46 protein-coding genes (2 of these 46 only partly in view) are annotated in these 57,671 nt (G+C 67.6%); 17 read left to right on the top strand and 29 right to left on the bottom strand.

The genetic code is table 11. The features are described 5' to 3' along the window. The 5 genes in view from AC1DXX_RS03760 to AC1DXX_RS03740 are tightly spaced (at most 36 nt apart) and all read left to right on the top strand, a layout consistent with a single transcriptional unit that may run on beyond the window. On the top strand, positions 1–541 hold the 3' portion of the coding sequence (locus AC1DXX_RS03760; RefSeq protein ID WP_478132819.1) for a hypothetical protein. 395 nt of this gene lie to the left of the window's left edge; 541 of the gene's 936 nt are visible here — the last part of the coding sequence; its start codon lies off the left edge, out of view; its stop codon occupies positions 539–541. A 20-nt stretch (positions 542–561) separates the two neighbouring features. Next, positions 562–1,812, top strand: coding sequence for a lipopolysaccharide biosynthesis protein (locus tag AC1DXX_RS03755; RefSeq protein WP_478132818.1), 1,251 nt, complete (start codon positions 562–564; stop codon positions 1,810–1,812). Positions 1,813–1,821: 9 nt separating this feature from the next. Continuing rightward, complete coding sequence (locus AC1DXX_RS03750) at positions 1,822–3,042, top strand: WcaI family glycosyltransferase (protein WP_478132817.1); 1,221 nt, start codon at positions 1,822–1,824, stop codon at positions 3,040–3,042. 36 nt (positions 3,043–3,078) lie between these two features. Continuing rightward, entirely contained in the window at positions 3,079–3,852 is a 774-nt protein-coding gene (locus tag AC1DXX_RS03745) for a LuxR C-terminal-related transcriptional regulator (RefSeq protein ID WP_478132816.1), read from the top strand. A gap of 30 nt (positions 3,853–3,882) precedes the next feature. After that, on the top strand, positions 3,883–5,376 hold the full coding sequence (locus tag AC1DXX_RS03740; protein ID WP_478132815.1) for a mannose-1-phosphate guanylyltransferase/mannose-6-phosphate isomerase: 1,494 nt from the start codon (positions 3,883–3,885) through the stop codon (positions 5,374–5,376). Between the two features lie 15 nt (positions 5,377–5,391). On the opposite strand, the gene AC1DXX_RS03735 is transcribed toward AC1DXX_RS03740, so the two are convergent. After that, positions 5,392–6,753 (bottom strand): homoserine dehydrogenase, encoded by a 1,362-nt coding sequence (locus AC1DXX_RS03735; protein ID WP_478132814.1) that lies wholly within the window; start codon positions 6,751–6,753, stop codon positions 5,392–5,394. Between the two features lie 290 nt (positions 6,754–7,043). Between AC1DXX_RS03735 and AC1DXX_RS03730 the strand changes: the two genes are divergently transcribed. After that, positions 7,044–9,743: a bifunctional acetate--CoA ligase family protein/GNAT family N-acetyltransferase gene (locus AC1DXX_RS03730; RefSeq protein ID WP_478132813.1), complete on the top strand. Its 2,700-nt coding sequence runs from the start codon at positions 7,044–7,046 to the stop codon at positions 9,741–9,743. A 307-nt stretch (positions 9,744–10,050) separates the two neighbouring features. On the opposite strand, the gene AC1DXX_RS03725 is transcribed toward AC1DXX_RS03730, so the two are convergent. After that, complete coding sequence (locus AC1DXX_RS03725) at positions 10,051–13,221, bottom strand: amidohydrolase family protein (protein WP_478132812.1); 3,171 nt, start codon at positions 13,219–13,221, stop codon at positions 10,051–10,053. Positions 13,222–13,419: 198 nt separating this feature from the next. Here AC1DXX_RS03725 and AC1DXX_RS03720 point away from each other — a divergent pair, with 198 nt between their 5' ends. Both AC1DXX_RS03720 and AC1DXX_RS03715 read left to right on the top strand, forming a co-directional pair. Beyond that, positions 13,420–14,448, top strand: a complete 1,029-nt coding sequence (locus AC1DXX_RS03720) for an Lnb N-terminal periplasmic domain-containing protein (RefSeq protein ID WP_478132811.1) — start codon at positions 13,420–13,422, stop codon at positions 14,446–14,448. Further along, positions 14,448–16,379 (top strand): esterase/lipase family protein, encoded by a 1,932-nt coding sequence (locus AC1DXX_RS03715; RefSeq protein WP_478132861.1) that lies wholly within the window; start codon positions 14,448–14,450, stop codon positions 16,377–16,379. Before AC1DXX_RS03720 ends, AC1DXX_RS03715 begins: the two co-directional genes overlap by 1 nt. 102 nt (positions 16,380–16,481) lie before the next feature. Here AC1DXX_RS03715 and AC1DXX_RS03710 read toward each other — a convergent pair whose 3' ends face one another. From AC1DXX_RS03710 to AC1DXX_RS03675, 8 genes are all read right to left on the bottom strand, one after another. After that, positions 16,482–17,528, bottom strand: coding sequence for an LLM class flavin-dependent oxidoreductase (locus AC1DXX_RS03710; protein ID WP_478132810.1), 1,047 nt, complete (start codon positions 17,526–17,528; stop codon positions 16,482–16,484). A gap of 380 nt (positions 17,529–17,908) precedes the next feature. Next, the gene (locus AC1DXX_RS03705) at positions 17,909–18,835 is read right to left on the bottom strand and encodes an ABC transporter substrate-binding protein (RefSeq protein WP_478132809.1); all 927 of its coding nucleotides are present in this window, start codon (positions 18,833–18,835) and stop codon (positions 17,909–17,911) included. 12 nt (positions 18,836–18,847) lie between these two features. Further along, positions 18,848–19,771 (bottom strand): ABC transporter substrate-binding protein, encoded by a 924-nt coding sequence (locus tag AC1DXX_RS03700; protein ID WP_478132808.1) that lies wholly within the window; start codon positions 19,769–19,771, stop codon positions 18,848–18,850. A gap of 26 nt (positions 19,772–19,797) precedes the next feature. Further along, positions 19,798–21,606 (bottom strand): amino acid ABC transporter permease/ATP-binding protein, encoded by a 1,809-nt coding sequence (locus tag AC1DXX_RS03695; RefSeq protein WP_478132807.1) that lies wholly within the window; start codon positions 21,604–21,606, stop codon positions 19,798–19,800. Then, entirely contained in the window at positions 21,603–22,139 is a 537-nt protein-coding gene (locus AC1DXX_RS03690; RefSeq protein ID WP_478132806.1) for a GNAT family N-acetyltransferase, read from the bottom strand. Before AC1DXX_RS03690 ends, AC1DXX_RS03695 begins: the two co-directional genes overlap by 4 nt. Next, positions 22,139–23,485: an LLM class flavin-dependent oxidoreductase gene (locus AC1DXX_RS03685; RefSeq protein ID WP_478132805.1), complete on the bottom strand. Its 1,347-nt coding sequence runs from the start codon at positions 23,483–23,485 to the stop codon at positions 22,139–22,141. The genes AC1DXX_RS03690 and AC1DXX_RS03685 overlap by 1 nt, the downstream gene beginning before the upstream one ends. Positions 23,486–23,521: 36 nt before the next feature. Further along, positions 23,522–24,526: an LLM class flavin-dependent oxidoreductase gene (locus tag AC1DXX_RS03680; protein WP_478132804.1), complete on the bottom strand. Its 1,005-nt coding sequence runs from the start codon at positions 24,524–24,526 to the stop codon at positions 23,522–23,524. Between the two features lie 149 nt (positions 24,527–24,675). Further along, entirely contained in the window at positions 24,676–24,873 is a 198-nt protein-coding gene (locus AC1DXX_RS03675; RefSeq protein ID WP_478132803.1) for a hypothetical protein, read from the bottom strand. 149 nt (positions 24,874–25,022) lie between these two features. Between AC1DXX_RS03675 and AC1DXX_RS03670 the strand changes: the two genes are divergently transcribed. After that, positions 25,023–25,229 carry a dodecin gene (locus tag AC1DXX_RS03670; RefSeq protein ID WP_478132802.1) on the top strand — a complete coding sequence of 69 codons (207 nt, stop codon included), beginning with the start codon at positions 25,023–25,025 and terminating at the stop codon, positions 25,227–25,229. Positions 25,230–25,258: 29 nt separating this feature from the next. Here AC1DXX_RS03670 and AC1DXX_RS03665 read toward each other — a convergent pair whose 3' ends face one another. From AC1DXX_RS03665 to AC1DXX_RS03620, 10 genes are all read right to left on the bottom strand, one after another. Further along, positions 25,259–25,528 carry a hypothetical protein gene (locus AC1DXX_RS03665; RefSeq protein WP_478132801.1) on the bottom strand — a complete coding sequence of 90 codons (270 nt, stop codon included), beginning with the start codon at positions 25,526–25,528 and terminating at the stop codon, positions 25,259–25,261. A gap of 77 nt (positions 25,529–25,605) precedes the next feature. Continuing rightward, positions 25,606–26,034, bottom strand: coding sequence for a hypothetical protein (locus tag AC1DXX_RS03660; RefSeq protein WP_478132800.1), 429 nt, complete (start codon positions 26,032–26,034; stop codon positions 25,606–25,608). 11 nt (positions 26,035–26,045) lie between these two features. Next, positions 26,046–26,621: a tail fiber protein gene (locus AC1DXX_RS03655; protein WP_478132799.1), complete on the bottom strand. Its 576-nt coding sequence runs from the start codon at positions 26,619–26,621 to the stop codon at positions 26,046–26,048. Between the two features lie 69 nt (positions 26,622–26,690). Next, entirely contained in the window at positions 26,691–27,347 is a 657-nt protein-coding gene (locus AC1DXX_RS03650; RefSeq protein WP_478132798.1) for a hypothetical protein, read from the bottom strand. 137 nt (positions 27,348–27,484) lie between these two features. Next, positions 27,485–28,420, bottom strand: coding sequence for an FHA domain-containing protein (locus AC1DXX_RS03645; protein ID WP_478132797.1), 936 nt, complete (start codon positions 28,418–28,420; stop codon positions 27,485–27,487). Positions 28,421–28,443: 23 nt separating this feature from the next. Next, positions 28,444–30,612 carry a TOMM precursor leader peptide-binding protein gene (locus AC1DXX_RS03640; RefSeq protein ID WP_478132796.1) on the bottom strand — a complete coding sequence of 723 codons (2,169 nt, stop codon included), beginning with the start codon at positions 30,610–30,612 and terminating at the stop codon, positions 28,444–28,446. Then, positions 30,602–31,462, bottom strand: a complete 861-nt coding sequence (locus AC1DXX_RS03635; RefSeq protein ID WP_478132795.1) for a class I SAM-dependent methyltransferase — start codon at positions 31,460–31,462, stop codon at positions 30,602–30,604. The genes AC1DXX_RS03640 and AC1DXX_RS03635 overlap by 11 nt, the downstream gene beginning before the upstream one ends. After that, a complete protein-coding gene (locus AC1DXX_RS03630) occupies positions 31,440–32,231 on the bottom strand; it encodes a BMA_0021/BMA_0022 family TOMM bacteriocin (RefSeq protein WP_478132794.1) in 792 nt (263 codons plus the stop codon). Before AC1DXX_RS03630 ends, AC1DXX_RS03635 begins: the two co-directional genes overlap by 23 nt. Next, the gene (locus AC1DXX_RS03625; RefSeq protein WP_478132793.1) at positions 32,228–36,292 is read right to left on the bottom strand and encodes a TOMM system kinase/cyclase fusion protein; all 4,065 of its coding nucleotides are present in this window, start codon (positions 36,290–36,292) and stop codon (positions 32,228–32,230) included. The genes AC1DXX_RS03630 and AC1DXX_RS03625 overlap by 4 nt, the downstream gene beginning before the upstream one ends. A gap of 282 nt (positions 36,293–36,574) precedes the next feature. After that, positions 36,575–38,065, bottom strand: a complete 1,491-nt coding sequence (locus AC1DXX_RS03620) for an MFS transporter (RefSeq protein ID WP_478132792.1) — start codon at positions 38,063–38,065, stop codon at positions 36,575–36,577. A 109-nt stretch (positions 38,066–38,174) separates the two neighbouring features. On the opposite strand from AC1DXX_RS03620, the gene AC1DXX_RS03615 reads away from it, so the two are divergent. Continuing rightward, complete coding sequence (locus tag AC1DXX_RS03615) at positions 38,175–39,110, top strand: LysR substrate-binding domain-containing protein (protein WP_478132791.1); 936 nt, start codon at positions 38,175–38,177, stop codon at positions 39,108–39,110. A gap of 154 nt (positions 39,111–39,264) precedes the next feature. Further along, positions 39,265–40,980: a carboxylesterase/lipase family protein gene (locus AC1DXX_RS03610; protein ID WP_478132790.1), complete on the top strand. Its 1,716-nt coding sequence runs from the start codon at positions 39,265–39,267 to the stop codon at positions 40,978–40,980. A gap of 9 nt (positions 40,981–40,989) precedes the next feature. Here AC1DXX_RS03610 and AC1DXX_RS03605 read toward each other — a convergent pair whose 3' ends face one another. Together AC1DXX_RS03605 and AC1DXX_RS03600 are read right to left on the bottom strand one after the other, a co-directional pair. Beyond that, complete coding sequence (locus AC1DXX_RS03605) at positions 40,990–42,222, bottom strand: class I SAM-dependent methyltransferase (RefSeq protein WP_478132789.1); 1,233 nt, start codon at positions 42,220–42,222, stop codon at positions 40,990–40,992. Positions 42,223–42,345: 123 nt separating this feature from the next. After that, positions 42,346–43,824: an amidase gene (locus tag AC1DXX_RS03600; protein WP_478132788.1), complete on the bottom strand. Its 1,479-nt coding sequence runs from the start codon at positions 43,822–43,824 to the stop codon at positions 42,346–42,348. Between the two features lie 89 nt (positions 43,825–43,913). Between AC1DXX_RS03600 and AC1DXX_RS03595 the strand changes: the two genes are divergently transcribed. Beyond that, a complete protein-coding gene (locus AC1DXX_RS03595) occupies positions 43,914–44,741 on the top strand; it encodes a helix-turn-helix transcriptional regulator (protein WP_478132787.1) in 828 nt (275 codons plus the stop codon). Positions 44,742–44,755: 14 nt separating this feature from the next. Here the strand turns inward: AC1DXX_RS03595 and AC1DXX_RS03590 are convergent, their stop codons facing one another. Beyond that, entirely contained in the window at positions 44,756–45,748 is a 993-nt protein-coding gene (locus tag AC1DXX_RS03590; protein WP_478132786.1) for an AraC family transcriptional regulator, read from the bottom strand. Between the two features lie 201 nt (positions 45,749–45,949). Between AC1DXX_RS03590 and AC1DXX_RS03585 the strand changes: the two genes are divergently transcribed. After that, entirely contained in the window at positions 45,950–47,002 is a 1,053-nt protein-coding gene (locus tag AC1DXX_RS03585) for an aldo/keto reductase (RefSeq protein ID WP_478132785.1), read from the top strand. Here the strand turns inward: AC1DXX_RS03585 and bioD are convergent. Genes bioD through bioA form a run of 3 tightly spaced genes read right to left on the bottom strand, consistent with a single transcriptional unit; the run spans position 46,985 to position 50,314 of the window. Continuing rightward, the gene (gene bioD, locus AC1DXX_RS03580) at positions 46,985–47,707 is read right to left on the bottom strand and encodes a dethiobiotin synthase (protein WP_478132784.1); all 723 of its coding nucleotides are present in this window, start codon (positions 47,705–47,707) and stop codon (positions 46,985–46,987) included. The two genes, AC1DXX_RS03585 and bioD, sit on opposite strands and share 18 nt — an antisense overlap. Continuing rightward, positions 47,704–48,936: an 8-amino-7-oxononanoate synthase gene (gene bioF / locus AC1DXX_RS03575; RefSeq protein WP_478132783.1), complete on the bottom strand. Its 1,233-nt coding sequence runs from the start codon at positions 48,934–48,936 to the stop codon at positions 47,704–47,706. The genes bioD and bioF overlap by 4 nt, the downstream gene beginning before the upstream one ends. After that, positions 48,920–50,314, bottom strand: coding sequence for an adenosylmethionine--8-amino-7-oxononanoate transaminase (gene bioA, locus AC1DXX_RS03570; protein WP_478132782.1), 1,395 nt, complete (start codon positions 50,312–50,314; stop codon positions 48,920–48,922). The genes bioF and bioA overlap by 17 nt, the downstream gene beginning before the upstream one ends. Positions 50,315–50,722: 408 nt before the next feature. Between bioA and AC1DXX_RS03565 the strand changes: the two genes are divergently transcribed. Then, on the top strand, positions 50,723–51,961 hold the full coding sequence (locus AC1DXX_RS03565) for a serine hydrolase domain-containing protein (protein ID WP_478132781.1): 1,239 nt from the start codon (positions 50,723–50,725) through the stop codon (positions 51,959–51,961). 75 nt (positions 51,962–52,036) lie between these two features. On the opposite strand, the gene AC1DXX_RS03560 is transcribed toward AC1DXX_RS03565, so the two are convergent. The 3 genes from AC1DXX_RS03560 to AC1DXX_RS03550 all read right to left on the bottom strand — a co-directional run bounded on the left by AC1DXX_RS03560 (position 52,037) and on the right by AC1DXX_RS03550 (position 54,748). Then, a complete protein-coding gene (locus AC1DXX_RS03560) occupies positions 52,037–53,062 on the bottom strand; it encodes an esterase-like activity of phytase family protein (protein ID WP_478132780.1) in 1,026 nt (341 codons plus the stop codon). 362 nt (positions 53,063–53,424) lie between these two features. Continuing rightward, positions 53,425–53,736, bottom strand: coding sequence for a plasmid stabilization protein (locus AC1DXX_RS03555; protein ID WP_478132860.1), 312 nt, complete (start codon positions 53,734–53,736; stop codon positions 53,425–53,427). A 118-nt stretch (positions 53,737–53,854) separates the two neighbouring features. Further along, positions 53,855–54,748: a LysR substrate-binding domain-containing protein gene (locus tag AC1DXX_RS03550; protein ID WP_478132779.1), complete on the bottom strand. Its 894-nt coding sequence runs from the start codon at positions 54,746–54,748 to the stop codon at positions 53,855–53,857. 140 nt (positions 54,749–54,888) lie between these two features. Here AC1DXX_RS03550 and AC1DXX_RS03545 point away from each other — a divergent pair, with 140 nt between their 5' ends. The 3 genes in view from AC1DXX_RS03545 to AC1DXX_RS03535 are tightly spaced (at most 39 nt apart) and all read left to right on the top strand, a layout consistent with a single transcriptional unit that may run on beyond the window. Continuing rightward, positions 54,889–56,022: a C45 family autoproteolytic acyltransferase/hydolase gene (locus AC1DXX_RS03545; RefSeq protein ID WP_478132778.1), complete on the top strand. Its 1,134-nt coding sequence runs from the start codon at positions 54,889–54,891 to the stop codon at positions 56,020–56,022. Positions 56,023–56,061: 39 nt separating this feature from the next. After that, positions 56,062–56,940 carry an alpha/beta hydrolase family protein gene (locus AC1DXX_RS03540; protein ID WP_478132777.1) on the top strand — a complete coding sequence of 293 codons (879 nt, stop codon included), beginning with the start codon at positions 56,062–56,064 and terminating at the stop codon, positions 56,938–56,940. 27 nt (positions 56,941–56,967) lie between these two features. Further along, positions 56,968–57,671 carry the 5' portion of an ABC transporter permease gene (locus AC1DXX_RS03535; protein ID WP_478132776.1) on the top strand. It continues 241 nt past the right edge of the window, so only the first 704 of its 945 coding nucleotides appear in the window; it begins with the start codon at positions 56,968–56,970; the stop codon falls past the right edge of the window.

Here is a 57,671-nt window from a genome sequence, read left to right as displayed (position 1 = left end):
CTACTGGACATCGGCGGGGCTTCTTCATTTCGTTGCCCATGTGCTCGACGCCTACACGACACCCGGGGGCCTGAAGAAACTGCGCGAGATCGCCGCCCGGTTCGCCGCCAAGGGCGTGCGCGGCGGGGTCTCGGACATGACCTTGCTCTACCTGTGGGCCCATGCGACCGGCAATGCCGCCCCCATCAACCGGGTGCTCGACGGTGGGGTGATCGATCACAACATCAATGGCGGCAGCAACCTTCTCGCGAACGAATTTCGCGTGCGCGGCGGCGCCAAGCGCATCGAGGATGTCGAYGGCCACCCCTGCCTGACGACGACCGCCACCGGCGAAGCGGTCCGCGTGCTGGCCCTGCACTTCCAGGGCAGCGCAAAGATGGCGATGCAGCCCGCGCTGCACGGCCACGTGCGGACGATGGCGTCGCTGATCTACCTGATGCTGCTGGCCCGCATCGCCAAGAACCGGGTGTTCAGCGTCACCGCGCGCGCACGAAGGGCGTTCGACGCGCGCCGTGTTGCAAACGCCCGGGCCATGAAGTAGCGCCGGCACAGGCACACGCCATGAAAACCGACTCGTCATTCGCCCTTCCCGGTGTGCGCATGGCGCAGCTTCTCGGCCTGGGTGCGCTGGCTTCGCGGCTCTTCGTCTATCTGTCGGGCTTTCTGGCCGTCTTCCTAATGGCGGCGAAGGTCTCGCCCGAACGCTTCGGCGAGTATTCCGTCTACCAGTCCGTGCTGGAGGTGGCGCTGGTCGTGGGAACGCTGGGCAGTGGCCTGCTCTTCCTGCGCAATGCGCCCAGCGTGCCGCCGCGCGTGTTCCGCGGCGATCTCGTGCGCACGCTGGCGATCGGTCTTCCGCTGGCGACGCTGCTGATGGCCGCCGTCCTGGGCGCCCAGCACCTGCCGCCGACCGGCGCACCGTTCCTGGTGATCGTGGCCACACTGGCGATCTTCGCGTTCAGCAGCCTGCGCCTCGCCTACGGCCGTGGCCTGGGCTACACGGGCCTCCTCAACCTGGACGCCGGCATCCGCTCGACCATCCTCGTGCTGGGCGTGGTGGCCTTCGCCTCGCTGGGGTTCGACCTCAGCGTGACGAACCTGCTCCTCATCAATCTGTTCGCCTTTGCGCTCGTGTGCGCCGCGATCTTCATGACGGCCAGGGGCGCCGCGCCGCCGCGCGGACGGCATGCGCTAGCTCTCGCATCGCAAGGCAGTGCGACCGTGTATGCGCTGCTGATCTTTCTTCTTCGGAAGTCGGACCTGCTCATCGTGGCTTTCTTCATGCCGCTGGCCTATGTCGGCGCATTCAAGCTGGCCTTCCTGCTGGCGGAAGCGCCTTCGCAATTCGTCCAGTCCTTTCTCGTCACGAAGACGCCCGCCATGCTGGATGCTAGTGCCGGGAATTTCACGGCGGCGAAGCTGCAATTGGCGAAGCATGCCTTTCTTCTCGGCTGCGCCCTCTTCGTCGCGCTGGCGGGTCTCTTGTGGGTCGCCGCGCCATTGCTGAAGCTGTGGAGCGAGGCGCGCGAGATCTTTCTCTGCATGGCGCCCTATTTCCTGCTGAGAACCTACACGGTCCACCACGAAACGGTGCTCTCGCTCAATACGCCGGTGGGCTCCCTCGGCCGATGGGCGCTGGCGGAGGTGGTGCTGCGGCTGCTCTCATACGGCGTCGTCGTGTCGATCTTTCCCGACAAGCCGCACTACGTTTTCTTCGTTGCCTGCGTCTTCGATTTTCTCCTGTACGAGATACGGATGCGCTCGTTGCTCGGGTTCCTTCCGTTCGTCCGCCTGATTCGTCCGCCACGCTGAGAGGCCGTCTTGAAAATCCTTCTCTATTCGATGAACTTCACGCCCGAACTCACCGGCATCGGCAAGTACTCGGGCGAGATGGCGCAATGGCTCAGCGCCAAGGGGCACGAAGTCCGCGTGATCGCGGCACCGCCCTCCTTTCCGCATTGGGAGGTGTTCGAAGGGCATTCGGCCTGGAGCTACCGCAAGACGAACTGGAACGGCATCACGGTCTGGCGTGCGCCGACCTGGGTGCCCGCGCGGCCCCGGACCCTGGCCCGCATGGCGCATCTCTTTTCGTTCATGCTGTCCAGCATTCCGCTGCTCTTCGCGCAGATCCGCTGGAAGCCGGACCTGGTGTTCGTGGTGGAGCCGCCGATCTTCTGCGCGCCCGCCGTTCTCTTCTTCTCGAAGATGCTCGGCATCAAGTCCTGGTTGCACATCCAGGATTACGAAGTGGATGCTGCGTTCGGCCTGGGATGGGTGCGCGGTGCGCGCGTGCGCCGCTTCGCGCTGTCGGTGGAGCACTGGCTGCTGAGCAGGTTCAACCGGGTGTCGACCATCTCGGCCGCGATGATCGACAAGGCGAAGGACAAGGGCATCGCCGAAGACCGGCTGGTGCTGTTCCCCAACTGGGTCGATGTGGCCGCCATCCGTCCGGGCCCGGCCGGCGACTACAGGATCGCGCTCGGGATTCCGCCCGATGCGGTGGTGGTGCTCTATGCGGGAAGCCTGGGAAGCAAACAGGGCATCGAGTTGCTGGCCGACGCAGCGCGCCTGCTGGTCGCCGCGCGGCACATCCATTTCGTCTTCTGCGGCGATGGGCCGAGCCGCGCGCCGCTCCGGGCCGCCTGCAGCCGCCTGGGCAACGTCCATTTCCTGGACCTGCAGCCCGCCGCCAGGCTCAACGAACTGCTGGGCATGGCCGACATCCACGTGCTTCCCCAGCGCGCTGACGCCGCGGACCTGGTCATGCCGTCGAAGCTCGCCGGAATGCTCGCGAGCGGAAAGGCCGTGATCGTCACAGCGCATGCCGGCACCGAGTTGAGCAATGTGGTCTCGGGGCGCGGCCTCGTGATCGCACCCGGCGATGCGCAAGCCCTGGCCGAGGCCATCGCTCGGCTTGCGGCATCGCGCCAGACTCGAGAGGAGATGGGCGCAGCCGGCCGGCTGTTCGCCGAAGAGGAACTGGACCAGAACGCCATCCTGCTGCGTTTCGAGCGGGAACTGCTGCGCTGCCTCACCGGCTGACGCAGCACCCCATCTATATCCAACCGGAGACATCCCATGACCGATACCGCGTTGCACCTGTCCGGGAAGCCCGATCCCGGCCGCCCGGGATTCTCGTACGGCGTCTGCCCGCCCGCCACGCCGCTGTGGCCCGACTTCCTGACGGGGCAGGAAGGCGCGCCGGTTCGCGTGCTGCTCATCGACGACGACGAATTCATGCGCCGCGTGATCGCGCAGGAGCTCCTGTCCGACCTGCGCATCCAGCTCGAAGCGCAGGCCGGCAGCCTGCGGGACGGGCGCAGGCTGCTGGCCACCCACGAGTTCGATGTCCTGATGGTGGACCTGCGACTGGGCGACGGCACGGGTTTCGACCTGATCCGCGAAGCCCGCGAGCACCACCCCAACTGCGAGATCATCGTGATCTCCGCGCTGGAGGACGATGCCCATGTGATGCAGGCCTTCGAGCTCGGCGCCACGGGCTACCTGCTCAAGGACGCATGGCTCCAGAGCTTCGCCCAGGCGGTGCTGCAGGTCGTCAACGGCGGCGCGGCCATCACGCCGAGGCTGGCGCGCCGGCTGCTGGCCCGGATGAGCCACCAGATCGAGGAGTCCCCGGCGGCGGATCCGGTCCGGCACGCGACGGCCCTGACGCCCCGGGAACGCGAGATCCTGCGCTGCGTGGCGCAGGGCTACGTCTCCGAGGAGATCGGCGCAAGGCTCGGAATCTCGGGGCAGACCGTCAATGCCCACATCAAGAACATCTACAAGAAACTGCACGTGCATTCGCGCGCCCAGGCCGTGAGCCTTGCCGCCCACACCGGCCAGATCTGAGCGGCTGCACATTCACATCGGAGGCACCCCATGAACACGCCCGCCATTCACCCCGTCGTTCTCTGCGGCGGCAGCGGCACGCGCCTGTGGCCCTTGTCCCGCAAGGCGCTTCCGAAGCAGTTCGCGCCGCTGATCGGCGGCAAGAGCCTGTTGCAGCTCACGCTGGAACGGCTCGGCAGCCTGAACACCGACATCACCTGCATCGCGTCGGAAGACCACCGCTTCCTGGTGCGGGAAACGGTCGAGAACACCCGCTCCACCGGCCGGCAGATTCTCGAGCCGGTCCCGCGCAGCACCGCGGCCGCAATGGCTGCGGCGGCCCTGCTGGCCGGCAGGGACGACCTGCTGCTGTTCGCGCCGTCCGACCATCACGTTCCCGACACGGCGCTGTTCGCGAAGACCGTGCGCGGCGGCATCGAGGCCGCGCTGGCCGGGCGCATCGTCACCTTCGGCGTGGCGCCCAGCTTCCCGAGCACCGCCTACGGCTACATCGAGGCGGGCGAAGCATTGGCCGACGGCTGCAGCCATGCCGTGGTGCGCTTCGTCGAGAAGCCCACGGCCGCCGTGGCCGCGTCGCTGATCCTGCAGGGGGGCTACGCCTGGAATGCCGGCATCTTCCTCGTGCAGGCCCGCACCCTGATCGAGGCCCTGCGGGCGCACGCACCCGACATCCTGCAGGCCTGCGAACGCGCAACCGCGGCCGTCTCGATCGACGGCAGCTTCGTGCGGCTCGACCGCGATGCCTTCGAGGCCTGCCGCAGCGACAGCATCGACTACGCGGTCCTGGAGAAGCACAAGGACATCGCGGTCGTGAAGTTCGAAGGCGCCTGGAGCGACGTCGGCAGCTGGAACGCGGTGGCGAACCTGCAGCCGGCGGACGACGCCGGCAACCGCCTGAGCGGCAAGGCCAGCGCCCTGCACGCGCGCAACACCTTCATCCACGCGCCCCACCGGCCGGTGGTGGCGCTGGGCACCGAAAACCTGTTCATCGTGGACACGCCGGACGCCGTGCTGGTGGCGGGCGCGGGCTGTGCCGAGCAGGTCGCGGATGTCGTGCGGATGCTCGCGCTGGAGGGACGGGCCGAAGCGACCGAGCATCGCCGCGTGGTGCGGCCCTGGGGTGCCTACGACTGCATCGACATCGGCGCGCGCTTTCAGGTCAAGCGCCTCACCGTCAAGCCCGGCGCCAAGCTCTCGCTCCAGATGCACCACCACCGCGCCGAACACTGGGTGGTGGTTCAGGGAACAGCCAGGGCTACCTGCGACGGCCAGGTCACGCTGGTCCGGGAGAACGAGTCGATCTACCTGCCGTCGGGCGCCATCCACCGGCTCGAGAATCCGGGCAAGACGATGCTGGAGGTGATCGAGGTGCAGACCGGCAGCTACCTGGGCGAGGACGACATCGTGCGGTTCGACGACAGCTACGGTCGCTGCGCGTCCGCCAGGGCCCAGGCCGAGGTGTTGGTATCGCCCCCCGCCGCCGCGGCTGCGAATGCGACCCTGCAGATGGCCGTCGGTCCTTGACGCCGAAAGCCGGTTTCAACCGCCGAGTTCTTCCACCCGCAGCGCCGTTACCGGTCCGGCCACCGCCGGATGCGCCTGCAGCGCGTGCACGGCCAGGTCGACCGTGCCTTGCGCCGCAAGGCCTGTCAGCACCAGCACCTGCGGTCCCGTTTCCGGCCGTTCCGTCGCCAGCATCACCTGGCGCACAGGCACCTGCTGCCCCGCCAACAGGGCGGCCACCGCTTCGATCCGGCTCGCCGCATGCACGGGCACCCGCAGGTAGTGCGAGGTGCGCACCGCGGCGCGCGGCAGCACCGGCAGGGCGCTCATCGCATGCGCATGGAAACCCAGGTGCGGCACGCGCTGCGCCGCATGGGTGCCATCGAGCCGCGCGACGTCCACCAGGTCGGCGATCACGGCCGATGCCGTCTGCTCCGAACCGGCCCCGGCGCCGTAGTACATCGTCACGCCCGACGCGTCGCCCTTGACCATGATGCCGTTCATCGACCCGTTCACATGCGCCATCAGGTGCGAGGCGGGCACCAGCGCAGGTTGCACGCGCAGCTCCACGCCCTCTTCCCGCCGGCGTGCCATGCCCAGCAGCTTGATGCGAAAGCCCAGCTGTTCTGCGCAGGCCACGTCGATCCTCTGCAGCGCGGTGATGCCTTCCACCTGCACATCGGCGAACCGCACCGGCGCGCCGAACGCATTGGCGGCCAGCAGCGTGAGCTTGTGCGCCGCGTCGATGCCTTCGATGTCGAACGCCGGATCGGCCTCGGCATAGCCCAGGGCCTGCGCCTGCGCGAGCGCGGCGGCGAAGTCCAGGCCCTCGTCGCGCATCTTGCTGAGGATGAAATTGGTGGTGCCGTTGATGATGCCGGCCACCCATTCGATGCGGTTGGCCGTGAGACCCTCGCGCAGCGCCTTGACGATGGGGATGCTGACCGCCACCGCGCCTTCGTACGCCACCGCCACGCCATGCTGCCGCGCGGCCGCGAAGATCTCGGCGCCATGCTCCGCCAGCAGCGCCTTGTTGGCCGTGACCACGTGCTTGCCGTGCGCGATGGCGGCCAGCACCCAGTCGCGCGCCGGGCCGGTGCCGCCGGCCACTTCCACCACCACGTCCACGTCGGGGTGGGTGGCGACGTGCATCGGATCGTCGGTCAACGGGACGCTTTCGCCGACGACGCCGGCCGCCCGCGCCAGGTTGCGCGCGGCCACGATCACCATCTCGATCGGCCGCCCTGMCCGGCCGGCAATCTCGGCCTGGTTGCGGGCCAGCACGCGGAAGGTGCCGGAGCCCACGGTGCCGATGCCGATCATGCCCACGCGCAGCGCGCGCATGGCCACGGGGAAGCTGTGAAGGGGCTGAAGGGACTGGACTGGATCGCGGTACATGGACTTCTCCGGACAAAAAACAAAAAACCCAGCTGCCAGAGCTGGGTTTCATTCGTTCGGGAGGAAGAGCGATTCACCAGGTGGCTGCCGGAACGGCCACCTGCGCGTGCTCAGGTGGCCGCGGTGGTAATGCTGGTAATCATTCGTGCATCCATCGCCTGCGGGAGTGCAGGCAGCATCATGCAGCCCATGCGGGCGGCGTCGGATGCGGTGTGGAGTTGGAAGCACGACATGGAGGCCGGAGTGTACAGGAGCCCGCACAGGCCCCGGCGATGGGTGCAAACTAGGGCATGGACAAGCATTTCCTGACGCCGCTTTTCGCGCCAGCCTCCGCCGTGGCCTTCGTCGGCAACGCCAATGACCCCGGCGGCCAGACGGCGTCGGGTCGCCTCCTGCGCGAAGCCTTCCGGGCCGACCGCTTCGACGGCACGCTGCGCTTTCTCGATGTGCGCACCAAGGGCACGCTCGAGGAACTGGCGCAGACCCATGCCGACCTCGCCCTCATCGCGCTCGCACCGCAGGATGTCGCGGCCGCACTGGAGATCGCCGGGCGCATCGGCTGCAGCGCCGCCGTGGTCGTCTCCAGCGGCATCGCGGCCGACCAGGCCAGCCAGTGGCGCAAGATCGCGCGCCGCGAAGGCGTGCACCTGCTCGGGCCCAATTCGCTGGGCTTCCAGCGCCCGCTGCTGCATCTGAACGCCAGCGTCGCCGGGCCGCTGGCCAAGGCCGGGCCGCTCGCGCTGGTGTCGCAGTCGGGCGCGCTCACCGCATCGATGCTCGACTGGGCGCGGCAGAACGGGGTCGGCTTTTCCAGCGTGGTGTCGCTGGGGCCGTACACCTCGGTGGACATTCCGCAGGTGCTGGACTTCCTCGCCAACGACCAGGCCACCCACAGCATCATCGTGTACCTCGAAGGCATCTCGGATGCACGCCGCTTCATGAGCGCGCTGCGTTCGGCCTCGCATGCCAAGCCGGTGGTGGTGCTCAAGGCCGGGCGCAAGCCCGCCGGCAACGAGGCGGCGCAGACGCACAGCGCCGCCATCGTGGGCAGCGACGACGTGTTCGATGCCGCGCTGCGCCGGGCGGGCGCCGTGCGGGTGCGCTCCTTCGTCGAGCTGTTCTCGGCCGCCAAGTGCCTGGCCTCGCGCTACCGGCCCGTGGGCAAGCGGCTCGCCGTGGTCACCAACGGCGGCGGCCCCGGCGTGCTGGCAGCCGACTGGATCAACGAGATCGGCCTGCACCTGGGCAAGCTCTCCGCGCCCGCGCAGAAGCTGCTGCAACCGACGCTGCCGCCGCTCGCGTCGCTGGCCGACCTGATCGATCTTTCGGAAGACGCCACGCCCGCGCACTACCGCGCCGCCATCGACGCCGCCTCGGCCGACAGCCAGGTCGACGGCGTGCTGGCCATCTTCTCCCCCAAGGCCGGCGCCGACGCGGCCGCCACGGCGCGCGCGCTGGCCGACATTCCGCGGCCGATGAACAAGCCGCTGCTCGCATGCTGGATGGGCGATTCGTCCGTCGGCAATGCGCGCGCCGTGCTGGCCGAGGCCACCATTGCGAGCTTTCGCACACCCGAGGCGGCCGTCGGTGCCTTCGGCAACATCGCAGCCTTCTATCAGAACCAGCAGCTGCTGCAGCAGACGCCGCCACCGTTGTCGGCACTGGCCAAGCCCGACATCGAAGGCGCCCGCCTGCTGATCGAAAGCGTGCTGGCCGAGCGCCGCAAGGTGCTGACCGAGATGGAGTCGAAGTCGCTGCTGTCGTGCTTTCACATCCCGATCACGCGCACGCTGCTCGCACGCAGCGCCAGCGAGGCCATGATGATCGCCACGCAGCTGGGCTTTCCGGTGGCGCTCAAGATCGATTCGCCCGACATCAGCCACAAGTCCGATGTCGAGGGCGTGGCGCTCAACGTGATGAACGGCACCGGCGCACGCGACACCTACGTCGAGATGATGGAACGCGTGGCGCGTCTCGCCCCCGAGGCGCGCATCAACGGCGTGACCGTGCAGAAGATGGTGCGGGCGCGGCGCGGGCGCGAGATCTACGTCGGCCTCGTGACCGACCAGCCCTTCGGACCGATCATCGTGTTCGGCGCGGGCGGCACCATGATCGAGCTCATGAACGACCGCGCGATGGAGCTGCCGCCGCTCAACCAGTTCCTGGCACGGCGGCTGATCGAACGCTCGCGCGTGGCCGAGACGCTGGGCGAATGGCGCGGCGCGAACCCGGTGGACATGGAGGCGCTGGAAGACGTGCTGCTGCGCGTGTCCGAGATGGTGTGCGAGCTGCCCGAGCTGCGCGAGATGGACATCAACCCCATCATCGTGGACGAGTCGGGCGCCGTCTCGGTCGATGCGCGCATCGTGGTCGACAGCAGCCCGCAGGCGGTGGCGGGCCACGTGGGCAGCGGCTACCAGCACCTGGCCATCATGCCGTACCCGGCACGCTACCGGCGCGAATGGCCCCTTCCTGGCACGGGCGGCGACATCTACACCGTGCGGCCGGTGCATCCGAACGATGCCCAGATGCTGCAGGCGCTGGTGCAGGGCCTGTCGCCCGAGAGCCGCTGGTTCCGGTTCGTCTCGCGCTTCCACGAGCTGCCGCCGTCGATGCTCTCGCGCTTCACGCTGATCGACTACGACCGCGAAATGGCGTTGGTCGCGGTGGTGATGGAGCGCCACAACGCGCCCGACGGCACCATCCTCGACACCGAGCACATCGTGGGCGTGTCGCGCTACATCACCAACCCCGACCAGACCAGCTGCGAGTTCTCGCTGGTGGTGGCCGACGAGTTMAGCGGCAAGGGCATCGGCTCGCGCCTGATGGAAAGCATCATCGACGTCGCGCGCGACAGGGGCCTTGCRGAAATCGACGGCCTTGTGCTCGCCAACAACCCCGACATGCTGAAGCTGGTGCGCCGGCTGGGCTTTGCCGTGAAGTCCTTTCCCGAGGATCCGGACTTCAAGCTGGTGACCTACCAGTTGTAGGCTCGCAAAGCGGACTCATTCGGGGCGCGTGCACAGGACACCGGGTACTCCCCTCCGCGAATGTCCCCCGCTTCGCTCCTCCTTTATTTCGCTGCGGGGAGCACCCGGTGCCCTGTGCACGAGAGGCGCAGCGCTTGTGCGGGCTGATCAACMAGTGCTCYGAACGATCACGCCGATGGTGTGCTCTGCGCAGCGAAATAAAGGAGGAGGCCTGCGGCCCTAGGCCGCGCCGGGGGACATTCGCGGAGCAGAGCACACCGTCGGCGTGAGCGCGCCCTGAACAGCAGAGCGCCCAACATGGCCCCCGTCAGTCCGCGTGGTTCATGTCCGCGCAGTGGTGCGGATCGGCCCGGCACATCCTGTCGTACGCAACCACCGCCTTCCTGCGTTCGCCCAAGGCCACCGGCGTGCGGAACGGCGCGAGGATCTCGGCGAGCGACAGGCTCACGCCGTTCTTCACCACGTACTCGACGGCCGCCGCGGCCCGGAGGTCCTGCAGCGGATTGCCGCGCACGATCACCAGGTCGGCCAGCTTGCCGACCTCCACCGTGCCCAGGTCCTGGTCCACGCGGCTCATCTTCGCGGCGTTGAGGGTCACGTCCTGCAGCGCCTGGTGGTTGGATGCGACCATGCCCGCCGCGCGCAGGTTGGTATGCAGCGCAATGCCCGGCGCGACCAGCGGCGTGTCGGTGCCGATGGCCAGCAGGCCGCCGGCACGCTGCACCTTGGCCGATTGCTCGGCGTCCTTGCGAACGCCCTGCAGCACGGCGCTGGTTGGTGCTGCCGTGCCGGTCAGGCCCGTCAGGAAATTCGGCGGAATCAGCAGCTTGTAGCGGTCGTCGCCGACCATCGAGGCGTCCTGCCCCACCAGCGCGAGCGACGAGAACAGGGTGTCGACCAGGCGGAAATCCGACTTCGCGTGCAGGTCGTAGGCATCCTGGTAGGTGAAGCCGCCGATCGACTTCGACCAGCCATAACCCATGCGCTGCGTCGCCGACAGGTGCGTCGTGCCGCCAATGCCGGCCGCCGCACCCGGCGCCAGCATGTGCGTGCCCGTGGGGATGCCCATGTCGAGCCCGGCCTGCGCGATCTTCGCCATGATCGGGATCGGTGCGCGCACATACGACTTCAGGTAGTCGACACCCATCGCCTTCGCCTTGGCGATCTCCAGGTCGGCCACCTCGGGCGTGCGCAGGGTCCGCGCAAAGCTGTAGAAAAGCCGGTTGCCTTCCCACAACGGCGGCGAGGCGAACACACGCGGGCCGACCAGGTTGCCCGCGTCCAGCGCTTCGCGCATCTCGATGCTCTGGTGCAGCGGGCCGGCGACCGATTGCGTCGAGGTGATGCCGTAGGCCAGCATCGATGCCGCGACCTGCCCGAACTGACCGCCCTGGTAGAGCGTGAGCGGATGGAAGTGCGGGTCCCACAGGCCCGGCATGACGGTGAACGCCGACGCGTCGATGTACCGGGTCGCGGTGCGGGCGGCCGATGCATCGTGCGGCCGGATCGCGGTGATGCGGTTGCCGCCGATCACGATGTCCACGTCGGTTTGCAAGGTCTCGCTGTTGCCGTCCCACAGGCGGCCTGCGCGGATGACCGTTGTCCCGGTCCCGACGGCCTGCGTCCACGTGAGGTTCAGGGGCACCTCCTTCGCGCCGGAGCCGTCGGCGCCGATGGTCTTCAGCTTCTCGGTCGCCTTGTAGAGGATGGTGCGCGAATCCCCGGCCCATGAAGGCAGGTCCGCGGCCTCCTTCGTGATCGCCACCGCGGGGCCGGCGGGCGAGCCGTCGGCCTTGAGCGGCATGACGTGCAGCACCGAATCCATGATGAAGGCCACCTTGGTGCCGTCCGGCGAGACGGTCGCGGCGCCCTCCTCCCGGTCCGAGATCTGCCGCGGCACTTCGGCCACTGGATGGAAGGTGCCGGTCTTGCCTGCGATGTCGATCACGCGCAGCTTGTTGTAGCCCTCGCGGAAGCGGTTGTTCATGCGCTCGTTGTCGACCAGCACCACCTTCTTTCCGTCCGGCAGCCACGACGGCGTGCCGACCTGCGAGCTCACTTGCGCAATCACGGCCTGGGGCGTGCGCGAGGCCATGTCCCAGATCTCGAGCTGGCCCGAGCCCGTGGTGTAGGCGATGCGGTCCCCGGCGGGCGACATCTTCGGCGTGACCATCGACCTGGCAGGAATGGCCGCCAGCCGCGTGCGGCGCTTCGAGGCGATCTCGACCTGGTCGATGGCCAGTGCGCCTGCATTGCCTTTCTCGGTCGAGAAGTAGACCGAGCGCCCGTCGGGCGTGAACTGCGGACTGCCGTCGCGCGCCGTGTCGTTGGTGAGCCGCACGGGCGCCTGCCCGATCTTCATCACCCACACGTCGTTCAGTGCAACGAAGGCCACGCTCTGTCCGTCGGGCGAGATCACCGGCCCGCTGATCCCGCGCACCGGCTGCGGCCCCATGACGTTGAAGCCGCGGTCCTTCTGTTTGTTGATGGCCGGCCGGCGAACGGTCAGCGTTGCGCTGAACGGCACGTCGGCCGGATCGCCGCCGGTGGCGCTGCGGATCCTGATCTTTCCGTCCGCCGTGTACATGAAGCGGCCATCCGCCATGTAGCGGACCGGGAACGGAAAGAAGTCCTCGTTGGCCACTGCGTCCTTGCCGCCCACGCTCAGTGTCTTGCGATCGGTCTGGAACACCAGGCCCGATCCGTCGGGCGCCCACGCAGGCATGGTGCCGGCGCCGATCAGCGTCGGCGCCTCCGTGCCGCCGATCGGCCGGGTGAAGACACGCGCCGTGTCCACGAAGGCCAGCTGCCTGCCGTCGGGCGAGATGGCCGGGTTGCTTTCGGCGCCGGGGCCCGAGGTGAGGGGCGTGTAGTTCGCCTCGTTCAGCGACACGCGCCAGATCTTGTACTGGCCATCGTTGCTGCGGTCCGACGCGAAGACCAGCCCGTTGCCGTCCGGCGTCCATGCCGGTTCGCGGTCGTCGTAAGGGCCGGTCGTGACACGCCGCAGGTCGGCGCCGTTCGGCCGAACGACCCAGAGGTGGTAGTTGCCCTCCGCGTCGTAGTTCTGGAATGCGATCAGGCTGCCGCTGGGCGACCACACCGGTGCGGTCGGCTCCATGTCCCAGCCCGTGATGCGCGTCGCGGTGCCGCCGCCGATGGGAAGGGTCCACAGCGCCCCCATCGCGGTGAAGGCGATGCGCTTGCCGTCGGGCGACGGCGCGGCGGCCATGTTGGTTCCTTCGTGGAACTCCACCGACACGTCCTTCGTCGAGCCTCGCAGGGTGTTCACGCTCACCACCGGCACGGCCGGCTGCGCGGTGCCCGAGGGGTCGAGGGTCGAGGTCCGGCCACCGCCGGCGCATCCGGCCGCCAGCACCGACGCGGCCGCGGCCGCAGCGACCGCATACGAATTCAGTACTGCACGGTATGAAACCGATGGGCGTGCGAAAGCCGGCGCGGATTTGCGCAAGTTCATGAAGAGGTCTCCTTGTTGGTCTTCTTGCATCGCAACTGCGCGTGCGAACGGGCGGCACACCGGCCAGCAGGGACCGTGTGCCGATTCACTGTGTGTGGGCTTTCTGACAGTTCGCTTACCCGTTACGGATGGAGATAACTCGACGAGAATCGAGCGCCTCGAAAGAGCCGATCGGCCGGCTCCCACATGCCTCGTTCAATGATCCGAATCCTCCTGCAATTTTCCGGCCGCCTTGCGGTGTCGCTCGTCATCCTGCTGTCGGCCGCATGGGCCTGTGCAGCCCTCTGGTACCAGCTGCCGGCGCCCGCCCTCCTCAAGATCGCCGCCGCAGTGCTGTGGGGCGGCTTCGGCCTCGCCGCCATCGTGCTGCTGTGGCGCGGCAAGGCCACACGCCCTCTTCTGTCCTACGCCGTGGGGTTCGCGGTGCTGCTCGGATGGTGGGGCAGCATCCAGCCCTCGCAGAACCGCGCCTGGGCCGACGACGTGGCGCGCCAGCTCGTCTCCCGCATCGACGGCAACGTGGTCACGATGGAGAACGTGCGCAACTTCGACTGGCGCAGCGACACCGACTACACGCAGCGCTGGGAAACCCGCCGCTACGACCTCGACCGCATTCGCTCGGTCGACGTGGCCCTCTCCTACTGGAGCGGCCCGGCCATTGCCCACACGCTCGTCTCCTTCGGCTTCGACGACGGCCAGTTCGTCACCTTCTCCATCGAGATCCGCAAGGAGCGCGGCGAGAGCTTTTCGTCCGTCGGCGGCTTCTTCAGGCAGTTCGAGACCAGCCTCGTCGCGGCCGACGAGCGCGACGTGCTGCGCGTGCGCACCAACGTGCGCGGGGAAGACGTCTACATGTACCGCGTCCGTCTGCCGCAAGCCGAGATGCGCTCGCTGTTCCTCGCCTACCTCGGCGAGGGTGCGGCGCTGGTGCGTGCGCCGAGTTTCTACAACACGCTCACCGCCAACTGCACCACCATCGTGTACGACCTCGCGAAGCGCGTCGTCCCGGGCCTGCCGATGGACTACCGGCTGCTGGCCTCGGGCTACCTGCCCGACTACCTCCACGACGTGGGCGGACTCACGCCGGGCCACGGCATGGAGGCGCTGCGCGCGGCCGGACGCATCACCGAACGCGCGCGTGCTTTCGACAGGAGCCCCGACGCGGAAGACTTCTCGCAAGCCATCCGGCACGGCGTGCCTGGCGTCGCTGCGAGAACCGCTCCGTGATGCGCCTGCGCTTCTTCCCGCTGCCGGCCCTGTTGTGCGGCGCCTTGCTGCTGGCCGGTTGCGCAGGCGTCACGGTCGGTTCGATCTCGCCCGCCGAATACCTCGCGCAGCGTCGCGGGGACGTGCTCACCACCGGCAAGCTCAGCACTTCGGCGCAGGAGGTGCTGCGCGTGATCGGCTCGGACGCCGACCTGTGCGCCGGCAACGACCAGGCCTGCCGGCGGGCCCTGGCCGACTCGCCCGGCCTCACCGACGAGCAGCGGCTGTCCGCACTGTCCGAGGTGTGGCTGCAGCGTGCATTGGCCGGCAGCCGCGGTGTCGCCGCGAGCGAGCCGCCCGCGGCTTCGACCATCGAGGCCTGGCTCGAAACCGCCCGCCACGCCTACGCCTACCTCTTCTTCACCGCGCGCAAGCCGCGCGATCGCGCCTTCGAAGACCGGCAGACGCAGGTGCGCGACTACTACAACTACGCGGTGCAGCAGGCCATCACCGGCCTGTTCAGCCGCTATCGCCAGGACGGCCGCACCGACGACAACGCGCTGCCGCGCGTGCCGCAGGTGGGCGACTGGCGCATCGACACCGACCTGTCCGCGCTCGAACTGCGGCCCGACGACCCGGTGCCGCAGGCGCTGATTCCGGCCGCCTCGCTCACCTTCTCGGGACTGCGCAACACCTACCGGCGCGACGGCTTCGGCGCCGAGCTGGTGGTGGCCACGAACCAGCCGGCCATCCCGCCCCGGTCCACCGGCAAGGCCGGCGACGACGACACGCCGCCGCCCTACAGCGAGATGCCGTTCCCCGGGCTCACCGCGCTCATCGGCTTCGAAGGCGCCGACCTGCGCCAGGTGCTGGCCACGCGCACGGCGCGCATCATGGTGTTCGACCCCTACCGCACGTCGACGACCCGGCTCGCGGAGCAGGACATTCCGCTCGCGGCCAATTTCACCTCGGGCTACGGCCTCTGGCTCGCGCGCTCCGACTTCGCACGCCAGGCCCTGCGCAGCCTGCTGGGCAGCGCGGAAGGCCTCACCCGGCCGCACATCTACCTGATGCAGCCCTACGACCCGAACCGGCGCACGATCATCATGCTGCACGGGCTCGCGAGCAGCCCCGAGGCCTGGATCAACGTGGCCAACGAGGTGCTGGGCGACGAGACACTGCGCCGCCGCTACCAGGTCTGGCAGGTCTACTACCCGACGAACGCGCCGCTGCCGCTCAACAACCTGGCGATCCGCCAGGCCATCACGCAGACGATTGCGCACTTCGACCCCACGGGCCAGACCGAGGCCTCGCGCAACATCACGCTGATCGGGCACAGCATGGGCGGCGTGCTGTCGCGCCTGCTGGTGTCTTCGTCGGAAGACACGCTGTGGGAAGCATTGCTCGAGAGCTACCCCATGCAGGGTGCGCAGCAGGAACGCATCGAGCAGCGGCTTGCGCCCTATCTGCGTTTCGAGCCCTTGCCGCAGGTCGGCCATGCGATCTTCATCGCCTCGCCGCACCGCGGCACCCCGTTCGCCAACAACCGCATCTCGCGCTGGGTGGCCAACCTCGTCACGCTGCCGGTGGCGATGCTGGGGCAGCTGAACGACATCTCCCGCGAGCTGATGCGCATCGCGCCCAGCACGCAGGGCTCGGAACCGCTGCGCATACCCAACAGCATCGACAACCTGAGCGACCGCGATCCCTTCGTGCAGCTGTCCTCGGGCCTGCCGATGAACCCGCGCGTGCGCTTTCATTCGATCATCGGCAACGACACGCCGGGTGTGCCGCAGGCCGAGTCGAGCGACGGCATCGTGCCCTATGAGAGCGCGCATCTCGACGGCACGGCCTCCGAGCGGGTCATCCGGTCGGCACACAGCGTGCAGGAAAATCCGCTGGCCATTCTGGAGATCCGGCGGATCTTGCGGGAGCAGCTGCAGCCGCGCTGATTAAAAAAAAGCGAGCCCGAAGGCTCGCCAAAGTCGTCCCTCGGATTGGCCAGGAGGACAACCCGACTCCGACTCACCTCGAACTCATCTCCAATCCGGCCGCTAACCCGCTTCCAGTGCTTCTTCTTCAGGCACCGAATCTGCGGGCGTTCGCCAGCCCAGCGCCGGCGCGATGCGGCAGGCCAGGTCGTCCAGGATCTGTTCGTACTCGCTGCTGCTGAAGTTGTAGGGCAGCTCCACGCGCAGTTCGCTCACTTGCGGCAGCACCGGGTCCTTGCGCAGCCGCTCCAGGATCTCGTCCGACGTGCCGACGAGGTCGGTCGCGAAGAGCGTGCGCCGTTCGCCCTGCGGCGCCAGCGTGCGCTCGACACGGCCCGCCGCGAACTCGCGGTAGCGCCGGCGCGTTGCGGCGTCGGCGCTGTCGAGCGGCACGATCACGCGGCCCAGCGCCACCCTTCCCGCACGCGCGCCGGTCTCGCTGGCGCGGTAGCGCGCGATGAGGGCCGACTGGGCCTGCAGAAAATCGTCCGTGGTCTCGCCCGAGAGCACATTGCCGAGCAGCAGGTTGAAGCCGTTGCGTCCTGCCCATTCGGCCGAACGCAGCGAGCCGCCGCCGTACCAGAGGCGATCGACGAGACCGGGCGCATAAGGTTGCACGCGCGGACGCACACGCCCGCCGGCGGACTCGACGAAGGTGTCGTCGTCGCCGAGCAGCACGTCTTCGAGGTTGGCCCGCAGGCGCGCGACGCGCTGGTGCGTGAAGTCGATGGTGTTCGGCGCCGCGTCGTAGAAGCGGCTGCCGAGCAGTGCGCCGTGCGGCGGCACGCCCGCGCTCAGGCCCACCTGCAGCCGGCCGCGCGAGAGCACGTCGACGGTGGCCAGGTCTTCGGCGAGGCGGAACGGGTTTTCATAGCCCATCTGGATCACCGCGGCGCCGAGCTCGATGCGGCGCGTGCGCTGCGTGGCCGCGGCCAGGATGGTCGTGGCCGAAGACACGCCGCGCTCCAGGTGGCGCTGCCGCACCCAGGCACTGTCGAAGCCGCGCTGCTCGCCGAACTCGAACAGCTTCAGCGCCGCTTCGAGGCCGGCCAGCGGATTCGCCTCGGCATAGTTGCCGGGTGTGAGGAAACCGATGTGATGAATGGCCACGGTGGTCTCAGCTTTCCATGGTGGTTTGCACAACCCGTGACAGCGCGTGCATTCGAGGTGCGTGCATTCGGGGTGCGTGCACAGGACACCGGGTACTCCCCTCCGCGAATGTCCCCCGCTTCGCTCCTCCTTTATTTCGCTGCGGGGAGCACCCGGTGCCCTGTGCACGAGGGCACGCTGCTGGTTTGCGGCCGATCAACAAGTGCTCTGAGCGATCACGCTGGCGGTGTGCTCTGCGCAGCGAAATAAAGGAGGAGGCACGCGGCCCTAGGCCGCGCCGGGGGACATTCGCGGAGCAGAGCACACCGTCGGCGTGATCGCGCCCTGAACAACGAACGTCAAACACAACAACGCGACGAACAGAAAAGCAAGGTTTCATCTCAGAACTTCGGCAGGCCGGGCGGATTGATCTCGGACTTCGGCAAGGCCTCCTCCGTCAAGCTCCAGCGCGCGAGCGCCTTGCCGTAGGTGCCGTTGCGGATCAGGTTGTTGGCCGCGGTGCTCAGCGCCGCGGCGAGGCCGCTGCCCTTTCGCGTGGCGATCGCCACGTCCGACTTCAGCGGCCAGCCCGCATTCACCGTACCGACCAGCCGCAGCTGTCCGTTCTTGGCCGCCTCGTAGGCCTGCGGTGCGTTGGGGTTGAAGTTGGCATCGACGCGCTTCGTGGTCACCGCCAGCCAGCGGGTCACGTCGTCGTCGAAGTACTGGATCGCGATCGGCTTCAGGCCCGCGGCAACGTTCTGGCGGTCCCATTCGAGCAGGATGCGTTCCTGGTTGGTACCGGCGCCGGTCGTGAGCTTCAGCCCCGCCACGTCCTTCGGCTCCCTGATCGACTGGATCGCGCTGTCCCTGCGCACGTAGAAGCCGTGCAGGCCGAGCCGGTAGGTGGAGAAGTCGAACTTCTCCTTGCGCTGTTCGGTCACGCCCACGTTGGAGATCACCGCGTCGTACTTGCCCGAACTCAGGCCGAGCGGCCAGTCGGCCCAGGCGACGGGCTGCAGTTCGAGCTTCAGGCCCAGCGACTCGGCAATGAGGTGCGCGAAGTCCGGGTCGAAGCCGACGACGGTTTTCGCATCGGTGGCGTAGGTGGAGATGGGCGGCGCGAACGGCGCGATCGCGATGGTCAGCACGCCGTCCTTCACGAACTTGAAACTTGGCGGAATGGCGTTGACCGCTTCGGCGTCCTTGCCCGTGTGCAGGCGGCCGCGTTGCTCGGCGCTGAAGTCGAACTTGTCGGCGGCGTGCGCCATCGTCACGGCCATCAGGCCGAAGGCTGCCAGTGCACCGGCCTTGCTTTTGAAAGACATGGTTTCGCGGCCTCAGTTCTTAGGCAGGCCGGGCGGATTGGTGCGCGCCACCTCGATCGCCTCGGAGCCCAGGTTCCAGCGCGACAGCGCCTTCGCATAGTTGCCGTTCTTGATCTGCGCGTTCAGCGCGACCGTGATGGCCTCGGCGATGCCCGAGCCCTTGCGCGAGGTCACCGCGATCTCGGCGTTCAGCGGCCAGCCGCCGGAGAACAGGCCGGCGAGCCGGGTCTTGCCGTCGCGTGCTTCATAGGCCGCAATGGCATTGGGGCCGACATAGGCATCGGCGCGGCCCGACTGGATCGCCAGGCGCTGCACCACATCGTCGTCGTAGTACTGGATCTCGATCGGTTTCAGGCCGGCCGCGACGTTCTGCTTGTTCCATCGCAGGAGGATCTGCTCCTGGTTGGTGCTGGCCGACACGATGAGCTTCAGCCCCGCGATGTCCTTGGGCTCCTTGATGGCGCCGATCTTGCTGTCGGACTTCACGTAGACGCCGATCTGGTCGTTGCGGTAGGTGGAGAAGTCGAACTTCTCCTTGCGCTCCTCTGTCACGGTCACGTTGGACACCACCACGTCGAATTTGCCCGACTGCAGGCCCAGCGGCCAGTCGGCCCATGCGGTGGACACCAGCTCGAGCTTGCGGCCGAGACTGTCGGCGACGAGTTGCGCGATGTCGGGCGCATTGCCCACGGGCGTTTTCGTGTCGGTCGCATAGGCAGCGAACGGCAGGCGGCCCGTGGTCGTGCCGACGACCAGCACGCCCTCCTTCTGGAACTTGAAGTCCTTCGCCAGTTTGATGGCCTCGTCCAGCCTCTGGGCACGCGGCCGCCCCGCCTGCTCCGGGCTGAGGTCGGTCGCAGGCTGGGCCGAGGCCGCCAGGGGCAGCAGCATGAAGGCGCCCAGGAGCGCGGAGAGGATGTTTTTGCGATGGATCATGAGAAGGAGCCCAGTCAGTAGAGAAATCAAAGAACCTTGGCCAGGAACCCGGCCGTGCGCGGGTGCGCCGGCGCGTTGAACACCTTGTCGGGCGTGCCGGTCTCGAGAATGCGGCCCTGCTCCATGAAGACGATCGTGTCGGCCACCTCGCGGGCAAAGCCGATCTCGTGCGTCACGATGACCAGCGTGGTGCCCGAACGCGCGAGCTCCTTGATGACCGCCAGCACCTCGCCCACCAGCTCGGGGTCGAGCGCCGAAGTGGGCTCGTCGAACAGCAGCACCTTGGGCTTGAGCGCGAGCGCACGCGCGATGGCCACGCGCTGCTGCTGGCCGCCCGACAGCTGGCGCGGATAGGCATGCGTCTTGTCGGCCAGGCCTACGCGCACCAGCAGCTCGGAAGCCAGCGCCTCGGCCTCGGCGCGCTGCAGGCCGCGCACGGACACCGGCGCCTCGACGATGTTCTCCAGCACCGTGAGGTGCGGGAACAGGTTGAAGTTCTGGAACACCATGCCGACGTCGACGCGGCGCTTGAGAATTTCTCTCTCGTGCAGCTCGTACAGCGTGTCGTCGTCGCGGCGGTAGCCGATGAGTTCGCCGTCGATCGCGATGAAACCGTCGTCCACCCGCTCCAGGTGGTTGATGGCGCGCAGCAGCGTCGACTTGCCCGAGCCCGACTGCCCGAGGATCACCGTCACGCTGCCCGGCGGCACCGTGAGCGTCACGTCGTCGAGCACCTTGAGCGCGCCGAAGCTCTTCGAAACCCCGTGGATCGTGACCTCGCCGCCCTGCGTGAGCGGGTCGGTCCAGCGCGGCACCTCGGCGGGTGCGGCGGGCGGCGCACTCGCCACCGGCTCGACGGTCTTCGTCCGCCACAGCCCACGCGCCACGCCGGCCAGCCGCGAGCGCGGCGGATTGCGCAGCGCACCGCGCGAGAAATGCCGCTCGATGTAGTGCTGCGCGACCGACAGCACCGTGAGGATCACCAGGTACCACACCGTTGCCACCATCAGGAGCGGAATCACCTCCAGGTTGCGCCGGTAGATGATCTGGATCGTGTAGAACAGCTCGGGCAGCGCGAGGATGTAGAGGTTCGACGTGCCCTTGGCCAGGCCGATGATGTCGTTGAAAGCCGTGGGCAGGATGGTGCGCATCGCCTGCGGCAGCACGATGCGAAAAGCCTGGCGCTTGCGCGAAAGGCCCAGCGCCGCAGCCGCTTCGAGCTGCCCCTGCTCCACCGACAGGATGCCGCCGCGCACGATCTCCGAGGCGAAGGCCGCCTGGTTCAGCGTGAGGCCGAGCAGCGCCGCGATGAACGGGCTGATCAGCTGCGTGGTCGGGTACGAGAAGAAGGTGATGTCGGTGCCCGGAATGCCCAGCGCCACCGTCTCGTACAGGTAGCCGAGGTTGTTGATGATCAGCAGCAGCACGATGATCGGCACCGAGCGGAAGAGCCAGGTGAAAACCCACGACAGGCGCGCCAGCAGCGGCGAGCGCGAGACGCGTGCCAGCGCCAGCCCGGTGCCGAGTACGAAGCCGAACACCGCGCCCAGTGCCGTCAGCAGCAGCGTGCGGCCGAGCCCGGCGAGCACCGGCTCCGCGAAGAACCACTGCGCGAAAACGTTCCATCCCCATCGTGGATTGGTCAGCACCGAGTGCAGCACGATGCCGATGAGCAGCACGGCGAACACCGTGCCCACCGTGCGCGCCGGGTACTTCGCGGGCACCACGCGAAAGTGCGAATAGTCGCCCTTCGCAGGCGCGGCCCGGGTGGCAGGACGAACCGGCCCCGGATTTCGCGGCTCGGGGCCGACGTCGAGGATGGTGGTCGTGTTCATTGCTGCACCGCCTCGCTCGGTGTCGTGGCGGGCTGGCCACGGTGGCGCGGCACCGCCAGGTGCTTTTCGAACGGCAGCTTGCGCGGCGTCTCGGGGTCCGCCGCATCTTCGAAGAGCGCGGTGTAGCCGTGCCCGCGGTACAGGCCCACGGCCTCGGGTTGGCGGAAGCCGGTCGTGAGGTAGATGCGCTCGTAGCCCTGGCGCCGCACCTGCGCCTCCAGCTCCAACAGCACCTTGCTCGCGAGACCCTGACGGCGCAGGTCGGTGCGCGTCCACACGCGCTTGAGCTCGGCGGTGCGCTCGTCATGCCGCATGAAAGCGCCGCCGCCGATGGCGATGCCGTCCCGCAGCAGCAGCACGAAGTTGCCGTGCGGCGGTGCGAAGACTTCGGGCGGATAGCGGTCGATCTCGCGCGGCGCGCCGGGCTCGCGCAGCACGTCGCCGTAGCGGCTGTCGTACTCGAAGGCCAGGCCTTCGATCAGCGGTTGGGCGCGGGGGTCGAGCGGCGTGGTGTAGAAGAATCGTTCGCTCATCACGCGGCCTTTCGCGCGGCGTTGGCCTCGATGGCGCCGTCCGCCAGCGCATGGCGGCTCGCCTTGCGCGGCAGGCCGAGGTGATCGCGCAGCGTCTGCCCAGGCAACTCGCGTTGGTAGCGGCCGCGCGCCTCCAGCGCGGGGATCACGAATTCGACGAAGTCGTCCAGCCCTTGCCCCAGCACCGGGAAGCCGAGGATGAAACCGTCGGCCGCGCCCTCGTCCACCCAGCGAATGATTTCGTCGGCAATGCGCTCGCCGGTGCCCACGAACTGCGTGCGCGGCGTCGCGACTTCGAGCGCCACTTCGCGCAAGGTCTGGCCGCCGGCCTTGGCCTTGGCCTTGATGCGGTCGGTGGTCGAGCGGAAGCTGTTGCGGCCGATGTCGCCGAGCTCCGGAAAGGCTTCGTCCAGCGGGTACTGGCTGAAGTCGTGGTGATCGAAGAAGCGGCCGAGGTAGGCCAGCGCCTCTTCGATGGTGAGCAGTTCGCGGATGGCGCGGTACTTGGCCTCGGCCTCCTCCCCGGTGGCCGCGACGACGGGGCCGATGCCGGGGAAGATCTTCACGTCGTCGGCCTGCCGGCCCTGCGCCACCGCGCTGGCCTTCACCTGTTTCAGGAAGGCGCGTGTCTCCTCGATCGATGGCGAATGGGTGAATACCGCATCCGCATACTTGCCCGCGAGGCCCACGCCGGCATCCGACGAGCCGGCCTGGAAGATCACCGGCTGCCCTTGCGGCGAGCGCTGGATGTTCAGCGGCCCCGACACCTGGAAGAAACGGCCCTTGTGGTCCAGCGTGTGCAGCTTGTCGCGGTCGAAGAACTGGCCGGTCTCGCGGTTGCGGGTGAAGGCGTCGTCGTCCCAGCTGTCCCACAGGCCCTGTGTCACGGCCAGGTATTCGTCGGCGATCTCGTAGCGCAGCGCGTGCTCGGGATGATTGCGGCTGTAGTTCTTCGCGCTGCCTTCGAGCGGCGTGGTCACCACGTTCCATCCGGCGCGGCCGCCGCTGATCAGGTCGAGCGAGGCGAACTGGCGCGCCACGGTAAACGGGTCGCTGTACGAGCTGGAGACGGTGCCCGCAAGCCCGATCTTCGAAGTGACGGTCGCGAGCGCCGAGAGAATCGAGATCGGCTCGAAGCGGTTCAGGAAATGCGGGATCGACTTCTCGTTGATGTACAGCCCATCCGCCACGAAGGCGAAGGCGATGCCGTTGTCTTCCGCCTTCTTCGCGGTGCGCACGTAGAAGTCGAGGTTGACGCTGGCATCGGCCGGACCGCCCGGATGCTTCCAGGAATTCATGTGGCTGCCGGCACCCTGCAGCATGACGCCGAACTTGATGTTGTTCATGACGAAACGTTCTTCTTGACGGAGGAAAAGAGAAGCTCAGGCCAGCGCGGGTTCACGCGCCTGGGCCAGCAGCTCGACGGAGGTCGCTCGCTCGGCGAAGCCGGCGACGGGGATGTCGATGACGAACTCCTCGATGCCGTAGCGTTCGCTCAACGCATCGAGTTGGTCGTGCACTTCGCCGGCGGTGCCCGCAATCACATGCGGACGCCGTTCCTCGGTGCGGTAGTCGCTCACGCCCGCCTGCCGCGCGAACTCGGCGGCGGCCTCCAGGCTCTGCAGGTTCACGCTCTGTCCGCCGGGCAGATGCACGCGGAAGCTGCGCAGCGCGCCCACGAGCTCTGCGGCCTTCTCATGGGTCTCGGCCGCAAAGGCGAAGAGCGCGAGCAAGGGCGCGCGGCCGGTGGCCGAGCGGTAGGCCTCGATGGATTGGCCGATGTTCACGGGGTCGCCGTTGAAATGGCCTGCGTAGACGAACTCCCAGCCGAGGCGCGCCGCCAGCATCGCGCTCTCCGGGCTGCCGCCGAGCAGGATGCGCTGCGGCAGCTGAGGGGGATGTGGCGTGGCGACCGCGCCCGCCAGCGCATGGTCCGGCGCCACGCCGTCGTGCAGGAACGCATCGAGCTCGGCGAGGCGCACCGCGAAGTCTTCCTTCTTCTTCACCGGGTCATGCAGCCATTGCAGCGCCTTGCTCGTCAAAGGCAGGCCGCCGGGCGCCTTGCCGATGCCCAGGTCCACGCGGCCCGGCGCCAGCGAGGCCAGCACCCTGAAGGTCTCCGCGACCTTGAACGGGCTGTAGTGCTGAAGCATGACGCCGCCGGTGCCGACGCGGATGCGCGAGGTCTTTGCGAGCACATGCGAGGCCAGCACTTCGGGCGCCGAGCCGGCATAGCCGCGGTTGCCGTGATGCTCCGCGAGCCAGTAGCGGCGATAGCCCAGGCGCTCGGCGCTCTGTGCCAGCGCAATCGTGTGCTGGAACGCTTGTGCGGCGTCGGCGCCTTCGGGAATCAGGCTCTTGTCGAGCAGGGACAGCGAATAGGACACGGTGTTCGGCGAAAGACGCCTTTGAAAGAATTGCTGCGAATTCTCTTGGGCATTGCGCACACCGCTTGCGCTGATTTCCTATATCGATATCTGCATATCGTTCAGGCGCAGACCTCTGCCAGGATCTGCTGCACGGCGTCGCCGGCACCTCACCATGAGTGAGGCAGCAAGGCCAGCACTGCCGCCGCATGCAGCCGGCGCATGGCCCGGATCGGCATATGGCCGTGCGGCGCGCGCCGCGCCACCTCGTGCGGCGAAGGCGGCGCAATGCGCCAGGCCGTGGTGGTCAGCGCGAGGACATGGCGGGCCTGTGCCGCCGGGGAAACATGGAGGGTGCGCAGTGGCATTGGAAACTTCCGGATGAACGCTGCGGCAATTCTGCGGAAGCGCCCGGTGTTCTCAAAGACGGATTGCGAGTTTCCAGATGCAGAAAATTTCCCCCGCCGCTGCACGCACTGACTACGATGTGCCCACGCCAATCACAAGGAGCAGAGACATGTCGAATCACGTTTACAAGTCGCTCGAGCTGACCGGCTCGTCGCCCGTCAGCATCGAAGAAGCGGTCCAGACCGCGATCACCAAGGCGCACGAGACGGTTCGAAACATCCAGTGGTTCACCATCACCGAGACGCGCGGCCATGTGGCGGACGGCAAGGTCGCGCATTGGCAAGTGACGGTGAAGATCGGGTTCACGCTGGAGTAGCTGCCAGCCGCACGCCGCACGCCGCACGCCTAGTCTGCGATGACGTGGAGGCCGTGCTTCTGGCGGTGCGCGCGGGCGCACATCCTTGCCAGATCCAGCAGGAAGTCGACCACGGCCGGCTTGCCCGCGCAGCCCGGTACGGCCGCCATGATGTCCTTGCGCAGCGCGATCAGGTCGTGGCCTGAAACCACCATTTCGGCGGACGCGCCGTAGTAGTGCTTCCAGAACCTCTGCAGCGCCCCGTCTTTCAGTTCGTCGATGACGAGCGAATAGCCGTCCTCCCAGACGGATTCGTCCATCGGAAGGCTGGGGAGGTCCGGGGTTTCGGGCCGGCCTCCTTCCGGCACCTGGATGATTCGCCGCATTTCTTCAGCCGCTAGCGGCAGTTGCCCGGCGCACCGGTGAATTCGGGAAACTCGGTGACGACCGTGCCATTGGTTGCGCTTTCGATGATGACGCGTCCGCACTTTTCGCCCGCCGTGCCGACGACCTGGTTGAGGTTCGAGTCGTAGCGAACCCGGTTGTCGAGCTGTACGACGCGGGTCTTGTTCGGTGCATTCTGGACCATGCGGCAGAAGTTCTGTGCCGCGACCGCATTGGTGCAGTACGCTGGCAGCAGCTGGCTGGCGCCGGTCGATGCCGTGCAATGGCGCGCGAAGATGTGCTGGAAGCCGGTCGAAGTGACGACACATTGCGGATCGACGCCCACCTGGGCCTCCCCCACCTTCGATCCGACGCTCTGGCAACCGCTCAGGATGGCCATCGAGATGGCGCAAAGGATTGCAAGTTGGCTCGTGTTTTTCATGATCGTCTTCCTCAGCGAAATTTGATGATGTAGTTGATGGAGAGATTCTTCGGCCGCGTTTCCGAGGTCAGACGCGCGGGCGTGTTGGGCACGCTTGTTCCCAGGTCGCCCGAGGCCTGCCCGGCCGCATTGCCGCTTTGCGACACCCCCGCCAGCGTCACCGCCTTGTAGGTGTGGGTGTGCGTCTGCATGGCGTCACACTGGTAGGAGCCCACGCCGTTGACGGTCCCGCTGCCCGTCGGCGCCATGCGCAATGCGGCATCCGGGTCCATGCCCGAGCCCGCATCGTTGCCGCGCAGGAAGAGGCCGCGGTAGTCGGGAATGCAGAAGTCGTCGCTGATCCCCCCATACAGGTAGCCCAATGCAGCGAACAGCTCGGGGTACGCGCTGACCTTGAGCTTGCGCCCGTCGCACAGCATCCAGCCCTGCGCCTCGAGGTAGCTGATCGGGATGTCGTCGCGCTTGGGCGCCGTCACCGAGTTCTGGCTCGCGCATGCGGTGTTCTTCCAGATGTTGTTGGCGTCGCCCGAAACGGGGTTCACCTGTCCGGCAAAACCGCAGACGCTGCCTACGCATGCATCGAACATGGAGGGGCTCCTTTCAGTCCGGCCTGCCGCGCACGCAGCAGGCCGGTTTGGTGGGTGAAAGGCCGGGGATCAGCGGGAGATCAGGAGCAGGCGCTTCGCGTTGGCTTCCACCAGCGAGTCTGGCTTGACCCAGGTGTCGTTGGCGTTCAAGGTCGTGGTGAGCGCGTAGACGCCGGTGGGGTACGTCAGTTCGAGCGCGTTGTTGACCGAGTTGACGTCGATGACCTCGCCCTTCTGGTAGTTGCCGTATGCGATGAAGTACCGGGGATGTGGCGAGAAGGTCAGGTTCGCGTTGGGGCGTGCCTGCGTCGCGAAAACCGTGCTGCCCGACATCGTCACGCCGACGGAGGCCTGCGACTTGAGCGGAATTTCCGTGCTCTGGGCCAGGTAGAACCGATCTTTGTCCGGACCCTGGGCTTCATCGGTGAAGAGATAGCCCTTGTTGTAGTCCAGCGTGATCTTGTTCTTGCCGCCCTGGGGGATGTACTTTTCCGAGGCCGCGAACCGGATGCCGGGCTGCAGGTCGCCCGTTTCAGCCCAGGAGAAGCCGACGTCCACCGTCCACTCGAAGGTGAGCTCGGCCGTGGGGCTCGGGTTGGAGTACTTGGAAAACCAGGCCAGAGACATGGCGTTGGGCGCCCACGCGGTCGGGTCGTTCTGGAACACCATGAAGTAGTCCGAATGACTCGACCTGTTGTTGATGGTGACGGAGTAAATATTTCCCATGACGCTCTCCAGAAGAAGTAGTTGGTGGAACAGTCCGGACCGCTGTGGGACCGAACTGGAACCAACTCTAGGGAGCCATCGCACCGAACGGAATTACATGCGATTACACGAAGCGGCGTCTCCGCGCAATGAGGTGTTCAGCGCCGTGCGCCGCCCTGAATCAGGAACGGATAGCTGCCGAAACGCACGTCGCCGCGGCGCCGCTCGACCAGCGGCGGCTCGGCCGAGTGCGAGGGCAGCGCATTCAGTATCTGGTGCTTCGCGCGAAAGATCTGGATGTTCACGTACGAAGGCTCCACGCCGAGCATGCGCGACAGTTCGTCCAGCGCGATCCAGCCCTGGCTCTGCGGTGCGAGCCCTCTTTGCGCATCTTGCGAGCGCACCCTGGCCAGGGTCACGAGGGTGTAGTGATGGATACGCTCGCCAAGGGAAACAGACCTGCCGTCCGTCACCAGGCTCAGGCTCGTGTGTTCCTCGTTCTGGCTGACGTTGAAGTGAAGGGCAACCTCCACGGACGGAGGCGACACCGGCGCAATCGCGTTCTCGGCCGTGGACTCCAGGTCGTCGCACAGCACGAACTCCCAGGTGCTGCCGGAGGTGCGGACCATGGCGCCGTCGCTCAGGTGATCGACGCCGTCGATGTGCTCGAGCAGCCACTTTCCGTCATGGAAATACACGTTCACTTCCGGCTGCTGCGCATCGGGCAGGAGGTTCTCGCGCACGCTCAGTGCCACCGCCGATCCATGCCCCTCGCTCGGGAACAGACAGGTCACCGGCGGCGCCAGGTCGTCGGCGATCCAGACCGATTCCTCGCCCAGGCCCAGGCGGACTTCGGCGCCCGGTGGCACGGCGGTCCACCGGCCGTTCGGCAGGCGCTCGCCATTCAGGGTGGTTCCATTGCGGCTTTGATCGACGATCTCCCAGGCCAGCCGGTTCCACCGGACCAGCGCATGGATCTGCGAGATGTCCGGCGCCTGCAGCACCGTCTGGCAGGCCGACGGACGCCGGCCGAAGGCATGCATGGGGCGCAGCACGGTGCCGCGTTCGTCGAGCTTGTTCCGGAAGATGGCCATCGCTTGCTTTTCCTTCGTCGTGTTCAGACATAGAGCGCCTGGGGATTCAGGTCGCTTTCCTGCAAGGGGGTGCCGCGCCATCCCATGGCGACCGGCACGCGGTAGAGGCGCGGATTGCCCAGCTCGGGCCAGATGTGGCACAGGCCGGGCACGACCACCTTCACGGTGCGAAGCGGGATGTCCGGCCGCGTGCAGTCGAGAACCACCGTCTCCATGCCGAGGGATGCAGCGATGCGCACGCACCGGTCGATCTCTTTGGCAATGTCCGCACCGGCCGTCGTGGCGGGCGGTCGCATCGGTGCGGCATCGCCCTCTTCCGCCGGCATGAGAAAGCGTGGCACGCCATCTGGATCGCCCGAATGCGGAACGGAAAATTTCTTTCCGGCGGCGATCAGCTGGCTCATCTCGGTAAGCGCGCGCTCGCAAGCCAGCATCGCATTCGGACTGCAGCCGAAACCGATGGCCCAGTCGCCCGTCGCACGATGCCGGCCGATGGCGGCCACGACCGGAATGCCGAAGTCATGGGTGAGGTCCAGCGCCCAGTAGCGCCATTGCGCACCCAGGCTGCGCGCGATGCGTGCGAGGCTTTCGGCGGCGAGGCCACCGAGGTCGATGGCGGGCCTGGGGATTTCGCCGTACCACCAGATGGCTGCGGCGTCGCGCTCCACCAGCTCGAGAAAGCCTTGAAGGATGGCCTCCTCCAGCGTGTTCCCGGCGGCGCAGCCGTTCGACGTCCACACCGAGTGCCGCTGGCTCTCTGCCGGGGCGTTGGCATAGCAGAAGGCCAACGGGAGGTAGCAACGCGCCTGGAATGTCAGCGACCAGGCCGGCGCCCACCATGCCGGCTCGTGCGCCGGCAGCGCGGGGGCAGCCACCGCATGCGGCGGGCTGTGCGTTTCGAAATTCGCGCGCTGCCTTTCGCTGAAGACCGCGAGCGCCTGCGGCAGGATGCAGCGCGCGTCCAGCGCCGACGCCGGCGCGAAGACCGAGGCCTCGTCGCCCTGGTGAAAGGCGGCGTACCGCTCGACCGCTTCGCACATCGCGCTGGCGCGGGACTGCTCCATGGACATGCCCTTGCCAAGGCACACCTGGACCAGGGCGTGAGCGGAAAGATCGCCGTGGACGGCTGGCGTCCTGAAGATTTCGCTGCGGTAGACCGTCAGCGCGTCTTCCGCCTCGAGGCCCAACGGCACGACCCGCGCGATGACGCCGCACAGCGGATCGACGTGCGACGCCAGACGCTCGACCGTGGCCGACGCGGGCATCGTGCGCCAACCGCCATCGGGTCGGGCGCTCGAAACACAAGGCGCCGGCACCATCGGCCGACGCTGCAGATGTGCCATGAGTCCCGCATCTCCGCACTGCGGACACTGAGGCCGCGCCGCGACGGCATGCGGCTGCACGGGCTCGATCGTCCACAGCTGCTGGCCGGCCTGTGCAACGATCTCCCGCGCCAGCGAAAGCAGGCGCTCCAGCCGGTCGCCGACGAGCTTCGTGTCGGCCCTTACCGGCACGCCGACGGTTCGGCCACCGTGCCTGTCTTGCCACCAGGCCCGTGCAGGCTTGTTCCGGAGCAGGCGATGCGCCAGGCAATGCCAGCATGCCGTTGCGGCGGCTGCATGCGGCGTGAACAACGGCCCGGCCATGGCCTGCTCGCCCGTCGGCTTGACCGGCAGCCACGGGCGTCTTGCGGCCCGCTGCTGTGCATCGATCAGGCCGAGCCTGGGGTCGAGGTAGTCGTCGCAGAACACGATGGTGCCCGCTTCGTCCCCGCCCGCTGCCCGCGCCCAGCGCAGGGCCGCTTCATGGTCCAGCGCCTGCGACAGCACGATGGCGTCGATATGCGCAGCCAYATGGACGCGCGCAAACGGCGACGAGAAATCCGGAACGACATAGCGCGCCGTGTCATCCACCCGCGCCGGCCTTGCCAGGCCCTGCCGCACCAACGCCTCGAGCGCATGCAGCATCTCCGCCAGCAGTGCAGGCACGCCCTCGGTCCTGCAGTGCGATGCCAGGCTCACACGCTCGCGCAGCACGCGTTCGACGGCCAGCACGCCCGGCGAGCCGAGCAGCAACAGGTCGGTCTCGCTCAACAGCAGCAGGCCGTTCGGCTGCACCAGCGGCGGCAGGTATTTGTCGTGCCACCGGAAAGCCTCGGTGAAGAAATCCATCGGCGGCGGGCTACGCGTCATGCGGCGCACCCAGCGCGAAGCGGGCAACGGTGTAGGGCCAGCGGCCGGTCGCCGCCTGGAATTCGGTCTCGAAGAGCCGGTGCGGGTCGGAGAACTGCGAATAGAGATGGTGTTCGGAGACCACGCGAATCGATGGATGGATGTCCGCGATGCGGGCCGAGTCCTCGAAGCCCGACACCACCGGCAGATGCATGCCGCCCACCTGCACCGGCATGCTCGCAAGGATCGGGTGGACGTAGTCCAGCACGACAACGCATGCAGACCCATGCCGTTCGAATCGCTCGGCCAGATGAAGCAGCATGGCCTCCAAAGGCGCCTGCGGCAGATAGGGGCACACGCCCTCCAGCATCATGAGCACGGGCCGGTCGCCCGGCAGGCCGGCCGCATCCAGCCACGCGGGGTCGAGGATCGAGCACGCAAAGTTGCGCTCTCCTTCATTGGGCGTCACATGTTGCTCGCGCAGGCGAATCGCATCCGGCAGATCGACGTTGAGCCAGTCGACATCGCCGCTTCGCGCCACGCCCGGCCCCAGCCGCTTGCGGCGCGTGCACAGCCCAGCCCCCAGCGTGATGCCCATGCCGAGCGGATGCGCCGCGAAGAACTCGGCCGCCAGACGATCGATCAATGCAGCCCGCAAGACCACGCCCCGCACGAATGCCGCATCCCGCGCAAAGGCCGACAGATCGAACGGCAGCGCCGCGGCAATGCGGCGCGCCTCGGGATCGGAGAACGCCGAAGCCGCGATGACGCTGTCGGACCCGGCTCGGGCGGCCAGCGTCAACAGCAGCGTCGCGGTGGCGCCTTGCAGCGCGGTCGGCGCCGGGGACTCAGCAGGTGAAGGGATAGGCACTGCCCGTGTTGTTGTACGCGGTGAGCGCAATCGCGCGCATCCCCTCCTCCGCCGGTGCCTGCGGATAGTTCAGCTGGATCGTGTTCTTGATCGGCGAACCGTCCGGACTCTTCAGGTTCCACTCGCCGCGTGCGGCATCCCAGGCGAACTTCGGGTTGGTGGCGAACCGGATCTGGAAATTGAACGGATTGTTGTAGCCCAGCCATTGGCTCAGCACCGGAGCCTTGTCGGTCCCGGGATCGCGGGTCAGGTCGCCCAGGAACTCCGGCGATTGCCATGCGAGGGCAATGGCGCGCAGCACCACGCCGCCGAGCGCCAGCAGGGAATCCGGACCACCGCCCGGAATGCCGAGCCCGGTCGGCAGCGCACCTTGCGGCGGCCCGACGGGCTTGTCCGGCTTCTCGAAGGCGGCGGCGGCGCCCATGAAATTCGGGAACAGCTGGTAGTAGGCGGCCAGGGCCTCGGCCGCGTGAGACGACGGCGCCTGCGGCAGCACGATGACGAAGGCATCGTCGGGGCTGATCCAGCCTGCCGTCAGCACCGGCTTCCATTGGGCCCTCAGCGCCGGATCGCTGTTGAGGTACAGGCCGATGTTCAGCTGCGGCCACAGCGTCGGCAAGCCGAAGTCGCGGTGCAGCAGCGGCTGGATGTCTTCCTGGTCGAGCAGTTCGCGCCGGTACGCATCGTCTCGCCACGATCGCGCAAGGGCCCGGAGGTAGGCGAGACGGAATTCGAGCAAGGGCTCGGCACTTTGGCGCTGCTGGGTCATGATGGCTTCTTCCTTGGTTGAGAAAAATGCGCAGGCATCGGCTTGCGCGGGGACAACTCCGGCCGCATCGCGGCCAGATCCTTCAGGCGTCTGGAGACATCCCGGTCGGCCGGCGCCAGGGCCTGCAACGCGGTCAGCGCATCGAACTCGGTCCTGTGTTTGCCACCTTCTCGCGCGACCTTCGCGGCGCGGGAAAAAGACAGCATGGCGGCCGCGCGTTCGCCGCCCGCGCCCAGAAGGTAGCGGGCCTTCTTCAGGTGGAGTTCGGCGCTGTAGAGCCTCTCGTTGAGTTGCTCCACCAGGTGCAGGCAATCGTCGATCCGGTCGATCGCTTCGCCCCATCGCTGGCGGCCGGCCAGCGTTTCGGCGGCGAAGGCGCGGTAGTACGTCTGGCAATAACGGCACCCCATGTTCCACAGGGCCTGCACCGTGCCGTCGGCCTGCGCGATGTCTTGCGGGTCGCCCGTCGACCAGCAGCGGATGATGTCCGCATAGCCCTGGAAAGCCGGCAGGCCGTAGCGCGCCGTGATGTCGAGCAGCTCGGTCGTGCTCGCCAGCGCCGCCGCCTTGTCGCCGCGGGCCTGGTGGCCCAGGCTCTGGTACAGCAGGGCCATGCTCAATGAAGGAATGTGGGACATCTCCCTGGCCCACTGCACCGCTTGGGTGGCATCGGTGCTCGCCGCCTCGTCATGGCCCGCGAACCAGCGCACCAGGGAGCGCCCCGTGGTCGCCCACACGCGCGTGTCGAAACCGAAGTCCGCCGCATGGTGAGCGTGCGCCTCGGGGTCGTAGCGCTCGACGGCGTCGGTCAACGCCCGTTCCGCCATGGCGAACCGGCCGTCGGAATAGTGCGCGAGGCCCAGGTAGGTCTGGCCGGCGACCAGCACACCCTGATCCTGCTGCTGCCTGGCATGGCCCAGCAGCCTGTGGCTCAGTCGCCGGACCTCGTCGCGGTTGCTCGCGACATGGTGGAAGGTGATCATGGCCCACAGGTGCTGCACCTGTTTCTCCCCGGCCACGGTGTCGTCCAGCAGTTCCTGCGACAGGGCGATGCGGTCCACCACCTGGGCATGGGCCCAGCCGTGCTTGTTCATCATCGCCTGTGTGACGTAGCTGTTCACGTCCAGGAGGGCTTCGCGCTGCAGGGCGCCGGCCAGATGCCCGATCCAGCCGTCGATGTGCTGCGCATAGGCGATGGTTTCGTCGTTGAGCGAACGGTGCTGCGTGAGGCGAAGCTGCCGCACCGCATGCGCGACTGCCTGCGCGTGGTCTCCGGCATCCGCCCAATGCTGCGCGACGATGCCCGGCCCGCTGGCGACGCGTTGCGGGTCGCTGCGCAGCAGGGCCTGCGCCACCTTCTGGTGCTGCTGCCGGCGCTGCGCGACGAGCATGCATTCGTAGGCGGTGTCGCGGATCAGTGCATGCCGGAAGATGAAGGCGTCTGCACCTGCGCCGGACGGCTCGGCCGGCATGACGAGCCCTGCATCGCGCAGGGCATTCAGTTCCCCGTCCACCATCTCGCGGGTCTTGCCCGAGCAGGCGCACAGCAACTCCGCATCGAACTGCCGCCCGATGGTGGCCGCCAGTTGCAGAAGGCTCTTCGCGGGCCCGAGGCGATCGAAGCGGCTGACCAGGGAGTCGCGCAGCGTGACGGGGATGGCGGCCGGCTGCGCCGTGTCCTTGAAGACCCAGGCGCCGCCCTGTTCGACCAGGTAGGTATCGAGCAGCATGCGCGCCATCTCCTGCACGAAGAGCGGCACGCCGTCGGTGCGCGCGACGATGTTCCGGATCACCGCGGCGTCGATCTTCCTCGGTGCGAGCACCTGATGGGCCAGCTGGGTGGCCTGCGCGTCGTCGAGCCTTCGCACCTCGATGCATTCGGCCTTCAGGCCTTCCGGCTTGACCCATTCCGGCCGTGCCGTCAGCACCAGCAGGACATGCCGGTCCGCCAGCTGGGCGATCAACTGCTCGAGAAATTCGATGCTCGTGGGGTCGGCCCAATGCACGTCCTCGACCACCAGCAGAAACGGCTCCGAGGCAGCCATGTGCAACAGCCATCGCGCGGTCGATTGCAGCAACAGTGCCTTCTGCATCGCGGGGGATACCTGGCTTTCCTGGCAAGCGCCCAGGGGAAGCGACAGCCATGAACAGAAGATCGGGGTCACGGCATGACCGTCGCAACCGGCGTCCTGCAGGGCCTCCTGCAGCCCGTCGCGCTGGCTGTCCGGCGACGCACCCGGCACCGCTTCGAGCTGCTGGCGCAGCAGCGCCAGGAACGGCATCAGCGCGCTGTTCCGGTGTTCCGGCTGGCATTGGGCGTTGACGGACTTTCGGCCGCCTTCCTGCGCCACGTGCTCTCGCAGCACGTCGACGAGGCAGGACTTGCCGATGCCCGGCTCGCCGCGGACCCACACCGCGCGTCCATGTCCCTTGCCGGCCTGCGCCCATTCGGCCCGCAGCAACGCCAGCTCCCGATCGCGCCCGACGCACATGCGGCTCAACGCCCCCGGGGTGGAGGCGGGAGGCGATGAAGATTGCTTCCGCGCATCCAGCCGGTAGGTCTGGACACCGGCGGATTGTCCCGGCAGGCTCACGCTGCCGGCTTCTTCGAAATGCGCGTGGCGCGCCAACAGGCGATAGCTGCTTTCGCTGGCAAGCAGCGTCCCCATCTCGGCCAGGCCCTCGAGGCGCATCGCAACGCTCACGGCATGGCCGGAGGGAATCTCGCCGCCGGCCACCACGGCCATGCCGGTGTGCATGCCCATGCGGATGCCCAGGTGCGCGCCGTGGGCCTCCCTGATAGCCGCCGACCTGCTGCGGCCCAGGGCCGTCAACTCGAGCGCCGTCATGCCCGCCTGCCGCGCGTCGGTGTCGCTCGCATGCGGATAGCCGAACAGGACGATCATCCGATCGCCCAGCGTGCCCGCCAGCAGGCCGCCGCGCCGCGTGGCCGCTTCTGAAAAACGGCCGAGCTCTTCGCGCTGCAGCAACTCCAGGTTCTCGATGTCCGAGGGCAGCGCTGCACCCTCGCCCTCCTCGCTCTCGCCGGCGTCCGGCCAGACCACGACGCTGCAGCACAGCACCGTCAGTTGCCGCTTCTCGGAGAAAGCTCTCGCCGTGGCCACGGTGCGCGTCAGCGACTCTTCCTGCGGTCCCTGCGCGGATCTGAAGACACCCACGAGGTCGTCGAGCCTGAGCCGGCCGAGTTCGTCGAGCAACGCGGAGGCCGAGCCGCAACGCTCGGCAACCTTCTTCTTCAACACACGCCGCAGCAGGGCCGCCACCGGGTGCGCGGCAATCTCCGCCGGCAGCGGCACTTCCTGCGGGCTCAGTTGCTGGTGGACGATCTCGGCGGCCGAATCGCCATGGATCGCAGGCGCGCCCGTCAGGCATTCGAGGAACATCAATCCCCAGGCATAGAGATCGGACCTGACGCTCGGCGGCTCACCGCGAAGCTGCTCCGGTGCGCTGTATCCCGGTGTTCCGAGGCACTCCTCGTCCATCGTGAGCGTCGGAAACTGAACCTCTCTTTGCAGCGGGATCACGGTGCTGATGCCGAAGTCCAGCACCTTCGCATGCGGCATGGCGCCGGTGAAGGTCACCATCACGTTGTCGGGCTTCAGGTCGCGGTGAACGATGCCGGCCCGATGCGCGCAGTCCAGCGCATCGAGGACTTCCGCCATGAGATGGCCGGTCTCCGCCGCGGTCAGCGAGCCTCTGCGCCGGATCAGGCTCTTGAGCGTTTCTCCGGGCACGTACTCGAAGACACCGTAAACGCAAGCGCCCTGCTCGCCCTTGTCGAGCAACTGCACGATGTGCGGATGATGCAGCGCGGCGCAGAGCCTGGTCTCGCGATGAAAGCGGGCCACGYGCTGCCGGCCCTCCTGAAGCTTCACGACCTTGACCGCGACCGTGTTCCCCGTGTGATGCTGCGTGGCGCGATAGACAGTGCCGTAGCCGCCTACGCCCAACGCTTCCAGCAGGTCGTAGCCGGGAATGCGCAACGGATTCGGTGCAACCTGCTGGGTTGCGTCAATGCTCGCAATGACGGCGTCCTGCATTTCAGCCCCCCATCTGGTTGATTGGCCAACGAACGCGATCCGAAGTGCGTTTGCGACAACGATTCGCCATGCAGTCAAATCGATCGAAACACGATTTGTTACTGTAGCTGAAGGGGTGATTTATTCCGTCAAGAAATCTTCAAAAGAAAGCACGGCGCAAGGGCAATGGAAGCCTTTTTAGCGCGTGCTTCTTCGCCTGTAGGTTGAAAGAACTCGTGCTTTTGGCGACGAAATTCAGGCGAAGTCGGTGGACGTTTTTTTCCGGAGGCGCGAGGTTGCGCACTATTCTTGCGCGACCTTGTTGTCGTCCTTGAGGGCCCGGCTCTCCAGCCCTTCCTTCGGCAGCAGCAACGCGAGCGCCACCACGCCCAGGCTCACGACCAGCATCATCAGGAAGGTCAGGTGCAGCGAGTTGCCCAGCGCCAGGCGGATGCCCGCATCCCCGGTGACGGAGCCATGCACGCCCTGCAGCAGCAGGCGCAGCTGGTCGTCGGTGAACATCAGGCTGCCGTCCCCGCGCGTCAGCCCGAAGTTGAAGACCGCGCCGAAGAAGGCCGCGCCCAGCGCGCTGCCGAGATTGCGCGAGAACACGTTCGAGGCCGTGGCGATGCCGCGCTGCGCGAGGTCCACGCCCTCCTGGATCAGGATCAAGGAGCTCAGGCTCATCACACCCATGCCGAGGCCGATGACGAACGATCCGATGGCGGGCAGCACCGGCGAACTGCCGGATCCCAGCCATGCGAAGGTCGATGCGCCCACCGGGATCAGCGCCGCACCGACCACCACCATGCGCCACAGGCCGATGCGGTGGAAGGTGCGCGAGGTCAGCGTCGCCCCGATGGGCCAGCCCAGCATCACCATCGTGAGCGTGAGGCCGGCCGTGACCGACGAGCGCTCGAGCACCACCTGCACGTACATCGGCAGGAAGGTCGTGATGCCGATCAGCACCATGCCCGCGAGCATCGCCGCGCCGTTGACGGTGGCGATCATCCGAGCGCCCCAGAGACGCAGCGACACCATCGGGTCGGCCGCGCGGCGCTCCTGCGCGATGAACAGCACGAGCGTGACGACGAACAGCAGGCCCCAAGCGAGCGCGACGCCCGAATTGCCGACGCCGAACTCGGTCAGCGCAATCATCAGCGCCGCGATGCCGATGGTGAACAGCACCGCGCCCACCATGTCGATGGACGAGCGCCGCACCGTGGGCGCCTCGTGCAGGAAGAACCAGAAGCCCGCCGCCGCGGCGAGGCCGATGGGCACGTTGACCCAGAAGATCCAGGCCCAGGAGAGCTTCTGCACGATCAATGCGCCGATCATCGGCCCCACGACCGCCGACACCGCCCACACGCTCGCGAGATAGCCCTGCACCTTGCCGCGTTCGCGCACCGGATAAAGGTCGCCGACGATGGTGAGCGACACGGGCTGGATGGCGCCCGCCCCGATGCCCTGGATCAGCCGGAAGCAGATCATGGCCGGCATCGACCACGAGAAGCCCGCGAGCACCGAACCGATGACGAAGATGGCGATGCCCACGAACATGATGGGCTTGCGCCCGTACAGGTCGGAGAGCTTGCCGAACACCACGGTCATCGCCGTCTGCGCGAGCAGGAACGAAGCGAACACCCAGCTGTAGAGATGCAGGCCGCCGAGCTCGGAGGCGATCTGCGGCATCACGGTGGAGACGATGGTGGCTTCGATGGCCACCATCGCCATGGAGGCCATGATCGAAGCGATGACCAGGGGGCGGCTTGTTGTTCTTGTGCTGGAGGTCATGAGGGGTGGATGCTATCGGGAGCGTGAGCCCTTGTCCGGCGCTCAGGCTCTCGTGCCCGGCGCAGAATGCGGCCCGGATCGCGAGGGCCTGAAACCCGGAGGGAACTGCATGGATGAACTGAACGGCGTCGTCGACGACTTGATCGCGCTCGTGCTCGTGGTGGAGGCCGGCGGCTTCAACGCGGCCAGCACGCGCCACGGCATTCCCGTGTCCCGCTTGAGCCGCCGCATCGCGGCACTCGAGAAGCGGCTGGGCGTGAGCCTGCTGGTGCGCAGTTCGCGGCGATTCAAGGTGACCGAGGTCGGGGAGCGCCTGTACCAGCACGGCCTTGCCATCCGCACCGAGACGCGGAACGCGCTGGCCGTGGCGCAGGACTCGCTGAACGAGCCTTCGGGGCATCTGCGCGTGTCGTGCCCCGTCGCGATGGCCACCGGGCTGGTCGGCCGGCTGTGCATCGAGTTCGTCAAGCGGCATCCGAAGGTCTCGCTGACGCTGGACTCCACCGACGGACGTCCTTCCGCCTCCGGGGAAGCCGCCGATCTGCTGATCCGCCCGAGCATCGACGCCCTGCCCGATTCGAGCATGGTGTCGCGCAAGCTCGGCGACTTTCCGTACGTGCTGGTGGCCGCCACCGAGCTGTACGAATCGCTCGGCCGTCCCGCCACGCCCGCTGCGCTCGCCGCGCTCCCGGATTGCCCCGCCATCGGCTGGACCTTCGGCCCGCATCCCTCGCACTGGACGCTGCGCGGACCGGACGACGCCGAGGTCGAGTTGAACGTGCAGGCGCGCTTCACCAGCGACAGCCTGCTGCAGATCCACCAGGCGGCGCTTGCCGGCATCGGCATCGCGCGGTTGCCGGTCACGCTGTGCACCACCGACCTGGAACAGGGCCGCCTGTGCCTCGTCGCCCCGGGCTGGGCGCCGCCCACCATCGCGATCCACGTGCTGTATCCGTCGCGGCGCGACCTCACGCGGGCGGGACGCGAATTCCTGGCGCTGCTGGTCGAGGCCACGGAGCCCTATTCGAAAGAGGCGCGACCCTAGGTGCGCGGGCGGCCCTGCCGGTCTTGCGGGGCGGCATGAACCTTCATTTTCAGAAAGCTGCGTTGCGTTCGCGCGGGTGTCATCGCGCGGTCATCACTCCTAGCATCGGCCGACAAGCCGGGCCTGCTGTGGGGTCGGCGATCAGAGGACAACGATGGCACATCCAGGCGATTCCTTTCCGACCCGGCCGGACTCCCGCCGACGGTTCATCCAGGCGGCTGGCGCGCTGATCGCCATGCCGCTGGCGGGTTGTGGCGGCGGCGGTGGTGGTGGCGGGTTTTCGGCGCCCTTCTCCGGCGCCGGCACCACGTCCGCTCCGCCGGTCGCCGACACGACATCGGGAAGATTCAAGGGGCAGGTCGATGGCGATGTCGCGTCCTACCTCGGCATTCCGTATGCCCAGCCGCCCGTCGGCGCGCTGCGCTTCCAGTCGCCGAAGCCCTTCAAGCCCGTGACGGATGTGGTGAGCGCCGACCGGTTCGGCGCCGCGAGCCTGCAGACGCTGCCGCCCTACGTCACCTGGATCTACCCCGTCCCGGCACAGCAGAGCGAAGACTGCCTGACGGTCAATGTGTGGGCACCGGCGAGCGCGAACAAGGCGCCCGTCATCGTGTGGCTGCACGGCGGCGCCTGGCGCACCGGCGCCACCAGCATGCCGCTGATGAACGGGCGGGCGCTCGCCGCGCTCGGCGTGGTGGTGGTCACCGTCAACTTCCGGCTGGGCGCCCTGGGCGGGCTCTCGCATCCGGACCTCGTCGACGGCGACAACGGCAGCACCGCGAACTGGCAGTTGCAGGACCAGATGGCCGCGCTGCAATGGGTGCACCAGAACGCCGCGGCCTTCGGTGGCGACCCCGGCAACATCTGCCTCGCGGGACAGTCGGCCAGCGGGACCAGCGTGGCCGTGATCGCGCAGAACCCCGCATCGCGAAAGTTCATCCGCAAAGCCGTGCTGCTGAGCCCTGCAAGCAATGCCGCGCCAGGCGGCTTCAGCCTGAAGGATGCGGCTGCGTACACCGAACTGCTGGCCACGCGCCTGGCCACCACGCCGCGAGGCCTGCGCGATGTTCCGGCGGCCACGCTGCACGCCGCCGAGATCGCGCTCAACGCCCTGCCGCTTCCGGCGGGCATTGCGACGGGACGCAGCTCGAAGTTCATGCCTATCCAGGATGGGCAGTTCTGCCTCGCGGACTGGACGCGCACGTCGTGGCCGGCCAACCTGCCCGTGATCATCACGACCACCGCGTCGGAAGGCTTCTTCTTCGTCGACCTTGTCGATCCAAGCGGCAAGGTACTGACAGCACCCTTGCCGCAAAGCGAGGCGCAACTGCTGGCGGCCGTCACGGGCCTGACCGGCTCGGACACCGCGAGCAACCAAGTCATTGCGGCCTACCGGCAGGCCGCCGCACAGGAATCGCGTGCCAGCGGCGCGGGCGACCTGTGGGTCGAGATCGACGGCGACTTCGCCATACGGAACCATTCCGTTCGCTATGCGGGCAAGCTGGCCGGCGAAGGTGCCGACGTGCGCTTCGGCACCTTCGCGCACACCCTCAAGGCTCCCGGGCGCGGCGTGCCGCATTGCGCCGATCTTCCCCTGCTGTTCGGCACCTATGGCCTGGACTACTACAAGGACAAGGTCGGCGCCGGGCCCGCGGAAGCCCGGCTCTCTGCGGCCATGATGGCCGCCCTGGTGTCGTTCGCCGGGGATTCGCAGGCCACCGCATTCGGTGCGAACACCGCGTGGCCGCGCTTTGCCCCGCAGTCGGCGACGTCGGCCCGCATGGGGGAAGGCGATGGCGGCGATGTCGTCATGGGAACGATTCCGAAGACCGCCCAGTTGGCCGTCTGGGACGCCGTGCTCGGCTATTGAGGACGGGCTTCACCCCCCGCTCAAGGCCGACGTGCCGTCGTAGATGTACCGGCGCGACCACGGCAGGGTCTGCGCGGCCCGGCCCGCCTTGCGGCCCACGATCTGGTAGATCGCCACGTCGTCGTTCTCGAAGGCGTAGGCGCAGCCCGCGAGGTAGATGCGCCAGATGCGGAATTTTTCTTCGTCGACCAGCGCGCGCGCCTTGTCGCTGTGGGCTTCGTAGCTGTCGCTCCAGCAGCGCAGCGTCTGCGCATAGTGGCGGCGAAGATTCTCGACATCGAAGGCTTCGAGCCCGCCCTGCTGCATGGCCTGCAGCGCGAGGCTGACGTGCGGCAGCTCGCCGTTCGGGAACACGTAGCGGTCGATGAAGTCGCCGCCGCCGTAGGAGACGTCGCCGCCCTCGGGGTCGGACGAGGTGATGCCGTGGTTCATCACCACGCCGTCGCCGGCCAGCAGCTCGCGCACGCGCTTGAAATACTTAGGCAGGTTCTTGCGCCCCACGTGCTCGAACATGCCGACGCTGGTGATGCGGTCGAACTGGCCTGTCACGTCGCGGTAATCCTGCAGGCGGATCTCGATGCGGTCCTGCAGGCCGGCGGCCCTGACACGCTCGGTCGCCAGGTCGAACTGGTTCTGCGACAGCGTCACGCCCACGCAGCGTGCGCCGAACTTCTGCGCCGCGCGGATCACCAGCGCACCCCAGCCGCAGCCGATGTCGAGCAGGGTCTGGCCCGGCCCGAGGTCGATCTTGGTGAGGATGTGATCAATTTTTTTCAGCTGCGCGGTGGCGAGGTCTTCGTCGCCGTTCTCGAAATAGGCGCACGAATACACCATGTTCGGGTCCAGCCACAGCTGGTAGAACTCGTTCGAGACGTCGTAGTGGTACTGGATGGATTTCTTGTCCGACGACCTGGTGTGCGTGAAGTAGCGCGCCATGTTCCGCAGCGCGCCGCCGGGCTTGTCGATCGATGTCCTGGCGAGGCCGTAGGCGATGTCAATGACGTCGCTGAGCTTGCCGTCGATGTCGATCTTGCTCTTGACGTAGGCCTCGCCGAGGTTGTCGAGCGTGGGCTGCAGCATCAGCGGCAGTGCAGCCGGCGACTTGACATGCAGCGTGACCGCGGGACCGCTGAAGGTACCGAAGTCGTAGGACTGGCCGTCCCACAAGGTGAGCCGCGCAGGCAGGTTGGCGCGGGCACGAACGGCGGCGCTCCACTGCGCCAGTTTTCTTTCCCAGAGCATGCATCTCTCCGTGTTGTTGGGTTCGCCCGGCGGCTGTGGGCCGCCGTGCTGCAGCGAACAAAACAATAACGAATTTTTTCGAAATCTGCATGGCGCGGACAACGCAAGAATGTGTAGGAAGTGCTATATGGCGCCCGGCCTGCGCTGCGCCCACGGCGCGGCGCGTTCCAGCTCGAAGGCCAGCCCGAACAGCGTTTGCTCGTTGCCCGCGCGTGCCGCGAACTGGCTGCCGATGGGCAGGCCCGAGGCGCTCCGGCCGAGCGGCACCGACATCGCCGGCGTGCCCGCGACGTTGTGCATCGGCGTGTAAGACACGTAGCGCGTCAACCGCTCGAACATCAGCTCGCCGGCGACATCCGGTCCCAGGTAGCCCAGGGGCGGCGGCACGTCGTGGAGCACCGGCGTCAGCATCGCGTCGAAGGCCTGGAAGAAGGTGTCGAAGCCGCGGGCGAGCGCCGAGAAATACGCCGCCGCCTTCGCGCCGGCATCGGCAGGCTGGCTGCGGAAGTGGCGGGAGAGGTGCAGCGTCCAGGGCTCCAGCACGGCCTCGGGCGTCTTGCCCTGCGCCTCGGCCGCACGGCACATGCGGTCGGCGCCGCTGCTCCACGCCACCATGAAGTTCGCGAAGAACGCATCGCCCTCGACAGGCAGGCGCACCGGCTCGATGCGATGCCCGAGCGATGCGCAGAGCCGGGCCGTTTCCTCGAGCGCCGCCCTCACCTCCGGCGCGGCCTGTTGGCCGAAGACATTGGCTGTCGAGAAGCCGATTCGCAGGCGCCGGTTGCCCAGTGGCGCCATCACGTCGGAAGGAGGTAGCGGCGCATCTGCATCCTGCCGCTGGTTCCACGCGAACAGGCGTGCGCTGTCGCGCACCGAGCGACTCACGGCATGCTCCACCCCCGAATCGCTGGCGCGCGAGCCCACCATGCGGCTGCGGCTGGGCTTGAAGCCGAACAGGCCGCAGCACGACGCCGGTATGCGGATCGAGCCGCCGCCGTCGCTCGCATGCGCGATGGGCACCATGCCCGAAGCCACCGCGACCGCGGCGCCGCCCGACGAACCGCCGCAGGAGCGTGCCGGGTCCCACGGGTTGCGCGACGGCCCGAACAGCACCGGCTCGGTGGAGCCGTTGAGCGCGAATTCGGGCGTGTTGGTCTTGCCGAGGACCACCAGGCCCGCGGCCATGGAGCGCGCGACGATCTCGCTCGTCGTGTCGGAGATGTTCCCGGCCAGCAGCCTGGAGCCCGACGTCCTGCGCGTGCCTTTCAGGTCGACCAGGTCCTTGAGGGCATAGGGCACGCCCCGGAACGGGCCTGCCGGCAACGGCTGGCGCACGTCGCCGTGCGCGCGTTCGTACAGCGGCGTCACGATGGCGTTGAGTTTCGGGTTCAGCGCCTCGATGCGTGCGATGGCGGCCTCCAGCAATTCGCCGGGAGCGACTTCGCCGCGCTGCACGAGCTCGGCCTGTGCCGAGGCATCGAGCCAGGCGAATTCGTCGCCGCCGCGGCGCCCGGCCGCAGGTCGTTCGAGGCCGGCGCAGCCGGCGCTGGCGAAGGTGCCAAGGCTGGCGGCGGCACCGAGAAGAAGTTGACGTCTGTCCACGATGGGTTGGCTCCTGATGAATGGAGCGGCATTCTTTTTCGCGGGCCGGGCCGGTGGCTTGTATCTGTGCGCCACGCGCCGTCACTAGAATGCCGCCCACCCTCAAGACCATGACGCACTGGAAGAGCTATCACCTGCTCGGCGAATCCTTCGCCGATACGGACGATGCACCGGCCTCGCTGTTCCGGTGGTCGGTCGAGCGCGTGGTCGATGGCTTCACCGGCCACGACGCCTACTCGCTGGCGGTTGCGCGGGCCGCGGCCCGGCGCGGGGCCATGCAGCGCGCGGAACGCCGCATGCTGCTGCTCATGGCCTTCGACGCGAACCCGGTCGCCGAACTGATGCGCACGGCCGGCGACGCAGCGGCGTTCCAGACGCGCTGGAACGGCTTCAATCGCATGGCCCCGCTGGGCGTCGAAACGCTGGTGTCCTGCGGTTCGGGCCTTCGCCTGCAGCGCGAGACCCGCGCGGCCGGCCTGCACGACGACATGCGCGCAGAGGCCGGCGCGCTCTGCATCTCGCACCTCATGGCCGAGGACAGCGCATTCCGCCGGCACGAAGGCCACGCCCGGCCGCTGGCGCAGCACTTCGGCGATCTGGGCTACGGCAACGCGGCGCTGCGGGACAGCGTCGATTGCCTCTATGCCAACCCCTTTGCCGAACTCGATGCCTGCGCCGATGCGGTGGGCTGCTCTCGTCGCACGCTGCAACGCGCCTTCGCCGAGGGCGGCCTGAGCTTTCGCCTGCTGCGCCAGGCAGTGCGCCTCTCCATCGCAAGCCACGCGATGCGCAGGGGCGGCGAATCGCTCACCGCCATTGCGCACGCCGCCGGCTTCTTCGACTCGGCGCATCTCGCGCACGCCTGGAAGCAGTCCTGCGGCCTCACGCCGTCGCAGTACCGGTCGCTGTGCTGCTGAAGCCGGCAGGCCTGCTAGGCCGCGGCCATCGCCGCCTCGCCCAGGGCATCGTTGCCCGCCTCGGAGAGCCAGCGCTGCTTGTCGCGCAGCGGCGGCGCACCGAACATGCGGCCGTACTCGCGCGCGAACTGCGACGGGCTTTCGTAGCCCACGCTGTGCGCCGCGCTCGCCACGTCGACGCCGGTCATCAGCATCTGGCGGCGCGCCTCCTGCAGGCGAAGCTGCTTCTGGTACTGCAGCGGGCTCATCGCGGTCACGGCCTTGAAGTGGTGATGGAACGACGACACGCTCATGTGCACCGCGCGCGCCATGTCCTCGATGCGCAGCGACTGCGCGTAGTTGACGCGCAGTGCGCTGATGGCCTTGGCGATGCGCTGGGTGTGGCTGTCCTGCAGCGCGATCTGCCGCAGCCGCGCGCCCTCGCCGTTCACCAGCAGGCGGTACATGATTTCGCGCTTGATGAGCGGCGCCATGATCGGCACGTCTTCGGGCGTTTCGACCAGCCGCAGCAGCCGCAGCACCGGCTCCAGCACCGGCATCGCGATGCGGTTGACGTACATGCCGCGCGATGCGGGCGCGTTGGCCTTGGCGGGCAGCTTCTCGTCGCCGATGAGCTCGCCGATCTCGTCGAGCGCCAGTTCCAGCCGCACGCCCAGGTAGGGTTCGTTCTCGTTCGTCAGGCGCACCTGGCCGCACACCGGCAGGTCGACCGAGGTCACGAGGTAGTGCATCGGGTCGTACACGTAGATGTCGTCGCCCACGATGATCCGCTTGGAGCCCTGGGCGATCAGCCCGAGCGCCGGGGTGGCGAAGGCGTGCTTGGGGCCGTCGGGCTTGCTGATGCAGAACACCTGCAGGCCGGCCACCGGCGTTTCCACCGTGCCGTCGCGCCCGCCGGTGATGCGGTTGATCAGCGCCACCAGTTCCTTCCTGGCTTCGTCGAGTTCGGGCTCCAGCGGCATCGGCTGGGCGATGGCGGCGGCGATATCGGGTGTTTCGTCGGACATGTTCGGGGCTTTGTCGCGGGTGGAACCACGGTGGCGGGCACCATGGAGGATCGGGTGGTTTACAGCTTAGCGCCGGCCCGGCGGATCTGCACGGCCAGGACAGGAGGTCTGGAGAAATAGGCAAAGACTTTGCAGGAACGCGCTCGCCACGGCCAGGGCCGCGGCCGGATACTTTTCGCTGTCCAACGCAAAGGAACTCCCATGCAATACCGCAAATTCGGCCGCACCGGCCTCCTGGTTTCCGAACTCTGCCTCGGCACGATGACCTTCGGCGGCGCCTCGGGCATCTGGGGCCAGATCGGCGATCTTCAGCAGGCCGAAGCCGAAGGCCTGATCGGCCGCGCGATCGACGCCGGCATCAATTTCATCGACACCGCCGACGTGTATTCCGAAGGCCAGTCGGAAATCATCACCGGCCAGGCGCTGAAGAACCTCAAGGTGCCGCGCGACAGCGTGGTGGTGGCCACCAAGGTGCTGGGCGAAACCGGCAGCAAGGGCGTCAACTCGGCCGGCGCCTCGCGCTTTCACATCATGGATGGCGTCAAGGCCAGCCTGAAGCGCATGCAGCTCGACCACATCGACCTGTACCAGATCCACGGCTTCGACCCCCTCACGCCCATCGAGGAGACCGTGCTTGCGCTGGACAACCTCGTTCAGCAGGGCCACGTGCGCTACGTGGGCGTGTCGAACTGGGCAGCCTGGCAGATCGCGAAGGCGCTGGGCGTTGCCGAGCGCAAGGGCCTCGCGCGCTTCGAGTCGCTGCAGGCCTACTACACCATCGCCGGGCGCGACCTCGAGCGCGAACTGGTGCCGATGCTGCGCAGCGAGAACGTGGGCCTGATGGTCTGGAGCCCCCTCGCGGGCGGCCTGCTGAGCGGCAAGTTCGGCCGCAACACCGAAGCGGAAAAAGGCAGCCGCCGGACCACCTTCGACTTCCCGCCGGTGAACGTGGACCGCGCCTACGACTGCATCGACGCGATGCGCGAACTGGCCGAAGCGCGCAAGGTCTCGGTCGCGCAGATCGCGCTGGCGTGGCTGCTGCACCAGTCGGTGGTGACCAGCGTGATCATCGGCGCCAGGCGCGTCGCGCAGCTGGACGACAACATCGCCGCCACCGCCATCAAGCTCACGGCCGACGAACTCGCCACGCTCGACAAGGTGAGCGCGCTGCCGGCCGAATACCCGGGCTGGATGCTCGAACGCCAGGGCGGCGCACGGGCGAAGCGCCTCGCCGAATCAGGCCAGCGCGGCTGAGCGGCGCGCGGCGTGGGCCGCGGTCGCGCGCAGTGCGCGCAGATCGAGATGCCGCGCCGCGCCCGCCGCATCGGGCACGGCCAGGTGCGGCACCGCGCCGAGCAAGGGCGCGCCGAGGCGCCCGCGCAGGGTCTGGAGGTTGGCCTCAGGCGCCAGCATCCGCGGTTCGATCGTGCTGGCAACCCAGCCTGCCAGCACGAGTCCCCGCGCGCGGATCGCTTCGGCGCTGAGCAGTGCGTGGCTCAGGCAGCCGAGCCGCAGACCGACCACGAGGATCACCGGCAGACCGAGCGCCACGGCGAGATCGGCGCTGTCGAGGTCGTCGCCGAAGGGCACGCAGAAACCGCCCACGCCTTCGACAACCACCGCATCAGCGCGCTGCGAAAGCGCCGCGAAGGCCGATAACAGTGGCGGCAACTCGATGTGCACGCCCTCTTCCCGCGCCGCCAGATGCGGCGACACGGGCGCACGCAGCAGATACGGGCAGCGCAGTGCCAGCGGCGCATCGACATTGCCGGCCGCGCGCAGCTGCTCGACGTCTTCGTTCTGCCATATGCCGTCGATTTCCTCCAGACCGGCCGCCACAGGCTTCATGCCGACCGCGCGCAGGCCCGAGGCGGCCAGCAGGCTCAGCATCGCGCTGCTGACCAGCGTCTTGCCGACCCCCGTGTCGGTGCCCGTGACGAACCAGCGGCGGTGCGTCATGCGGCTTCCTTCCAGGGCTCTGCCAGTGCCTGGCCCAGCGCATCGACCAGCCGGGCCACGTCGGCCTCGCTGTGGCTGGCCGACAGCGTGATCCGCAGCCGAGCGGTGCCGGCCGGCACGGTCGGCGGACGGATCGCGCCGACGCGCAGGCCGCGGGCATCGAGTTGCGCCATCGTCTGCATCGCGCACGCGTTGTCGCCGACGATCAGCGGCTGGATCGCGGTGGGCGAGTCCGGCAGCCAGGCGCTGCCATCCGGCGGCAGGATGGCCTTCAGGCCCCGGCGCAATTGGGCGATGCGCGCTTTCAGCCGGGCGCGGCGCACGGCGCCCTCTTCGCCTTCGATCAGCGCCAGGCTCGCGAGCAGCGCATGGGCGATGGCCGGCGGCGCGGCCGTGGTGAAGATGTAGGGCCGTGCGCGCTGCACGAGGTAGTCGATGACGGTGCGATGCGCCGCCACGAACGCGCCCGACACCCCTGCGGCCTTGCCCAGCGTGCCGATGAGCACCAGCCGCTCGGAGCGCAGGCCCATCGCCTGCAACACCCCGCGCCCTGTTTCGCCGAGCACGCCAAAGCCGTGGGCGTCGTCCAGCACGAGCCAGGCGTCATGGCGCTCGGCCAGCGCGAGCAGTTCGGCCACCGGCGCGATGTTGCCGTCCATGCTGAAGACGGCGTCGCTGACGATCAGCTTGACCGGCGCGTCGCAGGCGCCCAGCTGCGCATCGAGCGCCGCCACGTCGCAATGCGGATAGCGCTCGACGCGCGCCTTGGCCAGCCGCGCGCCGTCAATCAACGACGCATGATTGAGCGATTCGGAAAAGATCACGGCCTCGGCGCCGCCGAGCGCCGACAGCACTGCGAGGTTGGCCATGTAGCCCGTGCAGAAGAACAGGCTCTGCGCTTCGGGAATGAAGGGCGCCATCCACCCGGCCAGCCGCTCCTCGAGCTCGGCGTGCGCGCGCGAATGGCCGAGGATCAGGTGCGAGCCGCCGCTGCCCGTGCCATAGCGCGCCGCGCCTTCGGCCAGCGCGGCGGCCAGCGCCGGATGCGCGGCGAGGCCGAGGTAGTCGTTGCTGCTGAAGCCGAGCATGGCGCGCTGCGCGGCCGCGCCCACCAGCGTCAGGGATTGCTCGGGCGCACAGGCCGTCTCGGCAATCTGGCGACGGCGGCGCAGCGACTGGGCATCGAGGGCCGTGATCTCGTCCTGCAGGCGTTCAAGCAAGCGCAACATCGCGGCCTCCTTCTGCGTGGCTGGGAGTGGCCACCGCCGCCAGCGTGGCCAGCGTGCCGTCGACAAGCCAGTCGATCTCGGTATCGCCGATCGCATAGGGCGGCATGAGATAGACGGTCGAGCCGATGGGGCGCATCAGCAGCCCGTTCGCCCGAGCCGCAAGGTGAAAACGCTCCGCGAAGCGCGTGCCCGGCTCGCGCACGTCGAAGGCGGTGATCATTCCGCGCTGCCGCAGGTGATCGACAGGCAGGCCCTCGAGCCCTTCGCGCAGCCGCTGCAGCAGGCGCGCGGCGCGGCTGGTGTTGCGGCGCAGCGCGTCCTCGCGCTCGAACAGGTCCAGCGTGGCGAGCGCCGCACGGCAGGCCAGCGCGTTGCCAGTGTAGGAATGCGAATGCAGGAAGCTGCGCGCCACGTCGTCGTCGACAAAGCCTTCGTAGATCGCGTCGCGCGTCATCACCAGCGCCAGCGGCAGGTAGCCGCCGCTGATGCCCTTGGAGAGGCACAGGAAATCGGGCCAGATGCCGGCCTGCTCGCACGCGAAGAAGCTGCCCGTGCGGCCGCAGCCCACTGCGATCTCGTCGGCGATGAGGTGCACCCCGTAGCGGTCGCACAGCGCGCGCACGCGGCGCAGGTATTCGGGGTCGTGCATCGCCATGCCGGCGGCGCATTGCACCAGCGGCTCGACGATCACGGCGGCGATGGACGCGTGCTGTTCGGCCAGCAACGCCTCGAGTTCGCCGGCGGCGCGTCGCGCCACCGCGACCGTGTCCTCGCCGGGCAACGCAGACCGCGCATCCGGCGATGCGACCAAGTACGCATTCGCGAGCAGCGGCGCATAGGCGTCGCGGAACACCGGTACATCGGTCACATGCAGCGCCCCCAGCGTCTCGCCGTGATAGCCCTGCCGCAGCGCCACGAAGTTCTGCTTGCCGCTGCGGCCCGCATTGCGCCAGGCGTGGAAGCTCATCTTCAACGCGATCTCCACGGCCGAGGCGCCGTCGGAGGCGTAGAAGCAATGACCCAGCGCATGCCCGGTCAGCGCGGCAAGCCGCTCGGCCAGCGCCACGGCCGGCGCATGCGTGCAACCCGCGAGCATCACATGCGACAAGGTGTCGAGCTGATCCTTCAGCGCGGCGTTGATGGCCGGATGCGCATGGCCGAAGAGATTGACCCACCAGGAGCTGGTCGCATCGAGGTACCGGCGGCCGTCATGGTCGTACAGCCAGACGCCCTCGCCCCGCGCAATCGGCAATGGCGGCACGGCCTCGAGCCGGATGCTCTGCGTGCACGGGTGCCACACATGGCGCCGGCTGCGCTGCTGCCAGCCGGTGTTTTTCGACGGCACGGGCGTCGAGGGAGAAGCAATCGTTGGCGGCATCCGCGCATTCCTTTGAGAGCAAGGCGCGGGATCGTATAGACACGAATTCGGCACGGCAAATCGCCTGCTCGCGTGAGCGTTGGACTGCACTTGAACGACGTTGAGCGGCATAGGTGGTGCGTTCGAACCAAGCTCGCGCAACACGACGGCTTTGTCCGCCGTGGCGGCCTCCGCGGGAAATGCAAGTTGTCTTGCCGTCGGCAAAGACTGTCGGCAAATGTCGAGTTCTCGCCGTGCGAGTTTGTTGTTTGTGGTTTTCGGACGACCCGATGGCCGATTTCAGCCATTCGTACAACACCGGCCCTACACTGATTCGCGCAGCCGCCATCACGCCTTTTGCTTTGGCTCTGCAATTCCTGAAAAAAATACGTGGAGAGACCCATGCGCTTGAGAGGGATGCTTTCTGTCTTGTCTGTTTTCTCGCTGGCCTTGCTGGCGGCGTGTGGTGGAGGGGGAGGAAGTGGGGGTGGCACGGCACCTCTCGTTTCGATCCCGGTCACGCCGCCACCGACAGGCCAGGAAGCCATCGGGACCGTGCGCCAGATGTACGACGGTGCATTGACGCCGGACCTGGCCGTCAGCACCTTTCGCAACATCGATCGTCTTTTTCCGACCCGGACCATCGCCAAGGGCTCAAGCGCGTCGACGCTCGCCAAGCATGAAAAACAGATCACCGATCTGACTTTCAAATCAGGCTCGACGACTTATCGCCTCTCCGATTTCATTGCTCAGAATCGGGTCAGCGGCCTCCTGGTGCTGAAAGACGGGAAGATTGCGCTGGAACGCTATGAGCTGGGCAATACCGAAAAGACGCGGTGGATGTCCATGTCCATTGCCAAGTCGATCAGCTCGACGCTGGCGGGTGCCGCCGTGAAGGATGGCGCCATCGCCAGCCTCGACGATCAGGTGATCCGGTATGTTCCCAGGCTTGCGGGCACTGCGTACGACGGCGTGACCGTGAAGCAGGTGTTGACCATGACCTCGGGTGTCAAATGGAACGAGACCTACACGGACCCGGCCTCCGATCGGCGCGCCATGCTGGAAGCGCAGATATCGCAAAAGCCCGGTGCGATTCTCGAGCTCATGGGGAAGTTGCCCAGAGCGGCGGAGCCTGGCACGAGGTTCAACTACAGCACTGGCGAAACACACATTCTGGGTGAAATCCTGCGCGGGGCCATCAAGCGGCCACTGGCCGACTATCTCAGCGAAAAGATCTGGAAAAAATACGGCATGGAGGCCGATGCAAATTGGTGGGTCGAATCACCGGACGGCCTCGAAGTGGCCGGCAGCGGATTGAGCGCGACCTTGCGCGACTATGGACGCTTCGGCCAATTCTTCATGGATGGCGGGAGCGCCAACGGAGAAAAAATACTTCCGGACAACTGGCTCGCCGATGCCACTCGACCTGCCGTTCTGAAAAACGGAGGGAAGATCGACTACGGCTATATGTGGTGGCTGGATGCCGCATCCGCCGGGACCATCGATGAAGGCGCCTTCAATGCTTTCGGCATTTTTGGTCAAACCGTCCATATCAACCCCAAGGAAAGGCTCGTCATCGTCGTATGGAGCGCCCGAACCCAGCCCAGCGCCGCGGCCCCCATCAACGAGCCTGCATTCTTCGAGGCAGTGGCCAACGCAATGCATTGACTCCCGGAAAACGCTCCTTCGGAGCGCTCACCGCCAGCAGCTTTCCAACGAACGGCGCCTGTTCGCCGGACGCCCCTACTTCCCCGAAACCTCGAAGGCCAGCACCTGGGTGATCTGGCTCGCGGCATTGAAGTTGTTGTCCGACACCAGCACCAGCGTGTCGTGCCCGTTGGCGAGCTTCGGCCCCCAGGCCATGCCTTCGATGTTGTCGAGCTTCTTGAGGCCCAGCGTGTTGAGGTTGAGCACCAGCCGCTTCTGCACGGGCTTGTAGTCGGCACCGGTCAGGCTCGCGATGGCGCGGACATCGGTAGCGCCGGTGGTGTCGATCTCGTAGAGGCGGATGTAGTTGACGTAGACGCCATCGGCGCCCTGGACGCCCGAGCGCTCGATCACGAGGAACTGGCGGTCGTTGATCGCCAGCAGCTCGGACACGCCGTTGTCGGCCGACTTGCCCGCGGCTGGTGCGGCGGGCAAGGCATCGATCGGGTACGCGACCTGGCGCAGGATGTTGCCCGCGCGGTCGTACTGGGTGAAGCGCGAGACCGCGCCGCTGCCGATCGTCGGCAAGGGGCCGTCCTCGTAGATCGGCGCCTCCATGCCCACCCACAGGCTCTTGCCGTCTGCCGTGAAGCTCAGGGCTTCGAAGGTGGCGTTGTTGCGCGAGCCCTTGTCCTCGGTCGGGAACATCCTGAACATGGGCGTGGAAGGCAGGCTCGCGATGATCTGCCCGTCCTTGCCCATCTTCGCGACGAAGGGATCGAGGCTCTTTGCGCGATCGCCCTCGCTGCCCCACCACAGTCCGCCGTCCTGCGGGTCCACCCGGAACGACTCCGGGTCGGCCACGGTGCCGCCGGGCGCCGGGTCGCTGCTCGGGTAAGGCTTGCCGCCCGCATCCTTCAGGGTGACGGACGATCGGATCTGGACCGAGGAGAAGCTCGTGGCGTCGTACTTCAGCTCGGCCGTGTGAAAGCGCGATGCGGTGCGGTCGTCGCTGAGGAAATACCAGGTTCCGGTGGCCGGGTCGTAGTCGACGGCGGACAGGCCGCCCACGACGAATCCGTCGACCTTCAGGTCGTTGGCAAGCAGCTGTTCGCCAATCAATCGAAGGCTTTCGACAGTCCGCTCGGCGGGTGGTGCTGGAGGTACGGGCGGCGGTGCAGGGGCCGGGACCGGCGGTGGAGCCGACGCGACGGGCGGCAGGAAGAAGCCCGATCCACCGTCACTGCCGCCCCCGCATGCTGAAAGCGCCAGGACAACGCTCGCGACCAGGGACCGAAGGACGGGCGTTGCTGAAGAAGACCGGAGAGAAGGCATCGAGGGTGCGTGTGTGACGGACCGCAGGATGCTAGTGACGGCGAATGACGGATCGGTGAATGCTGTGCGCGCTCAGGTTGTGTTCTTCTTCACCAGCGCCGAGCCGACCTGGCCTGTCGCGCCAAGGATGGCATGCATGGCGCTTGCCTTCAGCCGCGCTTCTCGGCGTTGCGCTTGCGCGTGGCTGCGCCCTTGATGGCCGACGCCGAGCGTTCCGCAGCGGTTCTGGAAGCGGCAGCAGCGCCACCCTTGTGGCCGCCCTTGCGCGAAGGCGCATGGTTCTCCGTCTTGCCGCGGCCCGAGCCGCTCTTCTTGCCGCCGCCGGTCTCGGCATTCACCGTGGCCCAGGCGCGGCGTTCGGCCTCGGCCTTGCCGACACCGCGGTGCTCGTAGCCCTCCTCGATGTGCTCGGCCTTGCGTTTCTGCTTGTCCGTATAGGACGACTTGTCGCCTCTTGGCATGTTCATCGCTCCTTCGGGTTTGAGAAGCTTCACATGCTGGGCGCATGCGCCGCGCCGTGGGTAAGAAGATGCACGCCTTGCGCGTCGGTGCTGTCTGTCGCGGCGCGATCGAAAGGTTTCAGCCGCCCGGCTTCATCCGCCGAAGGTGCGCCAGCATTTCCTCGCGGACCACGCCAGTGATGTGGCTGCGCCTCCCGTTCTCCAGCATGCCCAGCCGGCGCGCGATGGGGCGGCCCGGCAATTGCAGCACGCACAGCGCGGGATCGCTTTCCCAGTCGAAATTCTTCAAGAGCGGCGCCATGGTGAAGCCCACGTTCTTGCGCACCAGCTCGGCGATGGCGAGCAGCGAGTTGAGTTCCAGGAACTCCTTCGGAACGAGCTGCAGCCGCCGCAGGACGCGGTCGATCCGTGCACCGGTCGGCGTGCGCCGGTCGAAGCGGATGAAGGGATGGGTGGCGAACAGGCTCGCGATGTTGGTGTCGGGCGAAGCGATGCCCGAGTTGGCGATGACGGTGAGCGCCTCGTCGTAGCACGGCGTCCACAGCAGGCCCGGCACCTCGGGCCATTGGCGCTCGACGACCACGGCCGCGTCGAGCTCGCCGCTCACCACGTCCTGCATCAGCTGCGATTGCTCGCGCACGCGCAGCTCGACCTCGAGGTTCGGATGCAGCGACTTGAGCGCCGCCAGCGTGCTCGACAACAGGCCCATGGCCGAGATGAGCGAGCCGAGCTTGATGGTGCCGGCGATCTGCCGCTGGTCCTGCAGGTCGCGCCGCATCGACTCGTACTGCGCCAGCAGTTCTTCGGCGCGCGGCAGCAGCAGGTGGCCGGCCGGGCTCAGCACCATGGTGCGGCCGGTCTTGTCGAACAGCGTCTTCTTCATCTCCGCCTCGAGCGCGCGCATCTGCTGGCCCACGGCCGCCTGGGTCAGGGCCACCTGGTCGGCCGCAGCCGCGAAAGAGCCGCCACGGGCCGCGGCCACGAAGGTGCGAAGAAAGCGGATGGTGCTCATGCAGAAAAAGGTAAATAAATTCTTTATCAACTCTAAATGATTTTTAAATTTATTTTTTCCTGTTCTTGCAAAACAATGCGGGCCATAGACAGCGCTCTACCGCGTTCCTGCGGCAGGCAGATGACACCTCTCGGCGGCCCATGACCACTCCTGAATACTTTCCTCTCGTCGATGTTTCCGGTACGCCGCATGCGCGCGGCGTGCAGCATGGCCGCGCCGTGCCCGAGCGCGTGGCGGGGGGCGTCGCGCTCTACCGCGCCCAGCTGGGCCGGCGCGGGCTCGACGAGGCCACGATCCGCCAGCTTGCGCAGTCGATGCTGCCGGTCATCGAGGCCTACGACGGCAGCTACCTCGAGGAGATGCGCGGCATCGCCGAAGGCGCCGGGGTATCGCTCGAAGACATCGTGATGATCAATTGCCGCACCGAGATGCTGTTCGGCTATGCCGACATGAAGCAGACCGCCGCCCCGCCCTCCGACCCCGCACCAAGCGAAGACGGCGATTGCACCGGCCTCGTCGTGCTGCCCGCGCGCTCGGCCACCGGCCGACTCATGCACGCCCACAACTGGGACTGGCGCCAGGAATGCGTCGACACCGGCATCGTGCTGCGCATCCGCAGCGAGAGCGGCCCCGACATGCTCACCTTCACCGAAGCCGGCGCCCTCGCACGCCACGGCTTCAACGCCAACGGCGTCTCGCTCACCGGCAATTCGCTGACCTGCGACGAGGACTTCCGCAAGGGCGCGGGCGTGCCGCTGGTGCTGCTGCGCCGCCGCGTGCTGGAGTCCGCCAACCTGGCCCAGGCGATGAAGACCATCTGGGCCTCGAAGCGCTATTGCGCCAACAACATGATCCTGGCGCAGGCCACCGGCAGCGACGGCTCGGGCATCAGCCTCGAGACCTCGCCCGGCGAGATCTTCTGGACCCTGCCTGAGAACGACCTGCTGGTGCATGCGAATCACTGGATGTCTCCCTCTGCCGTGATCAAGCTGCGCGACCCCGGCCTGCCGCAGCGCCCCGACAGCATCTACCGCCAGCACCGCGTGGAAAACGCGCTCGGCCGCATCGACGGCCCCATCGGGTGGGCGCATGTGAAGGCCGCGCTGGCCGACGAATTCGGCAAGCCCGACGGCGTGCTGCGCACCCCCAAGCCCGCGGACTTCAGCAGCATCTCGGCCACCGTGGCCACCACGCTCATGGATGCGGCCAACCGCGTGATGTGGGTGGCGCGCAAACCTTACGAAGCTCGCAACTTCCAGGAATACACGCTGTAGTTCCGGCGGCCCTTCCCTTTCATTTGCAGACCCTTCTCCATGACCGAAACCACCGAAGCACCCACGTCACAGGCGGAGCAACGCGCCCGCGCCATCTACGACCTGGGCCCCAGCACCATCTACGCCTCGCGCAGCGACCCGCGCTTCTCATACTGCACCTACGTGCCGCATCACATCGGCCAGCCCGGCACCCGGCCGATGCAACTGGTGGTGGTGATGCATGGCACCGGCCGCGCCTTCGTCAACTACCGCGAGGCCTTCAGCGGCTTCGCGAAGTGGAACGACTGCATCGTGCTGTGCCCCCTGTTCCCGGTCGGCGTGCGCGGCGACGGCAACCGCGACGGCTTCAAGCACCTGATCGAAGCCGACATCCGCTACGACCGGATCCTGCTCGACATGGTGGCCGAGGTGGGCGAGAAGTTCGGCTGCGACTTCAGCCGCTTCGCGCTCTTCGGCTATTCGGGCGGCGGGCAGTTCGTCAATCGCTTTGCCATGCTGCACCCCGAGCACCTGTGGGCCGCATCCATCGGCGCGCCGGGCTCGGTCACGCTGATCGACCCGCAGCAGGGCTGGTGGGTCGGCACGAAGGATTTCGAAACCCGTTTCGGCAAACCGATGAACCTCGAAGCCCTGCGCCGCGTGCCAATGCACATGATCGCCGGCAAGGCCGACATCGAGACCTGGGAGATCACGCACCGCGAGGGCGGCAAGTTCTTCATGCCCGGCGCCAACGACGCCGGCCCCACGCGGCCCGAGCGCCTCGAAACCCTGCGCCGCTCCTTCGAGGCGGCGGGCGTGAAGGTGGCGTTCGACCTGCTCGACAACGTGCCGCACAACGGGCTGGCCTGCGTGGGACATGTGCAGGACTTCTTCGCGAAGGCCCTGCACGCGCTGCGCGCCGCGCCATCGCCGGCCTGACGTCCACCCACACAAGGAAGAAGGCCCATGTTCCGTTTCGCAGCGGCCCGCATCGCGATGGCGATTCCCACACTGCTCATCGTGGCGGTGTCGGTGTTCGTCCTGATACGGCTGATTCCCGGCGACCCCGCCCAGCTGCTGCTGGGCGACCTGGCCACGCCCGCCAGCCTGGCGGACCTGCGGGCCCGGCTCGGCCTCGACCGCTCGCTGCCGGCGCAGTTCGGCATCTGGTTCGGCCATGTGCTGCAGGGCGACCTGGGCACCTCGATCAACAGCGGGCAGGACGTGCTCTCGCTCGTGGCCGACCGCTTCCTGATCAGCGGCCGCATCGTGCTGGTGGCCGTGGCGCTGGCCGCGATGGTGGCGGTGCCCGCCGGCATGATCGCCGCGTGGAAGCAGAACCGCGCGCCCGACCTGCTGCTGGTCGGCTCGGCCACGCTGCTGGTGTCGATTCCCACCTTCTGGCTCGGCCTGCTGTTGCTGTTGCTGTTCGGCCTGAAGCTGGGCTGGCTGCCGGTGGTGGGCTACGTGGGCATCGCCGAAGACTGGAAGAGCGGCCTGCTCTACCTGGTGCTGCCGGTGCTCACGCTGTTCCTGCACGAGATCGGCGTGCTCATGCGCATGGCGCGCGCGAGCACGCTCGAGGTGCTGCGGCTCGACTACATCACGCATGCACGCGCCAAGGGTTTGTCGGAGCGCGCGGTGCTGATGCGCCATGCCTTCAAGAACGC

Source organism: Variovorax sp. P4_B10, assembly GCF_056402375.1.
Note: the sequence above shows the minus strand (reverse complement) of the source record. Positions and strands in the feature narration are given on the sequence as shown.

Bases quoted from the DNA above. Each gene is read 5' to 3' on its own strand.
- AC1DXX_RS03755 (WP_478132818.1), top strand. From the start codon at position 562: ATGAAAACCGACTCGTCATTCGCCCTTCCCGGTGTGCGCATGGCGCAG.
- AC1DXX_RS03745 (WP_478132816.1), top strand. From the start codon at position 3,079: ATGACCGATACCGCGTTGCACCTGTCCGGGAAGCCCGATCCCGGCCGC.
- AC1DXX_RS03740 (WP_478132815.1), top strand. From the start codon at position 3,883: ATGAACACGCCCGCCATTCACCCCGTCGTTCTCTGCGGCGGCAGCGGC.
- AC1DXX_RS03725 (WP_478132812.1), bottom strand. From the start codon at position 13,221: ATGAACTTGCGCAAATCCGCGCCGGCTTTCGCACGCCCATCGGTTTCA.
- AC1DXX_RS03720 (WP_478132811.1), top strand. From the start codon at position 13,420: ATGATCCGAATCCTCCTGCAATTTTCCGGCCGCCTTGCGGTGTCGCTC.
- AC1DXX_RS03715 (WP_478132861.1), top strand. From the start codon at position 14,448: ATGCGCCTGCGCTTCTTCCCGCTGCCGGCCCTGTTGTGCGGCGCCTTG.
- AC1DXX_RS03705 (WP_478132809.1), bottom strand. From the start codon at position 18,835: ATGTCTTTCAAAAGCAAGGCCGGTGCACTGGCAGCCTTCGGCCTGATG.
- AC1DXX_RS03700 (WP_478132808.1), bottom strand. From the start codon at position 19,771: ATGATCCATCGCAAAAACATCCTCTCCGCGCTCCTGGGCGCCTTCATG.
- AC1DXX_RS03695 (WP_478132807.1), bottom strand. From the start codon at position 21,606: ATGAACACGACCACCATCCTCGACGTCGGCCCCGAGCCGCGAAATCCG.
- AC1DXX_RS03690 (WP_478132806.1), bottom strand. From the start codon at position 22,139: ATGAGCGAACGATTCTTCTACACCACGCCGCTCGACCCCCGCGCCCAA.
- AC1DXX_RS03685 (WP_478132805.1), bottom strand. From the start codon at position 23,485: ATGAACAACATCAAGTTCGGCGTCATGCTGCAGGGTGCCGGCAGCCAC.
- AC1DXX_RS03675 (WP_478132803.1), bottom strand. From the start codon at position 24,873: ATGCCACTGCGCACCCTCCATGTTTCCCCGGCGGCACAGGCCCGCCAT.
- AC1DXX_RS03670 (WP_478132802.1), top strand. From the start codon at position 25,023: ATGTCGAATCACGTTTACAAGTCGCTCGAGCTGACCGGCTCGTCGCCC.
- AC1DXX_RS03665 (WP_478132801.1), bottom strand. From the start codon at position 25,528: ATGGACGAATCCGTCTGGGAGGACGGCTATTCGCTCGTCATCGACGAA.
- AC1DXX_RS03660 (WP_478132800.1), bottom strand. From the start codon at position 26,034: ATGAAAAACACGAGCCAACTTGCAATCCTTTGCGCCATCTCGATGGCC.
- AC1DXX_RS03655 (WP_478132799.1), bottom strand. From the start codon at position 26,621: ATGTTCGATGCATGCGTAGGCAGCGTCTGCGGTTTTGCCGGACAGGTG.
- AC1DXX_RS03650 (WP_478132798.1), bottom strand. From the start codon at position 27,347: ATGGGAAATATTTACTCCGTCACCATCAACAACAGGTCGAGTCATTCG.
- AC1DXX_RS03645 (WP_478132797.1), bottom strand. From the start codon at position 28,420: ATGGCCATCTTCCGGAACAAGCTCGACGAACGCGGCACCGTGCTGCGC.
- AC1DXX_RS03630 (WP_478132794.1), bottom strand. From the start codon at position 32,231: ATGACCCAGCAGCGCCAAAGTGCCGAGCCCTTGCTCGAATTCCGTCTC.
- AC1DXX_RS03620 (WP_478132792.1), bottom strand. From the start codon at position 38,065: ATGACCTCCAGCACAAGAACAACAAGCCGCCCCCTGGTCATCGCTTCG.
- AC1DXX_RS03615 (WP_478132791.1), top strand. From the start codon at position 38,175: ATGGATGAACTGAACGGCGTCGTCGACGACTTGATCGCGCTCGTGCTC.
- AC1DXX_RS03610 (WP_478132790.1), top strand. From the start codon at position 39,265: ATGGCACATCCAGGCGATTCCTTTCCGACCCGGCCGGACTCCCGCCGA.
- AC1DXX_RS03605 (WP_478132789.1), bottom strand. From the start codon at position 42,222: ATGCTCTGGGAAAGAAAACTGGCGCAGTGGAGCGCCGCCGTTCGTGCC.
- AC1DXX_RS03595 (WP_478132787.1), top strand. From the start codon at position 43,914: ATGCCGCCCACCCTCAAGACCATGACGCACTGGAAGAGCTATCACCTG.
- AC1DXX_RS03590 (WP_478132786.1), bottom strand. From the start codon at position 45,748: ATGTCCGACGAAACACCCGATATCGCCGCCGCCATCGCCCAGCCGATG.
- AC1DXX_RS03585 (WP_478132785.1), top strand. From the start codon at position 45,950: ATGCAATACCGCAAATTCGGCCGCACCGGCCTCCTGGTTTCCGAACTC.
- bioD (WP_478132784.1), bottom strand. From the start codon at position 47,707: ATGACGCACCGCCGCTGGTTCGTCACGGGCACCGACACGGGGGTCGGC.
- bioF (WP_478132783.1), bottom strand. From the start codon at position 48,936: ATGTTGCGCTTGCTTGAACGCCTGCAGGACGAGATCACGGCCCTCGAT.
- bioA (WP_478132782.1), bottom strand. From the start codon at position 50,314: ATGCCGCCAACGATTGCTTCTCCCTCGACGCCCGTGCCGTCGAAAAAC.
- AC1DXX_RS03555 (WP_478132860.1), bottom strand. From the start codon at position 53,736: ATGCCAAGAGGCGACAAGTCGTCCTATACGGACAAGCAGAAACGCAAG.
- AC1DXX_RS03550 (WP_478132779.1), bottom strand. From the start codon at position 54,748: ATGAGCACCATCCGCTTTCTTCGCACCTTCGTGGCCGCGGCCCGTGGC.
- AC1DXX_RS03545 (WP_478132778.1), top strand. From the start codon at position 54,889: ATGACCACTCCTGAATACTTTCCTCTCGTCGATGTTTCCGGTACGCCG.
- AC1DXX_RS03540 (WP_478132777.1), top strand. From the start codon at position 56,062: ATGACCGAAACCACCGAAGCACCCACGTCACAGGCGGAGCAACGCGCC.